The sequence below is a fragment of the Paenibacillus sp. genome (assembly GCF_035645195.1).
In the GTDB taxonomy this organism is placed as follows: domain Bacteria; phylum Bacillota; class Bacilli; order Paenibacillales; family YIM-B00363; genus Paenibacillus_AE.
The window spans coordinates 1-57,671 of record NZ_DASQNA010000045.1 but is presented as its reverse complement, the minus strand read 5'-3'; the positions used below and the strand labels follow the sequence as shown (position 1 = coordinate 57,671).

Annotated in this window: 44 protein-coding genes, 12 tRNA genes, 2 rRNA genes and 1 pseudogene (1 of these 59 running past the window's edge); 7 read left to right on the top strand and 52 right to left on the bottom strand. The window is 57.0% G+C overall.

The features are described 5' to 3' along the window. The 10 genes from VE009_RS24965 to VE009_RS24920 form a co-directional block, all read right to left on the bottom strand. Positions 1-822, bottom strand: the 5' portion of a protein-coding gene (locus VE009_RS24965; RefSeq protein WP_325012475.1) for a four-carbon acid sugar kinase family protein. It extends 495 nt beyond the left edge of the window; the window shows 822 of its 1,317 coding nt (coding positions 1-822); the start codon lies at positions 820-822; the stop codon falls past the left edge of the window. A gap of 142 nt (positions 823-964) precedes the next feature. Further along, on the bottom strand, positions 965-2,098 hold the full coding sequence (locus VE009_RS24960; RefSeq protein ID WP_325012473.1) for an iron-containing alcohol dehydrogenase: 1,134 nt from the start codon (positions 2,096-2,098) through the stop codon (positions 965-967). Positions 2,099-2,133: 35 nt separating this feature from the next. Next, positions 2,134-2,316 (bottom strand): hypothetical protein, encoded by a 183-nt coding sequence (locus VE009_RS24955; protein WP_325012471.1) that lies wholly within the window; start codon positions 2,314-2,316, stop codon positions 2,134-2,136. 192 nt (positions 2,317-2,508) lie between these two features. Further along, entirely contained in the window at positions 2,509-4,326 is a 1,818-nt protein-coding gene (locus tag VE009_RS24950; protein ID WP_325012469.1) for a sigma-54-dependent Fis family transcriptional regulator, read from the bottom strand. Between the two features lie 163 nt (positions 4,327-4,489). Further along, the gene (locus VE009_RS24945) at positions 4,490-5,809 is read right to left on the bottom strand and encodes an NAD(P)/FAD-dependent oxidoreductase (RefSeq protein ID WP_325012467.1); all 1,320 of its coding nucleotides are present in this window, start codon (positions 5,807-5,809) and stop codon (positions 4,490-4,492) included. Positions 5,810-5,836: 27 nt separating this feature from the next. Then, positions 5,837-7,141, bottom strand: coding sequence for an NAD(P)/FAD-dependent oxidoreductase (locus VE009_RS24940; protein ID WP_325012465.1), 1,305 nt, complete (start codon positions 7,139-7,141; stop codon positions 5,837-5,839). 140 nt (positions 7,142-7,281) lie between these two features. Further along, positions 7,282-8,379 carry a hypothetical protein gene (locus VE009_RS24935; protein WP_325012463.1) on the bottom strand — a complete coding sequence of 366 codons (1,098 nt, stop codon included), beginning with the start codon at positions 8,377-8,379 and terminating at the stop codon, positions 7,282-7,284. 70 nt (positions 8,380-8,449) lie between these two features. Continuing rightward, a complete protein-coding gene (locus VE009_RS24930) occupies positions 8,450-10,249 on the bottom strand; it encodes an extracellular solute-binding protein (RefSeq protein WP_325012460.1) in 1,800 nt (599 codons plus the stop codon). 36 nt (positions 10,250-10,285) lie between these two features. Further along, complete coding sequence (locus VE009_RS24925; protein WP_325012459.1) at positions 10,286-11,350, bottom strand: hypothetical protein; 1,065 nt, start codon at positions 11,348-11,350, stop codon at positions 10,286-10,288. A gap of 266 nt (positions 11,351-11,616) precedes the next feature. Beyond that, positions 11,617-13,752, bottom strand: a complete 2,136-nt coding sequence (locus VE009_RS24920; protein ID WP_325012457.1) for an alpha-amylase family protein — start codon at positions 13,750-13,752, stop codon at positions 11,617-11,619. Between the two features lie 244 nt (positions 13,753-13,996). On the opposite strand from VE009_RS24920, the gene VE009_RS24915 reads away from it, so the two are divergent. Continuing rightward, a complete protein-coding gene (locus tag VE009_RS24915; RefSeq protein ID WP_325012455.1) occupies positions 13,997-16,183 on the top strand; it encodes a helix-turn-helix domain-containing protein in 2,187 nt (728 codons plus the stop codon). A gap of 63 nt (positions 16,184-16,246) precedes the next feature. Here the strand turns inward: VE009_RS24915 and VE009_RS24910 are convergent, their stop codons facing one another. From VE009_RS24910 to larA, 7 genes are all read right to left on the bottom strand, one after another. Then, positions 16,247-17,317, bottom strand: a complete 1,071-nt coding sequence (locus tag VE009_RS24910) for a hypothetical protein (RefSeq protein ID WP_325012453.1) — start codon at positions 17,315-17,317, stop codon at positions 16,247-16,249. A gap of 21 nt (positions 17,318-17,338) precedes the next feature. Continuing rightward, entirely contained in the window at positions 17,339-18,232 is an 894-nt protein-coding gene (locus VE009_RS24905; RefSeq protein WP_325012452.1) for a carbohydrate ABC transporter permease, read from the bottom strand. Between the two features lie 14 nt (positions 18,233-18,246). After that, on the bottom strand, positions 18,247-19,224 hold the full coding sequence (locus VE009_RS24900; protein ID WP_325012450.1) for an ABC transporter permease: 978 nt from the start codon (positions 19,222-19,224) through the stop codon (positions 18,247-18,249). 16 nt (positions 19,225-19,240) lie between these two features. Further along, complete coding sequence (locus VE009_RS24895; RefSeq protein ID WP_325012448.1) at positions 19,241-19,648, bottom strand: Rieske (2Fe-2S) protein; 408 nt, start codon at positions 19,646-19,648, stop codon at positions 19,241-19,243. Then, complete coding sequence (locus tag VE009_RS24890) at positions 19,641-20,684, bottom strand: amidohydrolase family protein (RefSeq protein ID WP_325012446.1); 1,044 nt, start codon at positions 20,682-20,684, stop codon at positions 19,641-19,643. Before VE009_RS24890 ends, VE009_RS24895 begins: the two co-directional genes overlap by 8 nt. 20 nt (positions 20,685-20,704) lie before the next feature. Then, on the bottom strand, positions 20,705-21,766 hold the full coding sequence (locus VE009_RS24885; protein ID WP_325012444.1) for an amidohydrolase family protein: 1,062 nt from the start codon (positions 21,764-21,766) through the stop codon (positions 20,705-20,707). A 265-nt stretch (positions 21,767-22,031) separates the two neighbouring features. Beyond that, entirely contained in the window at positions 22,032-23,297 is a 1,266-nt protein-coding gene (gene larA, locus VE009_RS24880) for a nickel-dependent lactate racemase (RefSeq protein ID WP_325012442.1), read from the bottom strand. Positions 23,298-23,528: 231 nt separating this feature from the next. On the opposite strand from larA, the gene VE009_RS24875 reads away from it, so the two are divergent. Then, complete coding sequence (locus VE009_RS24875; protein ID WP_325012441.1) at positions 23,529-24,131, top strand: LysE/ArgO family amino acid transporter; 603 nt, start codon at positions 23,529-23,531, stop codon at positions 24,129-24,131. 56 nt (positions 24,132-24,187) lie between these two features. Here VE009_RS24875 and VE009_RS24870 read toward each other — a convergent pair whose 3' ends face one another. After that, positions 24,188-26,842 (bottom strand): hypothetical protein, encoded by a 2,655-nt coding sequence (locus VE009_RS24870; protein WP_325012439.1) that lies wholly within the window; start codon positions 26,840-26,842, stop codon positions 24,188-24,190. 114 nt (positions 26,843-26,956) lie between these two features. Here VE009_RS24870 and VE009_RS24865 point away from each other — a divergent pair, with 114 nt between their 5' ends. Beyond that, positions 26,957-27,241: a hypothetical protein gene (locus VE009_RS24865; protein WP_325012437.1), complete on the top strand. Its 285-nt coding sequence runs from the start codon at positions 26,957-26,959 to the stop codon at positions 27,239-27,241. A 46-nt stretch (positions 27,242-27,287) separates the two neighbouring features. Here the strand turns inward: VE009_RS24865 and VE009_RS24860 are convergent, their stop codons facing one another. Continuing rightward, positions 27,288-28,175 carry a thermonuclease family protein gene (locus tag VE009_RS24860; protein ID WP_325012436.1) on the bottom strand — a complete coding sequence of 296 codons (888 nt, stop codon included), beginning with the start codon at positions 28,173-28,175 and terminating at the stop codon, positions 27,288-27,290. A 151-nt stretch (positions 28,176-28,326) separates the two neighbouring features. Here VE009_RS24860 and safA point away from each other — a divergent pair, with 151 nt between their 5' ends. Next, the gene (gene safA / locus VE009_RS24855) at positions 28,327-28,914 is read left to right on the top strand and encodes a SafA/ExsA family spore coat assembly protein (protein WP_414694932.1); all 588 of its coding nucleotides are present in this window, start codon (positions 28,327-28,329) and stop codon (positions 28,912-28,914) included. A gap of 76 nt (positions 28,915-28,990) precedes the next feature. Here the strand turns inward: safA and VE009_RS24850 are convergent, their stop codons facing one another. The 8 genes from VE009_RS24850 to VE009_RS24815 form a co-directional block, all read right to left on the bottom strand. Then, complete coding sequence (locus VE009_RS24850; protein WP_325012432.1) at positions 28,991-29,818, bottom strand: phosphoenolpyruvate hydrolase family protein; 828 nt, start codon at positions 29,816-29,818, stop codon at positions 28,991-28,993. A 45-nt stretch (positions 29,819-29,863) separates the two neighbouring features. Beyond that, on the bottom strand, positions 29,864-31,105 hold the full coding sequence (locus VE009_RS24845) for a Tm-1-like ATP-binding domain-containing protein (RefSeq protein ID WP_325012431.1): 1,242 nt from the start codon (positions 31,103-31,105) through the stop codon (positions 29,864-29,866). A gap of 55 nt (positions 31,106-31,160) precedes the next feature. Beyond that, the gene (locus tag VE009_RS24840; protein ID WP_325012430.1) at positions 31,161-31,946 is read right to left on the bottom strand and encodes a sugar phosphate isomerase/epimerase family protein; all 786 of its coding nucleotides are present in this window, start codon (positions 31,944-31,946) and stop codon (positions 31,161-31,163) included. A 21-nt stretch (positions 31,947-31,967) separates the two neighbouring features. Beyond that, a complete protein-coding gene (locus VE009_RS24835) occupies positions 31,968-32,387 on the bottom strand; it encodes a cupin domain-containing protein (RefSeq protein WP_325012428.1) in 420 nt (139 codons plus the stop codon). A 44-nt stretch (positions 32,388-32,431) separates the two neighbouring features. Further along, positions 32,432-33,271: an NAD(P)-dependent oxidoreductase gene (locus VE009_RS24830; RefSeq protein ID WP_325012427.1), complete on the bottom strand. Its 840-nt coding sequence runs from the start codon at positions 33,269-33,271 to the stop codon at positions 32,432-32,434. 56 nt (positions 33,272-33,327) lie between these two features. Next, the gene (locus tag VE009_RS24825; protein WP_325012426.1) at positions 33,328-34,173 is read right to left on the bottom strand and encodes a carbohydrate ABC transporter permease; all 846 of its coding nucleotides are present in this window, start codon (positions 34,171-34,173) and stop codon (positions 33,328-33,330) included. Positions 34,174-34,189: 16 nt separating this feature from the next. Beyond that, complete coding sequence (locus tag VE009_RS24820; protein ID WP_325012424.1) at positions 34,190-35,122, bottom strand: sugar ABC transporter permease; 933 nt, start codon at positions 35,120-35,122, stop codon at positions 34,190-34,192. Between the two features lie 72 nt (positions 35,123-35,194). Next, complete coding sequence (locus VE009_RS24815) at positions 35,195-36,547, bottom strand: sugar ABC transporter substrate-binding protein (RefSeq protein ID WP_325012422.1); 1,353 nt, start codon at positions 36,545-36,547, stop codon at positions 35,195-35,197. Positions 36,548-36,733: 186 nt separating this feature from the next. Between VE009_RS24815 and VE009_RS24810 the strand changes: the two genes are divergently transcribed. Next, a complete protein-coding gene (locus VE009_RS24810; protein WP_325012420.1) occupies positions 36,734-37,417 on the top strand; it encodes a GntR family transcriptional regulator in 684 nt (227 codons plus the stop codon). Positions 37,418-37,461: 44 nt separating this feature from the next. Here VE009_RS24810 and VE009_RS24805 read toward each other — a convergent pair whose 3' ends face one another. From VE009_RS24805 to VE009_RS24780, 6 genes are all read right to left on the bottom strand, one after another. Next, positions 37,462-38,184: a hypothetical protein gene (locus tag VE009_RS24805; protein ID WP_325012419.1), complete on the bottom strand. Its 723-nt coding sequence runs from the start codon at positions 38,182-38,184 to the stop codon at positions 37,462-37,464. A gap of 31 nt (positions 38,185-38,215) precedes the next feature. Next, the gene (locus VE009_RS24800; RefSeq protein WP_325012417.1) at positions 38,216-40,912 is read right to left on the bottom strand and encodes an Ig-like domain-containing protein; all 2,697 of its coding nucleotides are present in this window, start codon (positions 40,910-40,912) and stop codon (positions 38,216-38,218) included. Between the two features lie 207 nt (positions 40,913-41,119). Beyond that, entirely contained in the window at positions 41,120-42,010 is an 891-nt protein-coding gene (locus VE009_RS24795) for an N-acetylmuramoyl-L-alanine amidase (protein ID WP_325012415.1), read from the bottom strand. A gap of 180 nt (positions 42,011-42,190) precedes the next feature. Further along, positions 42,191-43,798, bottom strand: coding sequence for a DUF2339 domain-containing protein (locus tag VE009_RS24790; protein ID WP_325012413.1), 1,608 nt, complete (start codon positions 43,796-43,798; stop codon positions 42,191-42,193). Positions 43,799-43,897: 99 nt separating this feature from the next. Next, complete coding sequence (locus VE009_RS24785; RefSeq protein WP_325012411.1) at positions 43,898-45,490, bottom strand: histidine kinase N-terminal 7TM domain-containing diguanylate cyclase; 1,593 nt, start codon at positions 45,488-45,490, stop codon at positions 43,898-43,900. A gap of 138 nt (positions 45,491-45,628) precedes the next feature. Beyond that, entirely contained in the window at positions 45,629-46,366 is a 738-nt protein-coding gene (locus VE009_RS24780) for a DUF975 family protein (protein WP_325012410.1), read from the bottom strand. Between the two features lie 165 nt (positions 46,367-46,531). Between VE009_RS24780 and VE009_RS27310 the strand changes: the two are divergent. Beyond that, positions 46,532-46,840: pseudogene (locus VE009_RS27310) on the top strand (cyclic nucleotide-binding domain-containing protein); the annotation flags it as partial. A gap of 133 nt (positions 46,841-46,973) precedes the next feature. Further along, entirely contained in the window at positions 46,974-49,151 is a 2,178-nt protein-coding gene (locus VE009_RS24775; RefSeq protein ID WP_325012408.1) for an SLC13 family permease, read from the top strand. 44 nt (positions 49,152-49,195) lie between these two features. On the opposite strand, the gene VE009_RS24770 is transcribed toward VE009_RS24775, so the two are convergent. From VE009_RS24770 to VE009_RS24680, 19 genes are all read right to left on the bottom strand, one after another. Continuing rightward, positions 49,196-50,080: a carbohydrate ABC transporter permease gene (locus VE009_RS24770; RefSeq protein ID WP_325012406.1), complete on the bottom strand. Its 885-nt coding sequence runs from the start codon at positions 50,078-50,080 to the stop codon at positions 49,196-49,198. Between the two features lie 21 nt (positions 50,081-50,101). Beyond that, positions 50,102-51,025 (bottom strand): ABC transporter permease, encoded by a 924-nt coding sequence (locus tag VE009_RS24765; RefSeq protein WP_414694931.1) that lies wholly within the window; start codon positions 51,023-51,025, stop codon positions 50,102-50,104. A 43-nt stretch (positions 51,026-51,068) separates the two neighbouring features. Then, positions 51,069-52,781 (bottom strand): extracellular solute-binding protein, encoded by a 1,713-nt coding sequence (locus tag VE009_RS24760; protein ID WP_325012404.1) that lies wholly within the window; start codon positions 52,779-52,781, stop codon positions 51,069-51,071. Positions 52,782-52,958: 177 nt separating this feature from the next. Next, positions 52,959-54,353, bottom strand: a complete 1,395-nt coding sequence (locus tag VE009_RS24755; protein WP_325012403.1) for a helix-turn-helix domain-containing protein — start codon at positions 54,351-54,353, stop codon at positions 52,959-52,961. Next, positions 54,353-56,101, bottom strand: a complete 1,749-nt coding sequence (locus VE009_RS24750; RefSeq protein WP_325012402.1) for a sensor histidine kinase — start codon at positions 56,099-56,101, stop codon at positions 54,353-54,355. Before VE009_RS24750 ends, VE009_RS24755 begins: the two co-directional genes overlap by 1 nt. Positions 56,102-56,269: 168 nt before the next feature. Next, a tRNA-Pro gene (locus VE009_RS24745) sits at positions 56,270-56,343 on the bottom strand. A 5-nt stretch (positions 56,344-56,348) separates the two neighbouring features. Further along, a tRNA-Gly gene (locus VE009_RS24740) sits at positions 56,349-56,423 on the bottom strand. A gap of 15 nt (positions 56,424-56,438) precedes the next feature. After that, positions 56,439-56,524 (bottom strand) — tRNA-Leu (locus tag VE009_RS24735). An 11-nt stretch (positions 56,525-56,535) separates the two neighbouring features. After that, positions 56,536-56,607 (bottom strand) — tRNA-Gln (locus VE009_RS24730). Positions 56,608-56,616: 9 nt separating this feature from the next. Continuing rightward, positions 56,617-56,692: transfer RNA gene (locus VE009_RS24725), tRNA-His, on the bottom strand. A 51-nt stretch (positions 56,693-56,743) separates the two neighbouring features. Then, a tRNA-Tyr gene (locus tag VE009_RS24720) sits at positions 56,744-56,829 on the bottom strand. A 19-nt stretch (positions 56,830-56,848) separates the two neighbouring features. Next, a tRNA-Asp gene (locus tag VE009_RS24715) sits at positions 56,849-56,925 on the bottom strand. Between the two features lie 12 nt (positions 56,926-56,937). After that, a tRNA-Met gene (locus VE009_RS24710) sits at positions 56,938-57,014 on the bottom strand. A 14-nt stretch (positions 57,015-57,028) separates the two neighbouring features. Then, a tRNA-Val gene (locus VE009_RS24705) sits at positions 57,029-57,104 on the bottom strand. 6 nt (positions 57,105-57,110) lie between these two features. Beyond that, positions 57,111-57,185 (bottom strand) — tRNA-Glu (locus VE009_RS24700). 10 nt (positions 57,186-57,195) lie between these two features. Continuing rightward, a tRNA-Ser gene (locus VE009_RS24695) sits at positions 57,196-57,286 on the bottom strand. A 3-nt stretch (positions 57,287-57,289) separates the two neighbouring features. Beyond that, a tRNA-Ser gene (locus tag VE009_RS24690) sits at positions 57,290-57,380 on the bottom strand. 18 nt (positions 57,381-57,398) lie between these two features. Beyond that, positions 57,399-57,515 (bottom strand): 5S ribosomal RNA (gene rrf, locus VE009_RS24685). Between the two features lie 56 nt (positions 57,516-57,571). Beyond that, positions 57,572-57,671: ribosomal RNA gene (locus VE009_RS24680) — 23S ribosomal RNA — on the bottom strand; the annotation flags it as partial.

Here is a 57,671-nt window from a genome sequence, read left to right as displayed (position 1 = left end):
GACATCGGGGCGGCGCATCAGCGCATCGAGTTGCCTCCGCGACGCCGTGCTGACGCTCCCGACGAGGATCAACACCGGACCGGGAATCGGCGGCGGGGCTTGCCGGACGACCGGCCCATCGCCGAAGCGCCGGAGGGTCAGCTCATTCGCGAGCCCCGCCGACCCCGCCCAGACGATCCGGTATGGAGTCCCGTCGAACGCCGCGGCGACCCGTTGCAAATCCGTCTCGGTTTCCGCATCGAACAGCAGGTACGGAACGCCCTCCCGCTTCAGCCGCTCCAGTCGTTCCCTTATGGCGTTCGTCCCTTCGTTCAGCGCGTCGGTCGGAATCGTCGCGACCGCTCTGGCGGTCTGCCCGCTGAGCAGTTCCCCGAGCGAAGAGCCCGAAATTGGATTTTTCGGGTCGCGAGCCGCGTCCGTTCGGTGAAGCGGCACTCCGTTTACGAACAAAGAGCCGTTCTTCACCACTCTGCCAAGCTTCGGGAACGAAGGGGCGATCGCAATGAAATCCGGCGCGAAGACGTCGTACACCGCGTCGAATTCCGCCCCGATGTTCCCGCGAAACGTAGAATCGATCTTCTTATATACGAGCGCTTCCGGGCGGTCGTGAAGACGAAGCCGTTCGCACGCGTCTTTCACGCGATCGTAGGCTTCCTCCCTTGAGAGCGAACGACTGTCGGTATCCAGGACGAAGACATCCCGCTTCGACGCGGAGGGCAGCCGGTAATCCAAAAGCACGGAAGCGGCCAGCCCCCGCTTCGCGAGATGTACGCCTGTATCGTTTGCTCCCGTCAAGTCGTCCGCAATGATGGCGATCTTCACCACTTCCACCTCCTTGAATTATGCAGCACTTTCGTCTCATTCTCTTGGTTCTCTAAATAAGTGTTTGAATATGCAACGAAGATGGCCAAAAAAAAGATCTGTCTCTTCCATTTTATTTACACCATGCGCCTTACAAACGGTGCTAAAGCAGCTTTCTATAAATGCTTTCGATATCCGACACCGTCATCGACTTCGGATTGTTCTCCATCAATCGGGTCACGCGCGAAGCCGCGACGGCCAAATCGGCAAGATGCTCCTCCCGAACGCCGTACGTCGATAGGTCTTGCGGAATCTCGAGCGCCCGCGTCCACTCCCGAATTTGGCGAAGCGCCGCTTCGGCCGTCGGCTCCAGCCCCATCGCCGCGGCGACCTGCGACAGCTTGACCTCGATTGCGTCCAGATTGAACTCCATCACGTGAGGCAACAGCATGGAGTTCGCCACGCCGTGCGCGACGTGGAACTTTCCGCCGATCGGATACGCCATCGCGTGCACGGCCGCCGTTCCCGCACACGTTAACGCCATGCCCCCGTACATCGATCCGAGGAGCATCGCTTCGCGTGCCTCTAGATCGTCCCCATTCCGATAGGCGCGTTCAATGCTTCCCGAGATCCGGCGGATCGATTCCAGCGCCAGCATGTCGCTGAAGGGATTCGCCTTCGTTGAAATGAATGATTCCAGCGCATGCGTGAACGCATCCATCCCGGTCGCTGCGGTAATTGCCGGAGGCAGCCCTAACGTGAGCACCGGATCGAGCACGACAAGCTTCGGCAGCAAGTAGGGGCTTACGACACCGATCTTGACTTCTTCCTCCGGGAACGTGACGATCGCATTCGGGGTCACCTCCGAGCCCGTACCGGATGTCGACGGGATGAGCACGGTCGGCAGCCCCGGCGCCGTCACCTTGTTAATGCCGAGCATATCCCGAATTCCCAGCGGATTCGTATTCAGCACCGACAGCAGCTTCGCCGCGTCGAGCACGCTCCCTCCGCCAAGACCGACGACGAAATCGCAAGGGCCCTCGAGCATGTCGCGAAAGACGGATTCGATGTTATCGACGGTCGGCTCCGGCTGGATCTCAAGCGATACGCGGAACGAGATGCCCAAGCTTTCGCACGCCGATTGCAGCCGTTTCAAAAATCCTTGCCTTCGCATCGATGGCTGCGCAACGACGAAGGCCGATTGCCCGGCGAACGGCTGCAGATGATCGACGATGCGCTCGAAAGTATGCGCACCTGCTACGATACGCTGTGCGGTTTGAAATACGTACGGATTCATACTGACTCCTCCTCCCTATCCTTTCACGGATCCGATCAGGAACCCCAATCATTCCCTTCGAGCATGTTTTCCGCGATCGGTTCCGCTCCTCTTCGCCGCGCGACGCCGATCCGCCGCTTCGCGCTCCAATCGGCGTTCCGCAAGGCGGCGATCGCCTCGCGCAGGACGGGAGCGTACCCGCTTTCGCTCTCTGTCTTTTCGATATGCCCCATGTTCATTTGGATCCCATCCCCTTTGGCTTTGGTTCATTTTGAATCATGGATGCCTTCCCTTTAGAAACTACTCCACACTACACTCATTTAGCAACAGTTTTTTTTCGTCATACATCCCGTTTTCGAGAAAATGTTTAAATATGAAACAACAAAGCGCCACCGTACCGGTGACGCGGGAATGTTCGTTGGACGGCAGCGCTATTCGCCGCCTTCAATTTCTTTAATTTTCCTCCAAAGCGTGGAACGATTAATGCCGAGCCGCTTAGCCGCTTTCGATTGGTTATGATTCTCCTCTTCCATGACGATCCGAATAATATCCTTCTCGATCTCTTCGAGCGGACGTTCCAAATCGAGCCGCCGTCCCGAGGCGCCGGCAAGCGCAATCCCGCTTCCGGAGGACTCGGACCGCGCAAGCAGATCCAAAGCCTCCTCCTCGATGAAAGCGCCGGTGGCGGCCTTTACGGACGCTTTGATCACACTCTTGAGCTCCAAAATATTGCCGTTCCAGGGGTGCCTTCGCAGCGCTTCCATCGCAGCCGGGCGAACGCCGACGATCTGTTTGCCGTATCTTTCGTTATATTTCACGATGAACGAGCGAACGTACTCCTCGAGCTCCCCGATCCGTTCGCGAAGCGGCGGCATCTCGATGACGTCGGCTGCCAACATCCCGTACAGCCCGTTGTCAAGCCGAACTTCTTCCCTAAGCTGCTGCGGGGACTTCACGAAAGAGAATACGATTCGCACTTTCGACTCTTTCACGATCTCGACGAGTTGACGCTGCAGCGGGACCGGATACGATTCGATCCCACGGATATACAGGACCGTATCGCCCCCCGCGCCGAACACGAACCGCTTTAACCGCTCGAACGCCGCATCCGTCCCTCGTTTCACATGAATTTCCACTAAATTTCCTTCTCTGCTGCCGATCTTGTCGTACAGCGCGCCGGCGAACAGACGCTTCCCGGTCCCTCTTTCGCCGTAAACGACGACGGGGTATCCCTTCTCCAGCCGGCGAATCGCCTCTTCCATCGGCTGATGGAACGCGGCCCCGGACAAAATCAACTGAGGGAAAGAGCCGATGAATTTTTGCGGATACAATACGCTAATATCTTCTTCCTTCTCCTCGGTCGATTTCACGAATAAATAATACTTGGGTCTTCCCGTCGTCGGACGAACCACGCCCCCCGCGATCGAGATCTGCTGTTGACCTGGATCGTATAACTTCATAGGCAGTTCGCTGAGAGACTCCTTTTGGAGGTCCTGCAGCATCGACTGCACATGGGGGAACCGGTCGAACAAGCTGCGTTCCTTCAACTCTTGGGGACCGATGCCCATGAGTTCGTAAAATGCAGCATTCACGTATTCCACGGCGCCTTGTTCATCGGCAAGAAGGATGCCCGTCCCCATCCGGTCCATCACGTCGGCAAGCGCTTCGCTCCGCGCTTGGTGGCTCTGTACGACCCGGTGCAAATTTCTTGCATCGTGGAACGCTTCTAGCACCGATTCCCTTCCCGACGTGATCAGCACGCCCTGAAGCCCTGCCTCGCTGGCGTACCTTACCGTGACCGTATCGCCGATAATCACCTTCGCGCCCTTCTGTTTCGCTACCTCCAAGGCGCCTGGCACTTCGCTTTCGTGACGGATCGTCGTGAACGGAAGCTCGATCTCCATGAGATTGGCGACCGCGACAACGCTTTCGATAATATTCGGAAAGCCAATCATCTCTATCTTCACTTGATAGCCTCGGATCAAAGTCAGCAGCCGCATAATATCGAATCCCGATACTTTGATTTCGGTGAGCGGAATCGACGTATGCTCCCGAACGAGACGGGCGGTCCCCCCTCGGCTAATAATCATCTCGTATCCTTCTTCTTCGTATTGCTTTAAAGAAGGCAGCACCTCCGTCAAATCGCCCTGCAAAATCGTGATGTCGAAGTCTCCCAATTCGGGGGCCATATTCGCGACAAGTTCCGCCAACCCTCTATAAGGCGCAATCACCAATGTTTTAATTCCCATCACTTCACCGCCGTTCATCTCTTTAATAGGAATTATACATTGTGATGTCGCAAAGTACGACAGTTTTCCTTAATTGCTTCGTACGTAACTAACGGCCATAAAAAATCGCGCTGTTGGTTGACAGCGCGATCCATTTTACATTTTATTCGGACGAAACCCACTCTCACTCCGCGACCCCCGTAAGTTGATCCGCAAGCGCCATCGCGGCTGCGTAACCGGAGCTCCACGCCCATTGCAGATTGTAGCCGCCGCAGTCCCCATCTACGTCCATAACCTCGCCAGCAAGATAAAGTCCCGGGACGAGCTTGGATTCTAGGGACCCTGCTTTCAGCTCCGTCGTATCGATGCCGCCGGCGGTCGTTTGCGCATTGTTGAAGCCATTAGTGTCCACCACCGTGAAATCCCACTGCTTCATGAGGCGGAACAAAATTTTCTTCGTTTTCCACGTCAAATCCTGACATAGCAGGTTCGGCTCTTGATCGATGCCCGCCTCTTTCAGCAGAACAGGAATCAGCTTCTTATTGAGGATGCCGATGAAGGAAGCCGCAACCGTCCGATGCCCGAACATCGCCCAGTGGTTTTCCAGAAAATCGACGACCTCTTCTTCCGTACGCTCCGGCATGATCTCCAGGGATAAGGTAACCTCTTCCCCTTTTTTCAGCTCGTACGCAGCCTTGCGGCTTAATTGGAGAATCGGAGGGCCGGAGGCGCCGTAGTCCGTAAACAAAATTTCCCCGTATTCGCTGCGAATGCATTCGCCGTTCACGATGATATGGCCCAGTCCCTCGAATTTGATGCCGGACAGCTCCTTCAAGTACGGATAGTCCAGCTTCAATTGCACGATGCCCGGCACCGGATCGATCAAGCTATGTCCCAGCCGCTGGGCAAGCGTGTAACCGGAGCCGTCCGTTCCGGTTTTCGGAGCGGTCAGACCGCCAGTACAGAGGAAGAGATAGTTGCTTGTATACACAACCTCTCCCTCTGTTTCCGACTGGCACACCATCGTGAATCGCGGATGATCCTTCGACACCTTCACATCTAACACTTTGGTCTTAAAATAGATCGGAACGTTCCGGTCCTCCAGCGCAATTCGGAAAATTTCCAGGACCGACGCCGCCTGCAGCGACATCGGATACATCCGGCCGTTCTCGATGGAGACCAGGGGAAGGCCTAGCGCGTTGAAAAATTCGATCGTCTGTCGGACGCCGAACTGCTTCAGCACAGGGAGCGGAAACTCCGGTTGATTGCTGTGATATTTGTGCGATAAGGCGACCGCTTCGTCCGACCCTTTCGTCGTGGATAGGTTCGTTATGTTGCAGCGCCCGTTGCCGGTCGTCAATACCTTCTTTCCGACCCGGTCATTGCTTTCAATAATCCCGACATCGATCCCTAGGTCTCGCGCGGTAACGGCGGCCATGAGACCGGAAGCGCCTGCGCCGATAATGAATAGCTCGTGGTATTTTGAAGCTGGTGATTCATTCATATGTGAAAATTCCTTTTTCCAATGGTTTTATCTGTCGATAGATTTCCCGAGCGCCATCGCAGCCACATACCCGGAGCTCCAAGCCCACTGCAGGTTGTAGCCGCCGAAGTCGCCGTCGACGTCCATCACCTCGCCGGCTAAGTACAGCCCAGGCACAAGCTTGGATTCCAACGTGTCCGCGACGAGTTCCTTCGTAGCTATGCCGCCGGTTGTCGATTGCGCGTTCTCGAAGCTATGGGTGTCTGTTACTTTGAATTCCCAATGCTTCAATATTTTATAAAAGATCCCTTTGGTTTTCCACGAGAGATCCTGGCAGAGCAGGTCCGGTTCTTGATCGATTCCCGCCTCCTTCAGCAAGACGGGGATCAGCTTCTTGTGTATGAAACCGGTGAAGGACTCCGCAACCTTCCGGTGCGCGAACGTCCCCCAGTTCATTTCTAGAAATTCGACGACTTCTTCCTCCGTGCGGCCCGGCATTAAGTCGACGGACACGGTCACGGCATCCCCTTTCGCGAGGTGTACGGAAGCGATCCGACTGAGCTGGAGGATGGGAGGGCCGGAGAGACCGTATTCGGCGAAATGAATTTCACCGGACTCGCTTCGGACGACCTTTCCTTTCACGAGAATATGGGCTCGCCCTTGAATCTTGATGCCAGACAGCGCCTTCAGATGCGGGTATTGCACCTTCAGCTGCACGATGGCCGGCACCGGCTCGACCAAGGTGTGCCCCATACGCTTCGCCAGCGTATAACCGGAGCCATCCGTCCCCGCATTCTGTCCGGTCAGGCCGCCCGTGCATAGAAACAAGTACTCGCTTGTGTAAACGACTCGTTCCTCTGTCTCGGTTCGGCACGTAATCGTGAATCGCGGATGATGCTGCGATACAGCCACATCCACGACCTTATTGCCCAGGTATACCGGAACGTTCCGATCCTCCAGCGCAAGCTCGAAAATATCCACTACGGATGCAGCCTGCAGCGACATCGGATACATGAAACCCTCTTTTAACGTAGTAAGCGGAAGCCCGAGCACCTGGAAAAAATCTATCGTTTGACGGATGCCGAATTGCTGCAGCACAGCTCGCGGAAAATCAGGCTGACTGCCGTGATACTTCCGCAATAAAGCCTCCGCTTCGTCCGTCCCCGTCGCCGTGGATTCGTTCGTAATGTTGCAGCGGCCGTCGCCCGTCATGGCGATTTTCTTTCCGATCCGGTCGTTGCCCTCCACAATAGCGGTATCGATCCCGAGATCCCGCGCCGTAACGGCGGCCATCAATCCTGATGCACCCGCGCCGATAATGATCAGCGTGTGGTGAATGGGAGTTTCATTCATGCTTGGTCAATGCACCCTTCGTCCAATGATTTATATATAGGGGTTGAAATTTATCATGAAAGCGCCGATGTGCGTTATTCGATCCATTATAACATAAAAGAAGCACACCCTCCCGCGAACGGAAAGGATGTGCATCATCATTACGATTCTAATCGCTTCGCCTCGCGGTCCTGCGCTCGGGACGCCGGCGTCTCCCATTGCTGGGCGTACGGACTTTTCTCCCAGCCCTCCAAGTCGAACAAGCCGAGTCCCATACCAAAGCCCGCTTCGCTGTTCACCATGTTGACCATGAACGCCATCCGTTTGCCATCCGGGCTAACGTTGGAATTGCTGGCACGCCATGGGTAGCGCTCGAAAAATCTCGTCATGCGGACGCGTCTGCCGGAGCCGTCGAGCTTTAGCTTCCAAAGATCGAGCGGCGGATAGGAATTCACCTCGTCGCAGGACGATTCGAGGCAAATATACTCATGGTCGGGGAAAATCCCTTCGCATTCGTTATGCGTGAGCGGCTCGTCGATGTAAACGGTCCGCTCCAGCGTATCGAGCTTGATGCCGCTGACGATACATTTCCAATCGTCCTTCGGGCCGTGTCGGCCCCAGGGGTCGTTGATGTATTCGGCCATGATGATTTCCGAATCGTTGTGACGGAAATCCTGAGGTTCCGGTCGAACGCCGCCGCTTGCGCGGTAGACGATCCTCTCGTTCGCCAGCTTCGGGTCGTCGGGATTCGACGCGTCTACGTCCGCGACGATGACGGCGAAGTCGTCGGCGGCGCCAACGCTCGGATCATGCAGGCCGTTCACGGAGAAGGTGATGCGGTTCGCGATCGTCGAGACGCCGCAGCCCTCGAAGATCGCCCGCCCGAGCGGCTTCGGCGGACGCTTCGCGTCCTTGTCCATGAACCAGAGCTCGGATTCGATCGCCCGGCTCGTGCGCCGGTCCTTAAATTCCTTCGGACCGATCAGAATATAATCCCCGCTAGGCAGGAACAGCACGCGAAGGAAGGAATGGTGGTCCCCCAGTTCCTTCGTCAGTTGCTTCACCTGACGCGTCTCCAGGTCGATTTCGCAGACGTCTCCGTAATTTTTCTCAATGAACGCAATCCGCTTGCCGTCTGGAGACCAGTAGGGTCGCTCTCCGTAACCGAGCAGCTTCTCATGAAACGCCATCGGCGTATCCAACACATGCTCACCCGCGTACAACTCGTTTGTCACCTGATGAATTTTCCCGCTAGTCATTCCGAATTCCCCGCTTCCGTTCGGTATTTAGGAAGCCCGCTCCGCCGAACGGGCTTGCCTGCTTATGGCATTACTTCACGTTCGCGTACCACTCGTTCGCTTCTTTGGTCAGCTGTTCGCCGCCGTCCTGATACCACTTCTGAACCGTCGCGTCGAACGTCCCGTCGACGTCGACGTCGCCGGCGATCGCCTTCACGACGTATTCCTTGATTCGCGTATCGAGTAATTCCGAATATTTTGCCTGCGAAGGAAGACCGACCTTCAGCATGTTTTCGTAATACGGGAATTTTGCCATAACGTTCGCGGTCAGCTCGTAACGCTGTACGTCCCGAGGTCCCCAGAGCGCCAAGAAATCCGGATTCGTCCAGTTCATCGGGTTCGACAGCCAGTTCACGCCCAGATGCTTGTATTGCGGGTGGAACAGCTCGTGCTTCGCCCATTCCGGATTCAGCTGGCGCTGGCCCGACTCGTCGGAGATCCACATCAAGCCTTCCGGACCCCAGCTTTGCGTAATGTGCGCGTCCTCGTCCACATGGAGGTATTCCATGATCTTCAGCAGCTTCTCGAGCTTCTGCGGATCGTTCTCAAGGTTCTTGCCGAAGCCGAATACCGAATCTTGGTAGCCCTCGCGATAGTAGCCTTGATGGCCCCCCGGTCCTTTCACCGGCGGCATGCTGATGTAGATCGGCTGCGGCACGGAATCGTTGAAGTCGGTGAAGATGCCATACTGATAAGCTTTCGCAGGATCGTCTTTATGCTCCTCGAAGAACGCCTGCCACTCCGGAGAATTCGCTGTCCATCGGAAGCTGATATGGCCGTCGTTATCCCATTGATGGTCGTCAAAGCTTAACTGGTCGGCGTACCCGAGCTTCGCCTTTGCGAATTTCGTCGCGATATCCTCCACGTCGCTGCTTCGGCCGTTGTCCGTAATGAATTCCGGATCGATGATTCCGGCTTCGTACCAACGATTCAGCGTCTTCAGTGCTTCCTTCACTTCCGGCGTCGTAAAGCCGAATTGCAGCTGCCCGTTCCGTTCCACCCAGATGAACGGATTCGCCCCGAAGGCGCCGAAGATCGAGTGGAACCAATAATGACCTGCGAAGTTGCTCGGATTCGACAGGGCGTACGTATCCTTTTTTCCATTCCCATCAGGGTCTTCGTTGCGGAATTTCAAGAAGGCCGCCTCCAACTCCTCGATCGTCTCGGGCACCTTCGTAATGCCGACTTTCTCCAGCCAATCCGCCCGAATGACCGCTCCGCGAGGCACCCCGCCGTTCGGCTTCAAGCGCGCGAGGCCCATGTTCTTGCCGTCGACCTTCGTGATATTGAACAGCTGCGGGTCGAACTTCTCGATATTCTGCGAATAAACGGGCATATGCTCTTTCACCATGTCCAACGGCACCTCGGCCAGGACACCCTGCTTCGTATATTCGGGAATGTCTCCGAGCGTAAGCGTGACGAGATCCGGAACCGTTCCTGTGGCGTACATTAAGTTAAGCTGTTCCTTCCGATCGGCGCCGTCTAACGTGACGAACTTCAACTTCACGTTAAACTTTTTCTCGAAGTAACGCTGCCCGAAGGAGCCTTCCTTCAGAGGTGTAACCCCGAAGTTGACGACGTATTCGAACGTCGGCGTATTGGCGAAGTATTCCGGCGTCTCGGTCGCCGCCAGCTCCGCTTCAATGATGACGTTGTCCGCCGCTGCCGAGAGCGGATCGAGATTCTCGGCGTTCGCGGGCGCCGGCGTCTTTCCTTCCGACTTCGTTGCCGATTCGCCGCCTCCCGCATCGCCCTTGGAATCGTTGGAGCACCCGACCGCGAACGTCACGAACATCGCGAAGGCCAGGATGAGCGCGAATACGCTTCGCATGCTTTGTAAACTCCTCTTCATTGATGACAACCTCCCTTAAGTTTTAGGTTGTGCGGAATTCCTTGCCATTGCCCGTTCTTGCGGCGTCTCCCATTGCTGCGCGTAAGCGCTCTTCTCCCATGCCTCCACATCGAACAGTCCGAGGCCCATGCCGTAACCGGGCTCGCTGTCGTATTGATTGATCATGAAGGCCATCCATTTCCCGTCCGGGGAAATATTGGAGTTGCTGGCTCGCCATGGAGGACTGTCGATCAACCGCGTCATGCGGACGCGTCGTCCAGTGCCGTCCAGCTTCAGCTTCCACAGGTCGATTGGCGGGAAGAAGTTCTCGTAATCGCAGGACGACTCCAAGCAAATATGCTCGCCATCGGGGAAAATCCCTTCGCACTCGTTATGCGTCGTCGGCTCGTCGATATACACCCGTACTTCGAGTGTATCGAGGTGGACCCCCTTCACGGTGCATCGCCAATGGTCCGGATGCGTTCGATGGCTGTTGTAATACTCCGCCATGATGACCTCCTTGTCGTTATGGCGGAAATCCTGCGGCTCGCACCGGTAACCCCCTTGGGTTCTGTAAATTACTCGATCTTCGCCCAATCTCGGACCGTTCTCATCGTAGACGATCTCGGTCACGTGCGCTTCCCATCGATCCGTCCCGCCGAGCTCCGGGGTCGTACGCGAGCTTAACGCGTACGTAATCCGATTCGCGATCGTCGAGACGCCGCAGCCTTCGTAAATCCTCCGACCGAGCGGCTTGGGCGGGCGCTTCGCGTCTTTGTCCATAATCCACAGCTCGGACTCGACATGCCTGCTGATGTCTCGGTTTTTAAACTCCTTGGGACCGATCAACAAATAATCCCCGTTCGGCAAAAACAAGACGCGCAAGAACGAATGATGGTCCCCAAGATGTTTCGTGAGATTGCGAACCTTGCGGGTTTCCATATCGATCTCGCAGATGTCCCCGTAGTTGCTCTCCACGAAAGCAATTCGTTTGCCATCCGGCGACCAATACGGCCGCTCTCCGTAATCTAGCAGCATCTGGTGAAACGGCGGGGGATCGAGCAACGGATTCGGACTTGCGCCTCCCGGCGTATCGGACATGCGGAATCCTCCTAACGGTTTCTTTTTTGGTGGACGTTCCTTATCGACTTGATTCGCCCTCGGGCTGCGTTGCGTCACTCTTCTCCACAGAACCGAGCGTTCGACACGCTCATGTAAGCGATGCCATTTCCTCATTCAGGGAGGGGGACGCGGGGACGCCGCCGGAAGCAACTTGAATGTAAACCAGAGCGTCCGGCAAAATCAATGAACAGTTTTCCCTCCGATGCACCGTCGGTACATCGGAGGCGGATGTTACAAACGGTGTATTACTCGAACACGATCAATTCATGGTCTCGCACGGCATCTACGCGCAGCGTCACCCAACCGCCTTTGCGTTCCAGCATCGTCTCTCCTCCGGCCACCCGCAGCTTCCCGCGCGTCGGCTCGAAGCCGTCCGCCTTCACCGAGACGGTCAACGGACCGACCGGGTAATATTCTTCGACGTACCCATGTTGATTGCTTCCGCTGAGGTTCACGATATGCAGCACCAGTCGGCCTTCCTGCCGATACAGCCTGCAATCCAAATACCCGGGCCCCTCTACTTGAAGCGGCAGACTCTCTTCCGAGGCCCATCTTACGGCGGCCGCCAGCAGATCTCCCAGATCCGGCAAGTGCGTACGACCATAGCAGCGATCGACGTCGCCGGCGAAGTAGAACAGCCGTCCGCCCGCCTGGTGCCGTCCGGCGAACAGCACGGGGACGTCCGTCTGCGGCACCCGCATCCAGCTGAACTCCGGCGGATAGATCGGATAGGACGGAATATACGTCGCGATCGGCTGCAGCGTCGAGCCGTTGGCCCGTACCCGATGCACCTTGCCCCCGAACGGCAAAATATCCGTGTTTTCGAAGCCCGCCAGAACGGGATGCCGGTCCTTGGGTAATCTAAAGTAGTTGTGAGCCCCGTAGTAAGACCATTCGGAGGATTGTTTCCCGACGGAGCCTTCCATCTCGTAGAGATGCGAGATGCCGAGCAAGTCCTCCAACGGGAAGCGATCGCGCGGCTCTCCGAGGCCGTCCAACGTCCCGGAAGCCCCCGTGACGATCAAGCTCCCGCCGGCTTCGACGAAGCTGGCGACCGCTTCGCACTGCGCATCGGTCATCGCCGCCACATCCGGCAATATCAGCGTCTTCAGCGCGCCCGCGTGCTTGCCGATCTGATCCGCATGCACGGGGATGTAAGGGATCCGCGCGCGCGTCAATGCTCTTGCGAAGCCGTGCCATGGCAGCGCGACTTGCTCTTCGATCTCGTCCCTTCCGAAGAACGAGGTGTTCATCTGGCTCCAGACAAGACCTACGGTTGCGGCGGGAGCGCGGTCGTACAAATACGCTTCATTCGCCTCGTGCCACTGCATGACCGGTACCGCGTTCTCGTATTGCCGGCGATCCTCCTGCACCGCGCCGATATGATGATACCAAGGGGAGATGCCGCCCGCGATCCCCTCCAGCATCCACAGCCGCGTCTCGAGCGGCGGATTGCTGCCTTGTCGGAACGTCCGAACGCCGCGAACGTAATTAGCCATACTCTCGGGCACGACGACGTCCCAATCGGAGACGCTCTGAAGCAGCTGGCCGTTCATGCCGTTCTGTTCGAAGCCGTTCAGGGAGTCGCGGGATTGGTGGTCGCACATTATAATCTTGGACCGCTCGCCGATGTCCTTCAAATCGTAGAAAAAACCGTGCGTGTGAATCGGATTCGCGTTCACCATGCCGAGCCACAGACAGTCCTTCCCGCCCGCTTCCATCGTGACGCGGTTGAACAAATCCCAATTTTCCAACCGGCAGCCGTAGCTCCAGCGTACCCATTCCCGATAAGCGGGATCGCCCCAATCCTTCGCCGCCGGCAGATCGAAGCCCGTCTCGAACTTGAATTTCTTCTTGCAATTTACACAATGGCACACCTGCTTCGTGTAGCCGGTCCAGCTGTTGTCGGTGAATCCCTCCGGTCCGTACTTGGTAACGATCTCCCTCAACACCTCAGGGATGAACGTTTTGTAATAATCGCTGTTGATGCACGAAAAATACCTACCGTCAGACGTTGGCGGCACGCCTTCCGCATCGACAACAAACCAATCCGGCTGAGCGTCGTAGAACGCTTTCGTCGCACGATTGATGTCCATACGGGCTAACACGACCAACCCTTCCTCGCGCGCAACGCGAACGAAGTCGCCGAATAAATCGCGCTCTCCAAGCCCCTCAGCCCGGTACTGCAGCGCGAAGTCGCTCGGGTAATACGCGACGATCCCGCCGGCGTTGACGATCAACCCCTGCACCTTTGTTTCTTTCCAATAAGACCTCCACCAAGCAAAATCGCATAACTGCGGATCCATCTCCGTCAAATTCGTCTGCCCCCAGCGCAGCGTGCGCCGATACCACGGGTTTTCTTCCCCAGCCTTCTGCCGCATGACAACGTACCTCCCTATCGCTTCGAATTGGTTCTGAATGTACGCCAGCGGCCCGAATCGTTCAATAAACACTTTTCCGCGCATCCTCCGATCGTAACAATCGGATGCACACATTGTAGAAAATCGAAAAATAAATAAAGGGATGATCGTAAGGACATCCAAAGCGTGATAAGATGATAGTAACCGCTTTCATTTGTTAGCTCTATTGAAATCTTTGTTTTGAACCAAAGGGGATGAACGGAGCTTGAAACGAAGGAAAACTTGGTTTTACCGATCCTTGTTTGCGTATCTTCCCATTTTCTTCGTCGCGACCTTGATCTTGTATCTCACGTTTTTTGCTATTCTAGGCGAAATCACCAAGAAGACGGCGCTGAAGGCGAACGAAGCCTTAGGCGTCCAAGTGGCGCAGTCGGTCGACAATATGCTGCTGACCATCGACAAAGTGGTCATCAAGGATATTATGTCCGACGATACGAATTATCGCTTCTTCCATATGGAAGACGGCTTGTTCGGCGTCTATGCTTCCAATCGTTCGTTGAACCGCACCATCGCAAGCTTCCCGGAGATCGAATCGATCTATCTCGTCCGTTACGCCGATGGGATGGTGGTGACGGATACGGGACTGTCGAGCGCGGACGAATTCGTCGACGCACCTTTCATCAAAGCGCAGAGAGACGCGGGCAAGATCGTGTACTGGTCCGGTAAGCGAACCTTTGATAACCCGAGGCGAAACACGACGCGGGACGTCGTCACCTTGGTGCGCAGGGTTCCTGTCACTGGCGAAAGCAAAGGATTGTTCGTCGTCAACGTTCGGGCGGACGCGATCTCGGCCATGGTCTCCCGCATGACGAACGCCGGCGTAAACTCCATCCGCATCAAGGACGGGAGCGGCGGGACGATCTACCAAACGGGCGATTCCTCGGATGCGAACCGCCATACTTCGTCCGTCCCCTTGTCGTACACGGGCTGGTCCATCGAGAGCGGGATCAACGTCGGGTACGCCAATCTCGTCTTCGCTTCCTTCCCCTACGTATGGGCCTCCGTCGGCATCATTTCCATCTTCTTCGGGGGCATCTTGATCGTGTATGTGACCCGCAAGAGATACAAACCTATCGAGTCAATTGTCAGCAGCATCCGCGGCGGCGTGCAAGAGCAATACTTCGAGCTGTTTCACGGTGCCCCTCAGGATGAGATGCGGTACATTCAGCTCGCCATCGACCAGCTCCTGGAGAATGCGTACCGATACGAAAATATGCATAAAGAGGATCAGCATATTCTGCGAAGACATCTGTTCGGGGAGCTGCTGGAAGGCATCCAATCGATGCAAACAGAGGAATGCAGGAACGAGCTTCATCGGCTCGGAATCCGTACGGAGTTCGAACGTGCGTCCGTTGCGGTGCTCGAAATCGACAAATACGCGGACTTCTGCGCGAATTATTCCGCGAAGGATCAGTATTTGCTGCGTTACGTCATCGTGAACGTCATTCACGAGATCGCATCAAACCAGGGCATATCGGTGTGGGCGGAATACGTGGAAGGCTCGCGCCTTGGCATCATTGTCTTCGAGGAGCCTGGAAGTTTGCTGGAGAAGACGCTCCAATGGTCGGAGAAGCATCTAAAGATTTCGTTCACGATCGGCTTCGGCGGTGTCACGAGCCGGGCGGAGGAGCTGCCAACACTTTACGAGAACGCCAAGGAAACGTTGGAATACAAAGCGATCCTTGGAAGCGGCCGGATCATCGATGAGACGCATCTGCCGAATCGTTCCCCATCGGATGTGTTCGAGCATGTGCCATTGGTGCATGCGTTAGCCCGCTCTTATCGTCTGGGCGAGCCGGGATGGGAGGAGAAGTACGAACGGCTGTTTTCCGAGATGAAGGCGCAACGCTTGCCCGTCGACGACGTCGTGAAAATTCTCCATTATGCGCTGTCGTCGCTTGATTACGAAATCCATGAGCTGCCCGAGCCGATTCAAGAGCGTTGGAAGGCGACGGCGTATAGGGACTGGCAGGACGCCTTGCAGCGCTTCGATATTTTGGAAGAGTTTCGGGAGAGGGCATTCACCAGCCTGCGCGCGACCTTCGACGACATCTTGTCGGTCAGGGAAAACCGGATTAACAACGAGTTAATTCATCGAATGAAGAAGTATATCGAGGAGAATTACTTCAATCCGGATTTGTCTCTGTATCATCTTAGCGACGAATTCAATTTAAGCACCCGCTATCTGAGTAAATTGTTTAAAGACGAGTTCGGGGAGAAGTTCGTAGACTACCTCGTCCGGATCCGAATGGAGCGGGCCAAATCCTTGCTGCTGGAGACGAACGAGACCGTGCAGGACGTCGCGGCGAAGGTCGGCTACCTGCACTCCTTCTCCTTTATCCGCATGTTTAAGAAGGTGGCCGGCGTCACGCCGGGCGATTATCGGAAGTAACGAAAGGGCATTCTTCGTCATGTCATAATCGACCTGACGGAGGAATGCCCTCTTGTCGTATCTCTATCCCTTCGCGCGTCTCCGAGCTTCGGCCCGCTCTTCCGGCGTCTCCCACTGAAGCGCGTATTCGCTCTTCTCCCAAGCCTCCAGGTCGAGCAGCCCCATGCCCATGCCGTACCCGGGCTCGCTATCGTAGACGTTAATCATGAAGGCTAGCCACTTGCCGTCCGGGCTTACGTTGGAGTTGCTCGCCCGCCACGGCGGATGCTCGAACAGCCGCGTCATCCGAACCCGTCGGCCCGTGCCGTCAAGCTTCAGCTTCCATAGATCGATCGGCGGAAAGAAATTTTCGAAGTCGCAGGACGATTCCAAACAAATATGGTCGCCGTCCGGGAAAATCCCTTCGCATTCGTTGTGGGTCGTCGGCTCGTCAATGTACGTCTTGACCTCCAAGGTCTCGAGGTCGACGCCCTTGACGACGCATTTCCACTCCTCGGGATGTGTTCGGCGCCAATAGAGGTATTCCGCCATGACCACCTCTTTATCGCCGCGGCGGAAGTCCTGCGGCTCGCACTGACGACCTCCTTCGGTCCGGTAGATTACCCGGTCCTCCCCGAGCCGCGGACCGTTCTCGTCATACACGATCTCCGTCACATGGGCCTCCCACCGGTCCGTCCCGCCGATCTCCGGCGTCGTGCGGCTGCTGAGCGAGTAGGCGATCCGATTCGCGGTCGTCGACACTGCGCAGCCCTCGTAGATGCGGCGGCCGAGCGGCTTGGGCGGCGTCTTCGCATCTTTATCCATGATCCAGAGCTCGGATTCGACGTGCCGGCTAATATCCCGATCTTTGAATTCCTTCGGCCCGATCAGGAGATAGTCGCCGTTGGGCAGGAAGAGCACGCGTAAGAATGAATGGTGATCCCCGAGATCCTTCGTCAAGTTTCGTACCTGGCGCGTCTCCAGATCGATCTCGCAGACGTCTCCGTAATTGCTTTCGATGAAAGCAATTCGCTTGCCGTCCGGCGACCAGTACGGCCGCTCCCCGTAATCAAGCAGCTTCTGGTGGAACGGCGGCGGATTGTCGAGCGGGTTCGGACCATCATACCGCTTATTTTTCGTGTGGTACCCCGTCATGATATCACTCTCCTCTATGGATTACCCTTTCACAGCGCCCATCACGACGCCCTTGACGAAAAACCGCTGCACGAACGGATAGACGCAAAGAATCGGGATCAGCGTGATAAGTATAGCGGCGGCCTTCATACTCTCCGGCGTCGGAATGTCACTCTGGTCGGTAAAGTCGATCGCGTCGCTCATGAGCAAGGCGCTCTGCTCGATGACGAGCTTGCGGATATGCACCTGGATGACCTGCAAATCGGCATTTTGTATATAAATGATTGAATCAAACCACGAGTTCCAGTGATTCACGCCGACCCACAGGCAGATCGTCGCGATCGCTGGTGCGGCGAGCGGCACCATAATGTTGAAGAAAATGCGCAAATCGCCCGCCCCGTCGATCTTCGCCGACTCCTCCAGACTGTCCGGAACCGTCATGAAGAAGTTTCGTAGAATCAGCATGTAGAACGTGTTGTACAGGAACGGCGGCGCCAAAATGTAGACGAGCGGATTATTGATCAGCCCGAGCGACTTGATGAGCAAATACGTCGGGATGAGGCCGCCGGTAAAGAACATCGTGAAGATAAAGAAGAACGTGATCGATTTCTTAAACATGATCTTCTTGGACAGCGAGTAGCCCGCCAGCGACATCAGGAGCACGCCGACGAACGTGCCGACGACGGTTCTCCCGATCGTGTAGGCATATCCCGTATAAATGTACGTCTGGTCGATGAAGCCAGTGTAGGCCTTCCAAGTAAAGCCTTGCGGCCACAGCCAGACGTTGCCTCCCGTCACTAGCCCCTCGCGCGAGCTAAGGGACAGGAACAATAAATAAAGAATCGGGTATACGACCGAAAGCGATAACGCGATCAAGATCGTGTAGTTCACATAGTCGAACAGCTTCATACGCTGTTGTTGTCCTACTGCCGCCATATCCTTAGCCCCCCTTACCAGAATCCGGTTTGCCCGAACCGGTTCGCCAACTTATTCGCGAGCAGCACCAGCACGAGACCGATGACGTTCTTAAACAAGCCGACCGCGGTCGAGAAGCTGAAATTCATCTGGACCAACCCAACGCGGTACACGTAGGTGTCGATGATGTCGCTGACCTCGTACACCCTTGGGTTATACAGATTGAAAATCTGATCGAAGCCCGCGTTCATGATATTCCCGATGTTAAAGATCATCATGATGATAATGACGTTCGCGATCGACGGCAGGGTAATGTGCCACATTTTCTGAAAACGTCCCGCCCCATCCATCGTCGCTGCCTCGTACAGCTGTTGATCGATCCCTGCAATGGCCGCCAAATAGATGATCGAGCCCCAGCCGCAGCTTTGCCAGACGTCCGACAGAATCAGGATCGGTACGAACCAATCCCGCTCGGCCAAGAAGTAAATCGGTTCGCCGCCGAACGCCAGGATGATCTGGTTCACAAGACCGGTCGAAGGCGACAACAGCTCTACCATGATGCTGCCGATAATGACCCAAGACAAGAAGTGAGGCAAATACGTGATGCTTTGGATCGTCTTCTTGAAACGCTCGTGAATGATTTCGTTGAGGAGCAGCGCCAGCACGATGCCCGAGGTGTACACGAAAACCAGCTTCAGCCCGCTGATGAGCAGCGTGTTGCGCAGCACTCTCGCAAAGTCCGGCGAGTTGAACATCGTTTCGAAGTGGGCGAAGCCGACCCAAGGGCTGTCCATGACGCCCTTCATGATGGAGAAATCTTTAAAGGCGATCGTGACACCGTAAATCGGGATGTAGTAAAAGATGATGTACCATACGATGGCCGGCAGCAAAAACAAGTACAAATATTTACGCTGCGCCATCTCCCGGAGGAACGTCTGCTTGCTGAAAGGAGAGTATTTTTCCGGCTTTCTCGGCGTAATCGGCGCTGTCGGCGTGTGCAACGGTTGGACCATTCGCTCACTTCCTTTCTTATAGGTCGATGACGAGCCAGCCCGCTTCGACCTCAACGGGGTACGTCTCTAACACGGCCACGTCTTCGCTTAAATATTCCAAGACCTGAACGTCGTAAGACTTTACAAGACATTTGTGCGGATCAAAAACCGACTTCCCGTTCGTGATGTCGAATTCCCATCCATGCCATGGGCAGCGGATGATTTCGCCGTCCTTGCCGTAAACGTATTGATGCGGCGCGGAGGGTAGCATGATGCCCATCACTTCGCCCTCGCACAGCTTCGCTTGTTGATGGGGGCATACATTCTTTATGGCGTAATAGCTGCCCTTGACGTTAAACACGCCGATCGACTTGCCCTCCACCGTAACGATTCGCTTATCGCCGACGGGCAGCTCCGAGGCGGGAAACAGCACGTGCTTACCCAAGTGCCATCACCCGCTTTCCGTACCATTCCTTGGCGTTGTCGTATAAGATGCGGCCTCGTCTGCTTTCCGGGATCTGGGATAACGCGGCTTTCATGTCAAGCGGCCCTCCGTCCGGAACGTTCGAGGCGAACATCAGCAGCCGACCGGCGTCGGCCATGTCCAGCACTTCCCAAGCGGCAGCATCGCTCGGCCCTTTGTCGAGCTCCGTCGCGAACCGGACATGCTCCATGACGTAATGGCTCGGCAGCTTCTTCACCCAAGGAACCTCGGACCGGAGAGCCTTCCAGTTTTGATCGAGCCGCCATAGCATCGGCGCCAACCAGAAGATACCGCCTTCGGCGATCACGACGCGAAGATTCGGGAATCGCTCGAAGACGCCTTCCGTCAGCAGGCTGGTTAAGTGCGATTGCATGGCGAAGCTGAAGGACGCGCAGTACTCCAAATAGTGAGCCGGATACCCGATCCACACCGGCTTGTTGACGCCCATGGCTTCCCCGGCGGGATGGATGACGAGCGGCAGGCCGGCGGCCGAGCACGCCTCGTAGATCGGATAATAGTGCCTCTGCCCGAACGGAGCGCGCGCGCCGGACTCCATCAACACCTGCACCATATGCGGATGCTCCGCCCATCGACCGATCTCCTTCGCCGCCGCGGCCGGATCTTGGTGGGATACGCAGATCGTCCCCTTGAACGCCCCATCCGGATTGCGTTCCTTCGACAGCCACTCATCCGCCAACCATTCGTTATAGGCGCTTGCGACCGCCGCGGCGTAATCCGGATCGTGGTTCGCGGACGCATGCGGCGTCGGAACTAATAACGCATTCGTAATGCCGTGCTTCTCCAGGTGGCCCGTTCTCATCGCTTCCGGGCTCCTGCCAAGCTCGGCCTGCGCCGCTGCAGCGGCCGCAGCCTCGGCGGGAACCTTATAGTAAAGCAAGCCGCGGAGCGAAAAGCGATGCTTCCAAGGCTGGCTCAGGCGCGACCGGATCGCCTCGCCGTCATTCGGATACACATGAACGTCGCAATCGATGATCATCCCCGATTCCCTCCTAACCGTCATAATCGGTACAGCTCCCTGGCGTTCTCGAAGAAGATACGGTGCCGCAACGGGGCCGGCAGCTTCGGGAACGCATAGTTGGGATCATCGAAATCCCAATGCGGGTAGTCGGACGAAAACATGAGCACATGCTCCGCGTCCATAAACTCCAGCATGCGCAGCAGGTGTTTATCTTTGTCGGGACGTTCGATCGGCTGCGACGAGACGCGTACGTGGTCGCGAATATATTCGCTCGGCTTGCGCTTTAGCCACGGCACCTCCGAACGAAAGCGCTCGTACAGCGAATCGAGCCGCCACAGCAGCGGAGCCAGCCAGGACACGCCGCCCTCGACCAGCACGACCTTCAGGCCCGGAAATTTATCGAATACGCCCTCGACCAACAAACTCACTAGATGCGACTGGTACGATAAGGGATGATTTGAGCTCCATTCGATGTAATGCGTCGGGTGGCCGCTGGAAGGAATGCTGCTGATGCCGATGCCGTCCGCTCCCGCGTGCATCGCGAAGGGCAGCCCGTGCCGTTCGCACGCTTCGAAGATCGGATGGAACTGCTGCCCGCCATAAGCCGCCGTCGCCCCGGAATCGGTCACGACCTGAACGAAATGCGGATGTCCCGCCCAGCGCTCGATTTCTCGAACCGCGCCGGGAACGTCTTGCGTGGAGACGCAGATCGACCCTTTAAACACCCCGTCGTGGTTGTACTCGCCGAGCCACGTTTCGTTCAACCAATCGTTGAATGCGTTTCCAAGAACGGTCGCGTAGGCTGGGTACGGGATCGGGTTGGTGAAGGGACGCTGGACGATAATGACATGATTGATCCCGTATTCGTCTACAAGCTGTTCCCTCAGGAAATCCGGGTCCGAAGCAGGCGGTCCCCCTCCCGGCGGGTGGGCGTCGGTTCGAATGACGTACAGCGGGTGATTGTATAAGTCCCGATTGCTCATCATGAACCGATCTTTCCAGGCTTCGGGGACATGCTTCCTGATTTCGTCCGGATGCTTCGGCGCGCAGTGCACGTCGCAATCGATAATAAATTGCTTTTCTTTCCGAGCGGTCTGCATCGGCTTCCCTCCTCGATGAATGACATATGGGATTGAACTCCATGCTAAGGGATGGCATGAGCCGCTTCAATCCGCAATATTCGCTTCCATGCACGGATGGTATTTGGATTCGAATTGTACAGATTGAGTATGCCTGCGCTTCGGTGGATTCGGGGTTCAATTTAGTTATGAAAAACGGGGCCGCCCCCCGCCATGCCTATCGTCCATGGCTTTGGGGCGTCCCCGTTTCTATTGCGCGATCCTATGCTTACCCTGCATCTTGCTCTTATGTTTCTTCCACGTAGGGAATCGTCAAAGGGCCTTGCGGCATGACGGCGACGCTCATGCCGTCGCCGTATTTCATACGAAGCCGCTGCAGCGTGTCGCTGATATTCGAAGTCGCCGAGAATTTCGCCCTGCGGATGTCCTCCTCGGGCAAAGAAGAATAGACGAATACGTCCGCCCACACCTGAATGACCGCTTGTTTTTGGACCTGCCATTGATCGAACATTCGGAACGACGGATCCTTGATCATGTCCAGAATTTCTTGCGGCGTAGCGCGCATCTCCAATATTTTCGCGTAATTCCCGTGCGACGGCAACCCGTCGGAGCACTCCGCCGCGCAGATGATCGTGCCGCCTTCTTTCACGATCTTCTGTGCCGCGCTCATCCCCTTCACCGCTTGGTACAGGTTCTGGTCCAGCGGATAACCCGAGTTGGACGTCACCACGACGTCAAACCGCCGGTCGCACTGAATCATCGCATGCGTCTTCACGTATTCGCACCCCTGTTTGTGCGCGGTCTCCCATTGCCCTGCGAACGCCTGGGTGATCTCCTTGTCTCGGTTTAAGGCGACATTCAGCAGGAAATGCGGCGGACACATCCGATTGACCTCTCGGGACATCTCCTGTACGGGATTACCTTCCATGTTCCCCCAGGTCGCGAGCGGGTCCCCGATCATTCTCGCGTTATGGAACGTCATGATCGTATCGATCCCCGCGATGCCCGGCATAATGCCCTTCGGCCCGCCGGAGAAGCCCGCGAAGAAATGCGGCTCGATGAAGCCGGTCACAATGCGAAAATCCGCTTCGACGTACGCCTTGTTCAGCAGCACTTCGCAGCCGAACCGACTCGTTCCCACATGCGACAGCTCTGCCTCTTCATGACAATGGTGGTTGATCACGCGATACCGATCAACGATCTCCTCCCCTAGCATCGTGACGAATTCTTCCCTGGTCTGGTCGCGATGCGTCCCCGTTCCGTTAATAATGACGAAGTTCTCGCGGGGGACGTGAGGCAACTCCTCGATCAGCCATGGCACCAGCTTATGATTCGGGGTCGGCCGCGTAATGTCGCTAATGACGATCGCCACCCGGTCGGTCGCCTTCACGCTCTCTCCAAGCGGCGGGGATCCAACTGGATTTCGAAGCGCTCTCAAAATCTCGAATTTCTCATCGGGCACGCTTGGCTGATGCTTGGGCTCCACGATGACCGCGTCGTTCGGCACTTCGATTGCAACGCTCCCTTTTCCATACAAAACCGAAGTTTCCATTGCACCCGCTCCTTCGACGCTAAGAGTATGTATTGTTTCAACAGTACATGAGAACCAAAAGTCGCAGCCACAAACTTTTTGTAATATTACTTTTTGCGGATAAGGAATAGAACGCCTCAGCTCATTCGCCGCGACGTCGATGATTCTACTCTAAGTCCTCTTGACAAGGAAAGCCCCCTATGTTTTCCTAAAAGATACTGCAGATGTAAGTTTGAGAGGATTGGTTGTGCATTGGGGGCAATCGTGCATGGCATCGTGTTGGCGTTCGGACTCATTTTGCCGTTAGGCGTACAAAATGTTTTCGTGTTTTCTCAAGGCGTTACGCAGCCGAAACTTCGCAGGGCGCTTCCTGCCGCTTTGACTGCGTCCTTATGCGATACGTTATTGATTGTTTCCGCGATTTGGGGACTGTCAGCTATCCTGTTTCAAATCGAATGGCTGCGTACAGGGGTCATGGCTGTCGGAATTTTATTTTTGATCTATATGGGATTCGCCATCTGGAGGGCCGAACCGACGGCGCTGGAAACGAAAAAGGCGATGACGACTCGCCAACAAATCGCTTTCGCATTGTCCGTTTCTTTGCTAAATCCGCATGCGATCCTTGATACGGTCGGAGTCATTGGAACGAGCGCGCTAAAATATACCGGGACCCAACAAATCTATTTCGCCGCGGCCACTATCACCGTGTCATGGTTATGGTTCATCGCGCTGGCGATCGCCGGCTCAATGATCAGGAGGTTGGAGCATAGCGGAACGGTTACGAATATATTGAATAAATGTTCCGCCCTTTTTATTTGGGGAACGGGCGTTTACCTTATCCTAGAGCTTTTCTAATCGAAAAAAATACAGACCCACGGCTTATGGCTGTGGGTCATTTTTGATGAGTTTCATTACTCGACTACTTTGATTTCTACTTCCATCTGTACAGGAATGATTCCGTCGTCCGCGACAAAGGTCACCCGATACGGCTCTTCCCTCACCTCATCAGCAGTAGGCTTCCAAGTAAACGTGCAGGCTTGTCCAGGAATAAACGAAGAACCGTCAAAGCTTGCCCCAAGCGGCAGGCCGCTCACATGCAAGGCCATTGGACTCGCTACGCCTTGCACCGTAAAATCCCTAACGGCGACGGATTCGTTGTAAATTTTGCCGTCCGTTTCACGCGTGGACGTTTCGAATGCAGGCTGTCTGGCCACGACATCGAACGTAAGCGTTTCGCCGGCTTTGGCCACCTGTGTCGGAACCGGTTTGAAGAAGGGCCGGTATACAGTCTGCGGCAAAGGATACTCCTCCGTCGCACGAGCATAGGTGTATCCGGTTTCGGGTACCGCTGCGGTTTCGTACGAATACAAGCGATCCTTCGGCGTTCCCGGTGCCGGCGCGTTGATCTCAATATGCTTCACAGGCAGGTCGCCTTCGATTTCAACGCTTTCAACAGCGGTCGAATGGTATTCATAATCCGGTACATATTCCAGCCCGGCAGGACGTTTGAAACGATTCGTAACGCAGACGACCGCTTCCACATGTTCTGCACGCGAAACGTCTATACCGGTCACTTCGCCATGCACGACATCGTCCAGAACAATCGGATACCTTGTGTCTTCAACGATATAATGCATTTCGATATTCCGAAGATACAGGTTTTCAACATGTCTTGCGTACAGGCCATAAGCCGGAAGAATTCCCCAATTGCTAGGCTCCGGGTACACTTCCGGGAGCTCAGGCACGTTAAACGGCGCATCCTTCCAGGTACCGGTTTCCGCATCCCATTCTACGCGCGGCAACAACCCTTCGTTTTTCAGGAAGAACGTGTTGACCAACCAAGGTAACGATTGAACGCTGCGCTGCTTCTTGCCGTTTTGCGAATACTCCCAGTTCGTGTTCAGCTGACGCTGTTCCACCGCGTGCTCCAAGCTCAGACCCCCGCGGTATTCGACTTTCACATTTTCGATAAGGACATTCCGAATGCGATTGCCGACCAGCCCCATGATTTCAATGGGATAACGGGGATCTACATTCGTCACTGTAATATTTCTGATGATAATATCATGAACTTTAGCGATGTGATCGCTTCCGTTTGCGTTTGCGTAAAGCGCCAGTTCGTTCTCGCTCAATTCCCGCTCATAATCGGGTACATAGGTCATCGAGGAGGAATCGAATTTCATCGCATAACATTTTCCGTTCCCCTCATGAACATTAGCAAGATTCACTCGACAAGGCTGCTCGGGATCCACGATGTGAAAATTCGAGTGCCCGTCGACCGACACCTTGCGAGTCCGGTTATATGACGGCAGATAACGCTTGGCCGGATAAAGCTGGTACGGTTCCTTGGCTGGAAGCACCCAATTCGTATTATCAAGGCGCACATTGGCCGGTGCACCCTCAGCAGGAACGAATTCTTCGGATGTAGAATTTCCGGTAACCGGGAAACGTCCGCGATCCCCGACTTTGATAAAAATCGGCGAGCTGCTGATATCCTCTAACGTCGAGTCCTCAAAAATGATGTTGCTTAAATCCGACCCGTCCACAGCCTCAAGAGCGAAGCCTCTGGAACGTTTAAAAGTGACGCGGCGCACGGTCACGCAATCGTAGCCGCAAGTCGATTCCGTGCCGAGCTTGACGCGCGCGGTCGGACCGCAGCGGTCCGTGGCGATCAGTTTGTCCGTCGTATAAGCTCCGGAATAGACGGATCCCATATCATAACCGCTTACAATGCAATCTTCGATCAACACATTCTTTAACGGCATGAACATCCCACCGCCATAGGAAGCCTTCATGACGATGGCGTCATCTGTTAATGAGTTAAACGTGGAATGTCGAACCGTTACATTCTGACAGCAGTCTATATCGAAGGCGTCCCGGTTCGTATCGACTAAAATATTGTTGACGTACAGATTGGTTACGCAAGTCGTGATGATCGCAAAATGGCCGCCGGCAACGATGGAGAAATCGCTAAGCGCTACATTCTCGCATCGCACGAGCGCAATGGCCTTGTTCCCGAACCATTCTCCCCGGTGGCCCGGTTCGTTACGCCGGACCGGCTCGAGAGGGTCGCCGCCCATTAAAACATGCTCTAATTCGCCCTCATCATTTAAAAAGCTGCCGTCCAATAGTCCGGGTCCGTAAATCATCACATCGCGAAGATCTGCTCCGTAAATCAAGCTGTTGGAGAAATATGTATGTCCGTGATCTTGCAATCCAACGTAAAGATTTACTTCGGGTTCTTCGTAGTTGCCGCCTTCCCCGATTTGGAGTTCGTAGGAGTGCTTTATATCCGTTTTTGCAGCATGAAGAACGCTGCCTTCGCTCAAATATAAATTCACGCCGCTCAAGAGGCGGATGGTATACACCCGGAAATCGCCTTTCGGGATAATAACGGTGCCGCCGCCTTCGGACGCTTTCTGGATGGCACGGTTAATGGCCTTCGTATTTTGTACCGGAGATTGATCCGGGCCGGCTCCGAAATCTCGAATATCGTACTTCCGGTCTTCCTTGAGCAGAAATTGTTCGTTAAAAGGGCAGCCTGTAGCCTCGGTTACTTGAAACAACGTAAAATCCTCCTCTCAGTTAAACTAGATCATTATACCACGGAACAACCGGGTACCACCTTTCTTTTCGGGGGATAGTAAACGAAACCGTATGACTGAGGGGGGATATCCCGAATGCATCGCGGAGATGAAGTGTACATCACCCGATCGGGCAAGTACTACCATTACTTCGATGATGACTGCCCGACGACATCCAGCATTTTAAAGGGGAAAGTGCAGGCAACCAAAATCAAAGAAGAAGAAGCCAAGGCGAAAGGATATACGCTCTGCCGGCACTGCGCCAAGGAATATGCGGAAGATCTCCGGGAGAGACAGGGCTGTACTACGGCTGCGATCCTCTTGCTGGCGGCAGTCGGCGGGCTCGCGGTGGCGGTTTCGATGATGATTCCGGTTTTTTGATGCAAAAAAGGAAGACGGCACTCGGTGTGCCGTCTTTCCTGCTTTATTATTCGCACGCGATGCCGTCGCCGTCGCGGTCCAGCTTTGTGCTGTACCCCGGATCCCCCCTGCGAATCGGAGCCTTCCCCGCGTTTCTCACTTCGGTGCAGTTTTTGTAGAAGACATTGGATTCGCTTGGCGCAGGCTTCTTGGCCGGTGCCGGCGCCGGAGCTGGTGCCGGTGTCGCCGGCTCCCGAGGGGCTGGCTCAGGCTGCGGCTCCGCCGGTGGTTTCGGGGCTGCGGCTTCCTCGTTAAACCCTTCTTCCGTCGCGTAATTTTCGATGCTCCATATTCCCAATTCCGCGCGGCGGGCTTCGTCTTGAATCGCTCTGAACGCATCGACGTACTTCACGTCGGGCGGATACACGGCCACTCTCGCTAAACCTTTCTCCAGCAGCAGCTCGTTAAACATGCGATCCCCGACATACACGTACCGCAGCAGCCTACCGTACCGGTCGCGGTCGGAAACATCTTTCTCAAGCCGGACTTCCTTCCCTTCCAGTTCCGCCTTCGCGAAGTTTGTCGCTTCCGCCCCGAACGGCTGGTTCGCGTTCTGCGTTTCGGGCGTATCTACGAGAAGCAGGCGCACCGTTTCCTCTTCCGGATGCCCTTGGATTTTAACTTTCATGGTGTCGCCGTCGACGACGGACACGATTTGAGCGGCAATCCGTTCCGGCTCTTCCGATTCGGCGGCGGGAGCTTCCGCGGCCGGTTCCTCCGTCGGCTGAGCACCCGGCTCCTGCGTCGTCGCGGCTCCGTTGAAGCACCCGCCGAACAACAGGATGATAATCCAGATGATCGCGGCAACCCTCTGGCCTCGGCTAAGACGCTTCCACCTCAGCGGCAGCATGATATAGGGGACTAAGATCCACCCCAACACGGAAAGAACCTTCATTTCCCTAATCCCTCCTAGCGCATAATTCATGCCTAGGATGTCCCGCTGCGGCGCCTAAAATGCCGCTGTAATCTTTTGCATAATAGTGAACATACTACCCTTAAAAAAGGGAGTTGTTCCTGTGAAACGTAAGCTCGTTTGCGTTGCTTCTATACTGGCGGCATTCGTTCTGTTCGCGCAGCCCGCACTTGCGAAGCCTGATATTTACACCGTCGCGCCGGGAGACAGCATGTGGAAAATCGCGGTGCGGTACGAAATCGGCTTGTCGGAAATTATTGAAGCGAATCCTCAGATTAAGGACCCGAGATGGATTTATCCCGGAGACAAGTTGACGATTCCGAATTTGGATGCCCTGAAGCACATCGAACACGAGGTCATTCAATTAACGAACCAAGAACGGGCCAAGCATGGATTGCCGGCGCTTCGCGCGAATTGGGAATTATCCAGAGTGGCTCGAATCAAATCCAACGATATGCGGGATAAGCGTTATTTCTCGCACACCTCCCCGACGTACGGTTCGCCGTTCACGATGATCAAAAATTTCGGCATCTCGTACAGCACGGCCGCAGAAAATATCGCCGCCGGGCAACAAACGGCGCAAGCCGTCGTAAGCTCTTGGATGAACAGCCCGGGCCACCGCGCAAATATTTTGAACAAAAACGTAACCGTAATTGGCGTCGGTCTTGCGAAAGGCGGCAGCTACGGCTACTACTGGACCCAGATGTTTATAAAACCATAACGAGCGAAATGTACGCTCAACGCAAACAACCTTATTCCAGTCCAATCCCGGAATAAGGTTGTTGCGTGATCGAGGATTACAGCGTGATCCTTGTAAACCTTCGAATTTGTTCCGTAATCGCCGCTTCGGTCGGAAGCCGTTCCATACTGGAAGCTCCGTAGAAACCGTCTACGTTACGGGTGTTGCGTAAAACAAACTCCACATCCTCCGGCTCTGAAATCGCTCCGCCGTGACACAGAACGATGACGTCAGGATTAATGGCCTTAGCTGCGTCGGCGATTTCCTGCACTTTGGCCGGCGTATCCTCCAGCGCGATCGCCGTTTGGGCGCCGATCGAGCCTTTGGTCGTCAAGCCCATGTGCGCCACGACGATGTCGGCTCCGGCCTTCGTCATCATTTCCGCTTCCTCGGGATTGAACACGTAAGGCGAGGTGAGCAGATCCAGCTCGTGCGCCTTCCGGATCATCTCCACTTCCAGCTTGTAACTCATGCCGGTCTCCTCTAAATTTTGCCGAAACAATCCGTCGCACAGCCCGACCGTCGGGAAGTTCTGAACCCCGGCGAATCCGATATCCCGCACTTGTTTCAGGAAGTAATCCATATTGCGGAACGGGTCCGTGCCGCAAACGCCCGCAAGCACCGGCGTATGGTCCACGATCGTCAGCACTTCTCCGGCCATCTCCATCACGATCGCGTTCGCGTCTCCATAAGGCATGATCCCCGCCAGGGAGCCGCGGCCCGCCATACGGAACCGGCCCGAGTTATAGATGACGATCAGATCCGCGCCCCCGGCTTCTTCGCATTTCGCGGATATTCCCGTTCCCGCCCCTGCGCCGACGATCGGCTTTCCCGCCGCGATCTTCGCTTTCAGCTTCGTTACGATGTCCTCTCGGGTCAACGTCATTCGTCCCTAAACCTCCATTAACTGAATATATCACCCTACCGATATTCAACCGGATTGCGAACTCTTCCACTCTTGAATCATGTCCAGCATGAGCTGCACCGCGCGCGATGAGAAGCTCGGGTCGTTAATGTTGACATCCATTTCTTCGACCGGGATCCGGCTTTGAAGATTAGCCTTCAACGCCTCGAACATCGCCTGGTTCGCTTCGGGCCACCAGAAATCGTTCCCCTCGCTGTCCAAAATCGACACGCCCTTCAGCGGAAGGAGGACGCGGACCGGACCGGCGGCGCGGTTGGCTTTCTCCGCGAAGATCTCGCCCATCCGCCGATTTTCCTCGACGTTGGTGCGCATCAGCGTTACGGCGGGATTCCATACGACAAGCTTTCGGTCTTGGTACTGGGCCGGAACCGTTTCCTTGCCTCCGAAGTTCGCCATATCGATGCAGCCGGGCACGATCAAGTGCGGAATGCCCGCAATCCCAGGTGCCTCCAGCCGGCTCGGCCCGGCGCTGAAGACGCCGCCGCACAGCTCGTCGGCCCATTCGGTCGTCGTGATGTCGAGCACGGCCGCGATTTTGCCGTCGAGCACGAGATCCTCCATCGTTCGCCCGCCCACGCCCGTACAATGGAAGATCAAGCATTCGTACCCGGCTTCCGTCAGCTGCTCTCGGCAGCGGTCGACGCATTCGGTCGTGTTGCCGAACATCGTGATGGCGACGATCGGTTTGTCTTCGGCTCCGTTGTCCGCTTCCCGCTCCACCATGCCGCAAATCGCGCCGGCCGCTTCGGCGTAAATTTGCCGGCTGATGCGGTTGATCCCCGCCACGTCCACGACGGAAGGGATCAACGCGATATCCTTCGTCCCGACGATGGCTCGCGTATCCCCGCTCGCCGCCGTCGATACGATCAGCTTCGGGAACCCGATCGGCAACCCCCGCATCGCCTCGCTGATCACGGACGTTCCGCCGGTCCCTCCCATCCCGAGGATGCCGTGGAACGCGCCTTCGTCGTACAGCTTGCGCACCAGCTTCGCCGCACCGCGGCTCATAACGGTCATCGCATGCCCGCGATCGCCGCGCCGGCGAAGCTCGTCGATCGTCGAGCCCGCCGCTTCGGCGACCTGATCCGCATCCCAGTCCGGTTGGATGTGCCGCGGCGGATCGATGACGCCGATATTGATCGTGATCACCTGGTGTCCCCGCCGCTCGACCAACGTTTTAACGTAAGCGTATTCTTCGCCTTTGGTGTCGAACGCGCCGATGAATAAGACGACTTTATTTTCGCTCATAGGCTGCGAAGCCCCTTTCCATCATTCTCGATCGGGTGACGCGATTGAACGCGGTTTATACGGTGGCGTACCCGTTGAACATTTGAAACGGGACGGTCAAATCCTCGATCAGGTTCGATTTGTCCTCGATGGCCAATTCTACGGAGATATATCCGCTGTACCCGTAATCGATCATCGTTTCGATCACGTGCCGGTTATCCGTAACCCCTTGACCGAAGCGAACGAATTTCTCCACGCCGATCTTGGAAGCTTCTTTCACATGAATGTGGTTGATTTTGTTGTGGAAGACTTCCATCACTTCGTTCAAGTCGACGTCCGCCGCATCGAAATGGCCGGTGTCTACGCATAACCCGACGTTCGGGGAATCGATCGCCTCGAAGATTTTCCGATAATCCTCGATATTTTCCAAATTGTTGTTTGCATGGTTTTCCAGGCAAATCAATACCCCGTTCGTTTCCGCGAAAGGAGCGACTTGCTCCAAGACGGTTATGATCGTATCCAAGCCGCCGGATTGCCCCCTTCTGCCGCCCGTCGCCACGATACGATTGCAGCCCAGCTCCAAAGCGGCTTCGATCAACCGGATTTTGTGGGAGACATCCTTGCTGATGTCGAAGGGATGGCTCGCGCCGAACGACGAGCCGTACAGCGCGATCGGCTGAACGCCGGCCTCCCGGCAGCGTCTGCGTAAATTCGTTATGTTCGACGGCGTTAGGTCTGAAGGATGCCAGCAGTTGAACTCCACATATTTGTAGCCGATCCGAGGAAGGGCGCGCAGCGTAGCTTTGAATTGGTTATCCATAAATCCGTCGCACGACACCGTCGAGCAAGCAAGACCGATCATCGGGAGCTCTCCTCTCCTTCCCTACGGCGCGTTCGCCGCCGGAATGATGGTGCAATCGGGAAGCGTTCGGAGGAACGCTTCCGGGCCGGCCGTCTGATACACGACAAGCAGACGCATCTCGGATGCCCCGGTATTCAACGTGCCGTGGAACAAGTCCGCGGGGATGAAGATCAAGTCGCCGGCTTTCACTTCTCTACGATCGGTCGTGCCGTCGGCCAGCTCGATAAACTGCTCCCCCGTCCCTTCCATCACGTAAATAATTTCGTCGCAGCCCGGATGGTTATGCCGATCGTGCCCCTTGCCCGTCTCCAAGGCGACGACGCCGGTCGTCATCACCTGGGAACCGGTGACGTTCGGCTCGGACAACCATTGAATTTTCCCCCACGGGAAAACCTGCGTCTCGACGTCGGCGGGCGTCACGTAATTCAATCGTTTGCTCATTGCGCTTTATCCCCTTTCGAAATTTGGACATTTGATTTGCCGCATTACTTCATGGCGTTGTTCAGCCTTCTCCAATAGGTCGCGATCCCGGGCTGTTTCCAATTGGGATCGCCGTACGGCTTCGTCGCTTTGAACGCTTCGTGCACCAAACTGCTGATCGGGATATTCGCGCCGCACTCGTGAGCGAGTTCGAGCAAATACAGCAAATCCTTATAGTGGAGCGCCAGATGCCCGCCTCCCTGGTAGTCGTCCGTATACAGCGCCTCCGGCACTTGGAAATCCAGAAAATCCTGAAGCAGGCGGATGTCGACGTTCACCAATTTCGCCATTTCGACCGCCTCGGCATAAACCGCAAGCTGGTTCGCGAGAATCGCTTGATTAATGAGCTTCAGCACTTGGCCTTGCCCGATGTCCCCGACGTGCCTGTTTTTATAACTGATGCAATCGATGACCGCTTTACAGCGTGCGTACACCTCGGCATCGCCGCCGACCATGATCGTTAATCCGGCTTTCCGCCAAGTAATCGGCGCGTCCAGGAAGCCGACGCCTTTCGCCGCGCAAAGCTTCTCGTACTTGATGTCCGTGCTCGGTCTCGTCGTTCCGGTATCGATGATCGTTTGGCCGGCTTTCAATCGGCTCAAAATCCCCTCCTCGCCGTCCATCACTTTCTCCACGGCCGGACTGCCGGGCAGCGACAAAATGATGACGTCCGAGCGATCGGTCAATTCCGCCGGGGTCGACGCCGCCTGAGCCCCTTGCGCGACCGCGGCGCTCACCTTCTCTTGATCCAAGTCCAACACCGTTAACGGATACCCGGCGCCCAACAGCTGCTTGGTGTAATAAGACCCGATGTTGCCTAGACCGATCAAACCGATTCTTTCCATAGCACACACTCCCGTCTCGTGGTATTAAATATTGAAGAAACATGGATCCGCAATCGTCAGCCTTTCAGACCCGAAGTCGAGATCCCTTCCACCAACAGCCGCTGCGAAGCGACGAATACGAGAAAAATAGGCAGCAGCGACACCGTGGCCATGGCGAACAGCTGACCGTAAGAAGAGTTGGCCGTCGCGTCGGCGAATCCGCGCAAGGCGAGCGATATCGTAAACAATTTCGGATTGCTGATGTAAATCAACTGGCTCAGAAAGTCGTTCCAAGTCCAAATAAACGTGAATATGGTCGTCGTCACCAAAGCCGGGACAGCCAGCGGAAGAACGATGCGCCAATAGATTTGGTATACGCTGCAACCGTCCACGGTCGCCGCTTGATCCAGCTCGTGCGGGATGCCGCGGATAAATTGGACCATGAGAAAGATGAAGAACGCGTCCGTCGCCAAAAACTTAGGGACGATCAACGGCAGGAACGTATCCACCCAGCCCAGTTTGAAGAACAACGTATATTGAGGAATTAAGACGACATGGTACGGCAGCATGATCGTGACGAGCATCACCGCGAAGTACAGCTTGCGCAGCGCAAACTTCAATCTGGCGAACGCATAGGCGGCCATGGAACAGGTGATCAAATTGCCCAAGATGACGAACAGTACGACAAGGAAGGAATTTGCATAAAACGTACTGAAGGACAGTCCGCCGTACCCCCTCCAACCGTTCACATAGTTCTCGAGCGTGAAGACGGCCGGCCATAAGCTTTTATCCTTGAAAATAATCTCCTCCGGCTTGAACGAACTGCTGATCATCCACAGCAATGGATACATCATCAGAATGCCGACGAAGGCGATCAACAGGATCGTAACGTAGCGGGAAACGGTTTGCTGATTTAATGGCATGTCAACACGCCTCCCCTCAGTCGGAATAATGGACCCATTTTTTCGAGGAGAGAAACACGATGGCGGTAAACAGCGAGATCACGACCAGTAAAATCCACGCCATCGCCGACGCGTACCCCATTTGGAAGTGACTGAATGCCTTGGTGTAGAGATACAGCGTGTAGAAGAGAAGAGAGTCTAACGCCCCGCCATTCTGCCCCCCGATGATATAGGCGGGAGTGAACGCTTGGAAGGCCGAGATCATCTGCATGACCAGATTGAACAAAATTATAGGAGTCAAAAGCGGCAGGGTAATTTTGAAAAAGGTCGCCGTTTTCCCGGCGCCGTCGATGGACGCGGATTCGTACAGCTCGCTCGGGATTTGCTTGAGCCCCGCGAGAAAGATGATCATCGGCGAACCGAACTGCCAAATCAACAGCGCGATTAAGGTGTACACGGCATAGTTGGGATTAGAGACCCAGCTCGTGCCTTGAATGCCGAAGATCGACAAGAATGCGTTCAAAATGCCGTCCATGCCGAACACCTGGCGCCACAAGATGGCGATCGCCACGCTGCCGCCGAGCAGCGACGGAATATAATAGACGGCCCGGATGAACGGCAATCCCCGGATGCCTTTGTTCAGCAGCGTCGCAATGAACAGAGCGAACACCAGCTTTAAGGGCACTCCCAGGAACACGTACAGGAACGTAACCTTCAGCGACTTGAGATACCGGCTGTCGTCCGTAAACACTTGAGCGTAGTTTTGCAATCCGATCCACTCGGGCGCCCGGAACAGATCGTAGTTCGTAAACGAAAGGTATAATGAAGTGAACATCGGAACCGCGCTGAACGCCAAAATGCCGATGAGCCAAGGCGTTAAGAAAACGTAACCCGGCAGGTTTCTTCGGATGCTGTCTTTCACCCTCGAGCCGATAGACGTCCGAACGGAACCAGGCAAAGCCGGCTGCATGCGAAATCACCTCTTGGAATAGGCAGGGAAGCCGCTCGAAGCCCGGTCGCCCTGCCCCGAATTGACGTCCGGTTACCGAGTCAACAGCTTCTGCGCTTCGCCGATGAACGCAGCCGCCGCTTGCTCGACGGTACCCTGCTTGAACTGCACCTGTTCGTTCGTTTTCGTGAAGGCGCTCGAGATGGCCGAGTATCCTTTCGGTCTTTCCGTCGTCGCCGGCGCCGTTTCGAGAACGGCGTTCGCGTGGGCGATCACCTTTTTGTCTTCCTCGGTCAGCTGCTCCTTGAGCGCGTCGTTCACTTTGTTCGATCCGATAATGCCGTGCTCGAAATTGTACAACTTGTTGGCTTCGATATGGTTCGCCCAGAAGTTAATCAGCTTCGCGGCTTCCTCGGGATGCTTGGAATTTTTGGAGATGGCGAGGAACACGCCTGTAAACACTTCCCCGTATTTGCTGGCGCCGCCCGGCATCGTCGGAAGTCTCAAAATGTCGACCCGATCCTCCATGTACCGTTGGAAAATTTTCAATTGGTTTCCGTTCGTCGCATGGATCGCTACTTTCTGATGCACCAACAGCGAATCCTCCCAAGGCTTGCTGCCGTGCTCAGCCATGACTTCGGCCGGCGGAACCGCTCCGGCCTCGCGCATATCGTCCCACCAGCTAAGCCATTCCTCTACGTCCTTTTGGTCGAAACCAAGCTTCGTCCCGTCATCTGACGTGATTTTCTTCCCTTTTTGCAGCAGATAGATCACAAAGTGGTCGAAGTTTCCGCCTGAATCGAACAGCATCCAAGCTCCGTCCCCCAGCTTGCTCTGCCCTTCTTTCACGAAGCTCGCAAACTCGCTGTAACTCAAGTCGGTTTCCGGCATGGCGATCCCGGCGCGGTTCAGAAGGTCGACGTTGGCGAACATGGCCGGCGAAGACATCCCGATGCTGACCATATACAGATTGCCTCGATACTTCCCGCTTTCCACCACCTTCGGATCCCAGTCGGATAAATCGATTTTTCCGGATTTCACGTATTCCTCGAGGTTCAGCGGCACATCCCGTCCCGCATACTCCGCGATATGCAGCGGCGTGAATTGGATGACGTCGGGCGCGTTGCCGCCCGCGGCTTGGGTGTTCAGTTTATCCCAATACCCGTTCCAGTCGCTGTATTCGCGGACCACCTTGATGTTCGGATGCTCCGCTTCGAACATATCGAGCAGTTTATTAAACAATTCATGACGGGCGACGCTGCCGAACCATGCCGTTCTTATCTCTACGACTTCGTTGCCGGCGCCTTCGGCAGGCTTCGCCGGTTGATCTGTGGCGGACGGTTGACCTGTGTCGGGACTCGGGCTGTTGACTCCGCTGTTTCCGCTGCTGCAAGCCGTCAAAAGCGCAAGCAAGAAGACCAACGCAACAGTCAATCGCTTGGACAAGGTACCTCTCCCCAATCTTTATTCAGTTAAGCGCTTTCACGCTCACACGACTGATTATATACGCGAGCCCGAAAAAACATGTCAAACATTTGATTGTCTGACATTCTTACGTTTTCTGTTCTGAAACCGCAGGCAGCGCATTAGAATGATGTATTAGGTAAATTTTGGAGGAAAGGAGCATCCCACATGTCGCCATATCCCTTTAAAAAACCGAAAGCTTCCCTCTTGCGCGAACAAATTTCCGACGAAATTCGCCAAGCGATTTTGACTGGTCTCATCAAGCCGGGAGATAAATTGCGCGAGCTCGACATCGCGGAACAAATGGGCGTCAGCCGAAGCTCGGTTCGCGAGGCGCTTCTCTTGTTGAAGCAAGAGGGCCTGGTCGTCACGCGCCCGTATAAAGACACCGTCGTCGTGCAATATTCGGCGAAGGAAATCGTGGAGGTGCTCTTGCCGGTTCGGCTGACGATCGAGCTGTACGCCGTACGCCACGGGCTGCCGAATATGACGGAGCAGGACGCAGCCGCTTTTGCCGGCTATACCGACAAGATGAAGGATGCTTTGAAGCACGGAAAACAAGAGGCGAAGAAAATCATCCTGGAAAACGATATCGCGTTCCATAACCATTTGGTCAAGCTGTGCGATTCCGACAATATCCATACGATCTGGGCGGGCATCGTGAATCCGATTCGATTGCACTTTGTCGAACGAGGGAAATACGACGATTATTTGACCGAAATTCAGCACGCCGAACATCGGCAACTGCTGGATTTGTTTTTAGGAGGGGATATTGAAAAGATTCAAGAGGTGCTGAGGGAGCATATTACCGGGGAATATGCGGCGAAGCGGTACAACATCGACTTGATATAACAAAGAAAGCGCCGGACTCCATCCGGCGCTTTTCCCATACCTATTCAACGAGCTTCATGAATCCGATCGATTTGCCGCACCACCGCAAGCAGCTCCTCCAGCCGTTTGACCGCGTCCTCCGCCTGGCTGCGCGACTGCTGCACCTTCGTCATGAGGTCGAATTGAATGAATTCGACCCGCTTTTTGTTGCTGCCGATGAGCACTTGGTCCGCCGGCGTCTTCACGGGCATCGCTTTGAGTTTATCCAATATCAGCTTCGCTTGGGCGCTCGAGTCCCGCTCCATGGCCCGCCCCTGCGTCGCGCATTCCAAAGCGGATTCGAGCAGCATCTCGGTTGCCTGCTCGTAAGCGTTCAGCAATCCGTCGTAAGCGAGCGCGGATTGGGGATTCTCCGCGATTTGCAGCAAAGCGATAGGGTTGCGCAGCCCCTCGAGCGGATCGGAGGGCAGCTCTCTGACCGCGGCGAGCAGATCGCCCGCGTTTTTCACGTACAGATCGATGTTGGCGCGCATCAGTTCGATCTCCCGATCGATCGGCGCCATCTTTTCCACCGACGTGAGCACGCTGGCCAAATAGTCGAAATGCGTCTGGTGGTATTTATAAAAGAATTTCATTCCCGGCGTATTCGACACTTTTTTGAGCAGCTTCAGCGCCGCTTGGAACGCCCACTTCAGCTTGTTCTCGTCGTAAGCGGCTTTCATTCGTTTCGCCAGGGCGTTGTCGTTCAAAATTTTCTCGTCGTTTCGCTTGAGCCGCAGGGCGTCCACCCTCGCCGCCTCCCTTCATCCTTCCGCCGGATTAGCGAACTTCCGCGAGCGTCTGTTCCGCAGCCGGCGCGGCGTGATCCGAGTCTTCCTTCGCGGCGGCCGGAGGCGGATTGAGCATCGCGTACAGCTGCGCGGCTTCCGCATCTTTCTCGCCTAAAATTTTCAGCGCCAGCCGCTTCATCCGCACTTCCGCTTCCAGCAGGTCGTTGCGCAGATCTTTCTCGCGAATCGCCTGCAGCTGCAAGCTGCGGGAGTAGTGATCGAGCGCCTCGCCTTGGCCGAGCAGCGCCTCCACGACGATGCCGTCCGTCCGCAGGATGTGCCGGGTCGCCGCCAAGATGATGCCCGGCACTTCGATCGTCGTGCCCGTGGCGTCGTCCCGGTACGTCGACGTGTAATCCTTCTTCACGCGCAAATAATGGGACAGCGGGATCACGTTGCCGTCGCGATCTTTGAAAGGCTCCTCTTCCACGAAGCTATGATGGCGATCCTGGTAGTCGAAAATATTCATCAGCTGGTAAAGGATCGCGTTGCGCACTTCCGCCCGTTTCTCCGGCACGATCACTTCTTCGAGCAGCGCGTCGAGCTGCGGCAGCGTCACCTCGCGGTACTGCTTCTTTTCCTCGCCGTTGATCGTATCGATCGTGAAATACCCGATGCGGACGTCCACCAAATGCAGCAGCGTAATGAACTCCTGGTTCATTTGGCGGAAGACGAAGTTCAGCGTCCGGCTGACGTTGATGTTTTCGATTTCGCGGACGATCGTCGTTTCGTCGGTCGTCGTATTTTTTTCTTCGTACGTCGTGTTGATCTGCACGTCGCGCCGCGCCGAAGCTTTGGCGACATGCTTTTGCGTATTGTTGACGACGTTCTTCGCGAACTGCTCGCGCGCCGCGTTCGTGCCGCCGCTGACGCCGGCGCTGATTTTCGCGCTGCCCCAGCCCCAGCTGACGCCGGCTTCGCCTTCGATTTTATACTCGTTGCTTTCCTTGTAGCTCTTCTGATCGGCTTGCTCCTTCGCGATCGAGTTCTCGAACTCTTCGGCGATATCGTCCGTCACGGAATCGAGAATCGTCGCGGCGCTTTTCGCCGTCGTTTCGTTCTCCCGGTAGGAGCGGATGCTGATTTTGCTCTTTTCGCCGGGCAGCAGCGAGAACGTTTTGATCGTCCGTCCGGCGCCATAGTTCGCAAGGTAAGAGGACATCCGGTACGATTCTACTAAAATGAGTCGCTTCAAGCGGGAGTTCACTTCCGGCAGCACGGTGACGTTAACGGCGATCGTCGTTTCCGTCATGTTGTTGGAGCGGTCGTACGCCCTCGCGGTGATCGTATGCTTGCCGGTTTCGTGAACGGTCAGGACGCCCTTCCACTGCGACCAATCCCCCGGCGCTTTCTCCGCTGCGCGGATGCCGATCGGGTTCATGTCGAGCGACAGCTCGACGTAATCGATGCCGCCCGCGTCCGACGCCGTGCCGAGCACCTCGATGATAGCGCCCTGGGAATGCGTGCCCGCCGCCTCGGCGTTGTTCAGCGGCGACGTGATGCTGACCGTCGGCGGCGCCGCGTCGACGAACACCGTCAAGCTGGCCGTGCCGACGTTGTTGGCCGCATCGTACGCTTTGACGAGAATCGTATGGCTGCCCGCTCCGAGCGAAACCGTTCTTTTCCAGTTCGCGAAGCCGTTCAAGCTTTCGGCGAGCTGGGCGGCGCCCTGGTCGACGATCACTTCGACTCTCGCGACGCCGCGGTCGTCGGAAGCGGTGCCCTCCACGTTCAGCTGAGCGGCCGGGCCGCCTCTCGTGTTCAGCAGCGCGCCTGCCGAAGGCGACGTAATGCGGACGGTCGGCACCGTCGTGTCGGGCTGCGGAGCCAAGCTGACCGTCACCGCGATGCGAGCCGATGCGGAGACCGGCTCCGTTGCGTGCGTCGCTCTGGCGGTGATGTGAATCGGTCCCGGCGTTCGCAGTACGGTTTGGAACGACCAGCTGCCGTCCGCCGACAGCGCGGCGTCTTGGTACGCTCCGCCGGTTCCGATTTGCACCTGCACTTTACCGACTTTGCCGTATCCGGATTTCACCGACGCGTTCCCGCGAATTTCGACCGTCGCGCCCGTGTAAGGGCCGGAAACGACAGCGTTCGAAGCAGGGGTATGAATGCTGACCGACAGCACAGGCGGTGCGGGCTCCGGTTCGGGCTCCCACGGAATGGGATCGCGGTCTCTCGGCAGCATGTGGCTGACGACGCCCCCGTCCTCCTCTTGACGGATCGCGCGCATGGCGGACATCTGGATAGAGTCGTCCGCAACAGCGGGACCGGCGCTCAGCGGCTTTTCGACGACCGGATCGGCTTCGACGAAATTGTAGGACAATGCGCCGGTCATCGTTTTCACGATGTTCAGCTTGAGGCCTTCGCGAGCTTTTTGCTCCACCTCTTCGGGGGTCAATTTTTGAAAACGCGTCGTCATCCGCTCCCCGGACTGCTGCTTCTCGAGCAGCAGCTCCGCCGGCGACGGCTCCTTCGGTGCTGCCTGCATCCGCTGCGCTCCGTCGGACGCCGAGCGCGCGTTCGACTCCGACGGCTTCGTCGGCAGGAAGTACCCGTCGTGCAGCTGCAAGTCGATAAAATTCCGACCGCTGTAGGACGTCGGCTCCGGTACGTTGTAGCTGAGCACCGGCGCCACTCCGCCCGGCTGCAGCTTGATCATCGGCTCCTGATCCTGATTTGCCATCATCATTCATCCCCATTCATTGATTTAGATATCGGACAGCCCATGGAGGACTGCCAAAGGAAAATACTGTAATCTATCATGAGGCAAGCCAACTGTCTCGTACATAGGTATTTTTTACCTTTAGGTGTAAATTTTGTTTAAAGACTCTGAGACCTTCCTCCCAGGTTGCTACGCCCAGTTTCGATGCGGCCTCGTAGCTCGCCACTCTTACGTTTGTTTCACAAATTTCACTGCTCGCTTAAGCTCGTCCCACACTGCCCGATATTGGATGGCTGCGGCGACTTCCGTCGCGAGCGCGTAGCGGCGATCTCCGACGATTACGGTCGTATCCAGCACGCGGTTGTTCAATATCGCCTTCCCGCAGCTTTCGTCCCAGCCTGCGCCGCAGCCGGCCGCGGCTCCAATCGCTTCGTACAGCACATAAGACCGGTTATCGCGAATAAACCCCCGAGTTTCTAACAGGATGCCGTTCACCTCGACCCCGCATTCGGCGACGGACGGCTGCCGCTCCTTCTTCTCCGACGAAGACACATACGCGACGCCGAGAAACTCGCAAATGCCCTCCGCCAACTCCTCCGCGCACTCCTCGCGGTACGCGTCGCTCATCAGCAGCCGCGCCTCGTCGGGGTTGTCCATGAAGCCGCATTCGACGAGCGCCGCGGGCATGCGCGTCTCCCGCAGCACATGAAGATCTCCCCGCTCCTTCGCGCCTCGGTTGACGAGCGGCGTCCCCTTGAGCAAATGTTTGAGCAGCAGCTCGGCCAGCCGTTTGCCTTGGGCCGAACCCGGAAAGTACAGCGTCTCGATCCCTTTCGGGTTCCCCCAGGTGTCCTTCAACGCGTTCGCATGGACGCTGACGAAGATCGAAGCCTTCTTCGCGTTGGCGAGGTCCGTCCTCGTGCGGAGCGGCACGTCCTCGTCCGTCGGCGCCGTCAGCAGCACGTCGATGCCGCAGCGCATCAGATGCGCCGCGCATTTCGCGACCACTGCGCGATTGAAATCGTTCTCATGCATGAACGTGCCGTCCGGAAACTTCGGCGTCCGCTTCCCCGGCGTCGACATGCCGTGCCCGTCGTCGAGGGCTGCTACATGGCGCATGGAATCACTTCCTAACGTAATAGTTTACATTTACTATAGGGAAAAAGATTCGTTCGCACCATAATCTGGAATACCTGTGCTGACAGGGACTTTAAGACCATTTACTGGGATGCGCGTACAGAGAAAAGGACGGCATCCGAAGATGCCGCCCTGGGACGGGGTACGAGTCATTTTATTGTTCTATTCCTTCCGATACAACAGCCTAGACAGCAGCATTCCGATCAGCCCGATCCCGATAAACAAAATCGCTCTGACGGCGATCGGCACATTCGGCAGATCGAAGAAAATGACCTTCAATAGCGTCGCGAACAGCATGGCGAGCCCGATGCCGCGCACTTGCTTCGACTTCCTGAAGGCGCCGTAAGCGACGCCTGCGGCAGCATACAGCGCCCACGCGAAGGAGAGCGACAGCCGCTGCGCGTTGTCGGATAGCGCGGCGGTCAGGCAGCCGGTCACGTCGGTGATCAGCAGCAGCAGCGCCACGCCGACGGCGACGTTCGTCTGCTTGCCGATCGCGGGGACGATCCGTTTCATCGCGAACAAGCTGCCGAGCAGCGACAGCCACAGCAGCGATTGGATCGATACGATCGCCGTCATGCCGTCAAGCAGCGCGAACGCGGTCAGCAAGACGCCGATTCCGTAAACGAGAAACCCGTTCGCCCGTTGGAACTTGGAGCCGGCCGCTTGGCCGACGAACAGCGCGGCGATCCCCTCCCACGTCGCTAAGATCGGCCGCGCCTCCCCGTCCAGCGCGCTCAACAGGAACGTCAGCAGCGCGTACGTCGCGACGGCGGCGGATGGCGGGACGGCTTCCTTCCCGCTCCTTCTCCATAACGCGAAAGCGCAGGCGCTGTGCAGCACTGCCAGCGAGAGCAGCGCGTAATGCAGCGTCCCCTCTTCGTAAGACGCCCACATCCAGCCGAAAGTCAAGGCGAAGCTCATGAGCAGCGTGCCTGCCTGCTCTTCGATTCTCGCGCTGCGTAGGACATAGGCGCCGAGCAGGAACAGGTGCTGCAGAACGGCGACGGCCGCGAATACGGCGGCGTCGCCCCCGGTCGCGACGAGCGCGAGCAGCGCCGCGTGGAGCAGTCCGGCGGCCGCGTAGTACAGAACCCGGAACGACATTCGCAAGCTGTACCACAGGAAGGCGCCGTACACCATCGCCTCGAAGGCTGCGTAGAACATGCTCGTATTCCCTTCGATGTCGACGAGCAGCGGCACGAGCAAGCCCCCGATGGCGGCGAGCACCGCAAGGCCTTCCGAGCGGTACCGGTGCGACAGGCCGATGGCGAGGACGACCCACAGCGCGTTCAGCGCGAACGCGGCGTACCCGCCGAAATAGCCGTACAACGCATGGGCGGCGAACGTCGTCAGCATCAGCGCGCAGACGGACCCGCCGAGCAGGACGGAACCGAGCAGCGCCCGATTGCCTTTCATCTGCCTGTGCCCGAACCCGAGCAGGCCGGCGGCGAGCAAATACCCTAGACCGACGCGGACGGGCTCCGTAACAATCCCGAAATCGACCGCCGCTTTAAACCCCCAAATAACGCCGAACAGCAGGACGAACACGAACACGCGCGGCAGCCATACGCGGCCGATCGTGTGCTCCCAATCGACGGGCTCCCGCGGCTTCGGCGCGGGCCGCTCGACCGCGGGCCTCGGCGGCGCAGCCGCCGGAGTCCGGGCCGGCATCCCGACGGGCGCCCCTGCTTTCTCCGCCTGCAGCCGCCTTACCTCGGCTTCCAGCCGCTCGATGCGCCGTTCCAGCTCCGATAGTTTGTCGTCCATCGGCTTCACCTCGACTCCCATTGATTTTGCTTGCTTTCTCGCGTTCAACCCGGCACATAGGAACGTCCGCCGGAGCTCCGGCGGACGCCAACATTCCGATTACACCGCGGACGATCCGCCCGGATGCCCTTGAGCGTCGGCCGCCGCATGCATCTGCACCTGGTTTCTCCCCGCCGCTTTGGCCGAATACAGCGCCTGATCCGCCTGCCGCATCAGCGTCTGCAGCGCCTGCGAATCGCCGCCCTTCCCGATGGAGGCGCTCGCGATGCCGAAGCTGGAGCGAATGCGGAACGTCCCTCCGTTCGCGGTCACGTCCCGCTCCGCCACGTTCCGCCGCAGCCGATCCGCCAGCTCGCGCGCTTCCGCCGCCGCCGTGTCCGGCAGGAACACGACGAATTCGTCCCCGCCGTACCGGCCGGCGATATCCGAAGCGCGGATCGTCGCCCGGACCGCGTCCGCCACGTGCTTGAGCGCCGTATCCCCCGCTTCGTGCCCGTACGTATCGTTAATTTGCTTGAACCGATCGATATCGAACATGATGACGGACAGCTTGCCGCCGGTTTGCGCCAGCCGCTTCGCCGCGGCGCTCGACTGTTCCAACACGGCCCCGCGGTTGCTCAGCTTCGTCAATGCGTCTTCGCTGGCGACTTGCTGCAGCCGCCGCTCCATCCGAACGCGTTCCGTGATGTTCACGAAGGTGATAATCGTGACGGACCGCTGCTGCCTTCGGGTTTGCACCGTCGTGAAACGGATCCGGTAATGGCTCGTCGTCTCTCCCCGTTTTTGTTCGTAATCCCCGCCTTCCCTGCGAAGAACGATGTCGGCGAGACGGCTGCCTTCGAGAATTACGCTGGAGATCGGCCGGCCGGCATTCCCTCGCGCCAAAGCCGGAATAATGTCCGAAGCGGCTTGGTTGAAGTCGATGACGACCTCGTTCGCGTCCAGCACGACGACCCCTTCCTCCATGCGCTCGAACACGAAGTCTCTCGCGATCGGCGCCACGTTGAACATGCGGTACCGGAACAGCGCGATGCAGTGGAACACGTACGACACGCTGATGAACACCGGGCCCAGATCGACGCCGTACGGGCTTTCGCCGAGCAAGTACACGAAGCTGGCCAGCACGGGAACGATCAAGCCGGCGCCCATCGCGAGCACCTGCATGCGAATCGGTCCTCTAACCTTGCGCGCATGCGAGGCGAGCAGCAGCACGCAGGCCAAAATGGAGCCGTACAAGGACGCGGAGTGGACGTAAAAATAAGGGCCGTATTCCAGTTGTACGATCGGGAACGGAACGTCGGCGCGAAGCTCGACGGAGGTGTAATACAAATGATGAACGTCGTTCGTCGCCTGCATGAAAATAATCGTGAGCGGGATGAAAAAGAGGATCGCGCGAGTAAACCGACTTGTACGTTTGCCGACGTACTCGAAGCACATCAGCAGCATAAACACGGGTAGGAACGAAAGAGGGACATATTCCACGCGCAGCCAAAACTTGATCTGATCTAACGTGGCGCTCGTCAACTCCAACAAATAGGCGAAGTTGAACAGCGCCGCCATGAGGGTGCCGAGGATGTAGTACGCTCCGCCGGGCGCTCGCCGAAACCGGAACGCGGCATAGCCGCATAACGCGAGACTTAACACCCCGCCTGCGGACAGCGCCATTGCGTAAATCGCCAATTCTGCAGCCATCTTCATCTGCTCCAATGACCGGCCGGCGGCTCGCGCCGGCGCTGGTGTCGTTATCGTGGCTCCATTATAACATCATTCGGACCATTGGTCGCCCTCTCCGCGCACATGGTTCCCTCCGAACGGAAGACCTGTTCCTCCTCAAACTTCCTCGGGAACGCCCAACTCTTCCCTGCTGCAGAGCCCAAGTTCGAGCGCCTTGCGGCGAAGGGTCAAATACAGCTCCGCCTTCGTGGCGTTCACGTACGGAAGGACGAACAGGATGCCGACGAAACAAGCGAGCATTCCGAGCAAATACCAGCCGATGAACGACAGGTCGAGTACGAACATTTTCCACTTCTCGCCTTTCGTCATCTGCTTGCTGAGCTCCACGGCGCGTCTCGTTCCGATCCAAGGGTTGTCGGCAAGAATGTACGGCACCATGCCGTAGGCGTACGCCTTGACGATGCCGGGGATGATCAGCAGCAAAAACCAAAGGAAGTTGAGGAAGCTCATCCAAAACATGCCTTTGACGATCGAAAGATATTTCCCTTTGTTAAACGAATAGCCTAAGTAGTTCATATTGACGTCGTTTTGCGCCGATTGCTTGAAATATTGCCGAGCGCCGACCTCCAGCGGAAGCCGAAGGAAAATTTCGAACGCCAAACCGAGCAGAAAGGCAAGGACCGCAACGGCGATGATGCCGACGATCACGGCGATCGGAACGTCTTCCATTCCACCGAACAGGCCCTCCTCGCCCCCTCCGCCGAAATCCGAATTGAACGAGCAGCCCGAAAATCCGCTGACGACCGCAATGACGAGGCTGACGAGGAATGCCTTCCAGTAAGACGTCCGCAGGACATCCTTCGCTCTCATTTTCAGTTCTTTCCGAGTCCACATTTGCATTTACTCCTTTATCCTTTAATGTACGTAGTACGAACCCTGTTTAAATTTACCATACTTACCGGATGGTTAACGATATTTATTTTTTTTACACTCCGCCGCCTTGGGATATGATACTATATTTTTCTTAGACTATTAATCGGACAACATTTGGGAGAACTCATGAGTATCGAACGCATCGAGATGTTTCAAGATTTAACCAAAATGGAGCTCGCGAAATTACTGGTAAAATTAGAGAAAGCGGCGCTGCCCTCCGGTGCGTTCTTGTTCCGCCAAGGGGACGCCGGCGACCGCATGTACATCGTCGAGAGCGGTACGCTCGAGCTGCTCGCCGAATCGCCCGACGGCGGGCGGCAGGTACTTGCGGTGTTGGGCGCGGGCGATACGCTGGGGGAGATGGCGCTGTTCACGCAGGAGCCGAGATCGGCCAGCGCGGCGGCCTTGAGCGACGTATCCTTATTCGCGATCGGACCGGGAGACGTTCGACCGGCTGATCGAGGATCACGCGTCGCTGTCCGGCTACTTCATCCGCCTGCTGTCGCAGCGGCTGGTCGCCACGAACGGCCGGCTGAGGAAGGCCAACGAGCTGCGTTCGAAGCGGGTCATGGAAGACGTGAACCAGCTGCCGGAGCCCGTGGCGGAGTTCCTTCTCTGGTGCTCCGCGTTCCCGGTCGTCGGCGCCGCTCTCGTCGCGCACAAGTTCGGCTTCGAGGCGGAACGGCAGCGGACACGCTACGCGCAGGTCCGGTCGTGGCTGCAACCGGATCGCCGGCTGGAAGGCTGCTACGCCCTCGATAAAGAAACGAGAGCGCTGCTCCGCAACGAGGCGGCGTCCCGCTACGGTTACCCCGCGCTGCGGCAGTGGACCATTGATGCGATCGCTTTCTACCTCGAAGCCGGTCACGACTTGGCCGCTTGGGCGCTGTACGTCGAACAAGACGATTGGCCGGCGGCGCTGCGCGTGCTGGACGGCGCGCGGGCGCGCATCGGCGCGAACGCGAAGGACGCGGCGTTCGCTTCGTTGAAGAACTGCCCCCTGCCCCTGCTCGCCTCGCACTATGAGCTTATGCTGGATTACCTCGAGTATTGCGCCGCGAGCGAGCCGGAACACGGAATCGCCCTCGTGGAATGCGCGATCGACACGCAAGCGGCCGCGTATTCGGTCTCGCAGCGGATCGCCGTCTACGAACGGGGAGCGGAGCTGAGCAACCGCGCCGGCAAAGACCGTCACGCGGTGGAATATTTGCAGCTCGCGGAACGGCTGCTCGCGTCGTCCGAGCAAGGCGGGCGACGCGCCGCCGAGGAAGGATACGACCGGGCGCGGCAAAAGCTGGATCGAGAAAAGCACCAGCGGCTGGCCGAAGGCGCGAGCCGGTTGTTCAAGAAGGACCGCATGACCGGATGGTTCGCGCTGCTCGCGGCGGCCATCGTCATCGCCCTATCGTACGTCGTACCGCCCGCCGCGGGGCTGTCACCCAAGGCGATGGTGTTCGCCGGCGTCGGCGTCGCGGCGGTCATCCTGTGGGTCGTCAACGTCGTGCCGGACTATATCGTCGCTCTCGGCATGCTAATGTATTGGGTGCTCGGCGGCTTGCTCGAGCCGGAGGTCGCCTTCTCGGGCTTCGCCTCGACGACATGGTTTTACATGATCTTCATCATGGCGCTCAGCGCGGCGATCGTGAAATCGGGCATTCTGTACCGGTTCGCGCTGCATGCGCTGCAGCGGTTTCCGCCGCATTATCGCGGACAGCTGTGGGGCGCCGTCGCCGGCGGCATCCTGTTGAACCCGCTCATCCCGTCCTCGTCGGCCAAGGTGACGCTCGGCGTCCCGATCGCGCGAACGCTGTCGGAATCGATGGGGTTCGCGGAGCGAAGCCGCGGCGCCGCCGGTCTCGGACTGACTGCCATGATTTTCTACGGCTTTACGGCGCCATTCGTCTTGACCGGATCGTACACGAACATGATGGCGTACGGCCTCGTCTCCGGGTCCGCGGGCGACATCGCTTGGCTGCAGTGGCTGCTCTACGCGCTGCCCGCCTTCCTGGTGTTCTGCTTGATCTTGGCCGGTAGTCTCTTTGTCCGGTTCGGCGGCACGCAGGCGGGCCGACCGATCTCGGCGGACGTGCTGGCGGAGCAGCTGCGGCTCATCGGCCCGTTATCGAAGGACGAAGCCGTCTCGCTGGCGACCGTGCTCGGCTGCGTCGGCTTGATGATCCTGCAGCCGTGGCACGGCGTCGACAGCGCGTGGGTCATGCTGGCGGGCTTCGCCGTGCTCGTCGTGACGGGCGCGCTCGATCGTCAGACGATATCGACCGGCATCGATTGGACGTTCCTGCTGTTTTTGGGTGTTGCGTTCGGCTTTGCGGGCGGCGTGAACGAGCTCGGCATTACGGAGGCGCTGTCCTCGTTCCTCGGCGCGCATCTGTCCGCGTTTTTAGGGTCGCCTTACGTGTTTTTGCTCGCCGTCGTCGCCGTATCGTTCGCGGTGACGATCGTCGTCCGCGACGATCCGGCCGTCATTTTGCTCGTCACGGCGCTGCTGCCTTTGGCGCAAGAGGCCGGCGTGCACCCGTGGATCCTCGTATTCGTCATTTTGCTCGGCACGGATCCGTTCTTCTTTACGTATCAATCGCCGACGTATTTAACGGCGTATTACAGCACCGAAGGCAAAGCGTTCACCCATGCGCAAGGACAGAAGCTGGCGCTTCTTTACGCCGCGGCGGTCGTCGCCGCGGTGACGGCCAGCGTGCCGTACTGGCGGTGGATCGGACTCATTCAATAACGATAAAGAAGGCCATTCTTCGTTCGAGAAGAATGGCCTTCGCTTTATTCTTTGACCGAGCCGAGCGTAATGCCGTGGATAAAGAAGCGCTGGAGGAACGGATAAATGACAAGCACAGGAATCATCGCAATGAAAATTTTGGCCGCGTTCAGCGTTTGATTCGACAGCTCGGACAGCTTCTTGTATTCGTCCTCGGTCATCGACGTCGTATCGATGACGACGACCAGCTGCTGAATGTACGTCTGCAGCGGGTACCGTTCCGCCGACGACATCAGCACGAGCCCGTGGAAAAACTCGTTCCAGTGGTACACGATGCTGAACAGCGTAATCGTCGCGAGCACGGGAACGGACAGAGGCACGTACATGCGGAACAGCATGTACCACGGCCCGGCGCCGTCCACGAGCGCCGCCTCGTCGAGCTCTTTCGGCAAATTGCGGAAAAAGTTGACGACGAGGATGACGTGGAACACTTGGACGCCGCCGGCCAGGACGAGCGCCCAAATCGAGTTCATCAGGCCGTATGCTTTCACCGTCATGTACCACGGAATCAAGCCGCCATTGAACAGCATGCAGAACACGAGCAGCCACATAAAGACGTTCCGCATGCGGAACTCTTTCGTCGTTCTCGACAGCGGGTACGCCATCAGCACCGTGACGATCAAGTTGATCGACGCGCCGAGCAGCACGCGCTGCAGCGAAATACCGAACGAATTGATGAACTTCGCGTCGGTCATAATCGTTTGGTAGGACGTTAACGTGAAGCCGACCGGCCACAGCCGGACGATGCCCGCCGCCGCCGCGGCCTTGTCGCTCAGCGATAGCGCCAGCGTATACCAGATGGGCAGCACGCACACGACGGCCGTGCCGACGAGCGCAACCAATAACACCGCATCGAACGCTCTGGCGCCCCATGTCGTCTCTCGGACCATGCGGCAATTCCCCTCCCATCGTTAGAAAATGCGGTAATTGGCGAATCGGGACGCCAAATAGTATGACAGCACGATCAGCACGAAGCTGACGACCGATTTCAAGAGCCCCATCGCCGTCGCCAAACTGAACTGCAAATTGACCAGCCCGGCGCGATACACCCACGTGTCGATGATATCGCCGGTCGAATAGACGAGCGGGTTGTACAGGTTGAACACTTGGTCGAAGCCCGCGTTCAGCACGTTCCCGAGGCTGAGCACCGCAAGCAGCACGATCGTCGTGGAAATGCCCGGCAGCGTCACGTGCCACAGCCGTCTCAAGCGGCTCGCCCCGTCCATCGCCGCCGCTTCGTACAGCGACGGATTGATCGCCGTCAGCGCCGCCAAATAAATGATCGTATTGAACCCGAATTCCTTCCAAACGTCGCTGCCGACGATCAAATACGGAAACAGACGCGCCTCGGCGAAAAACAATATCGGTTCGAAGCCGAACAGCTTCAGCAGCTGGTTGACGGGACCGCCGAACGCGAACACGTCGAGCAAAATGCCGGAAAGAATGACCCAGGACAAAAAGTGCGGCAAATAGACGATCGTCTGCACCCAACGTTTAACGATGTTAATTCTTAACTCATTTAATAATAAGGCGAACATGAGCGGTACGACCAAATTGCCGACGATTTTCAGCACAGCGATGTATACCGTGTTAAACAGCACCGTCCGGCTGTCGGACAACACGAACATGTACTCGAAGTTTTCTAGACCGATCCACTCCGAGCCGAAGACGCCCCTGCCCGGGTTGAAATCCTGGAACGCCATCGCGATGCCGAACATCGGCACGATACTGAACATGACGAGCCAAACCATGCCCGGCAGCAGCATGAGGTAATAATGAAGTTCGAAGCTTCGGGTTTTCACAGCCCTGCCTCCCTCCCGTTCCGCTTGCGGCATAGGGCGCCGGGGAGCCGATGCTCCCGACGCCCGCTGCCAAGCGTTATTCCTGAATCGCTTCCGCGACCTCTTCCGTAATGATGTCTCCGCCTTGCTTTTTCCAATCTTGAACGAATTGGTCGAACGAGTCGAGCGGCGCCGCTCCCATAATGATTTTCAGGAACGTCTCGGTTTCGAGCTTCTCCAAATTCGCCCAGCGGCTCTCCATCGTCTTCGTCTGCGAATACGTCAAGCTGTACACCTCGTTGCGCGGCTCGAGCAGCGGCTTGCCGCCGACGAAGATCGAATACAGCCGGCTCCAAGCGCCCATATCGCTCGTATCCCAATATTGGATATCGTTGTTGTCGTACGGCGGCAGCTTCGTCTTCGTCACCTTGTGCGCGTCGTCGACGAGCAGCTTATAGCCCGGCACGTTCAGCTCTTCCGGTTTCTTTTTCCCCTCCAGAACCTCATGCAGCGTTGTGAGCGTAAATTCGATTTCGTCGACCGGCGCGTACACGATGCGGACCGGGTAATGGTTCAGGCTGACGCTGACGTCGAACATCGCCTCGTCGCGCACGAGCAGGTTCATCAGCTTGACGGCCGCTTCCGGATGCTCGAAGCCTTTGCGCACGACCAAAAATTGGGTGGACGGCGTCGCCATGTGCGGGCTGTATTCGCCGTTAACGTCCAGCGGCAGCGCGTACGATTGCCAGTTGGCGGTCGGGTCGTTCTTGATCGCGTCCGGCAGCGGCCAGTAGCCCATCCAGAACGGACCGAAGAAAATGCCCGATTTGCCGGCCACGATCGGCTCGGTCGCGTCCTTGCGGATGCTCATCTCGCGATCGATCAAGCCTTCGGCGTACATGTCGCGAAGCACGCCGAGCGCCTGCTTCACTTCCGGTTGAATCGAACCGTAGACCGGCTTCCCGTCCTCGCCCTCGAGCCAGAAGCCCGGATACGCGAGGAACGCGGAGAAAATCGGGTCGAGGCCGAACGTGTTGTTGCTGGAGGCGATAAAGTTCGCGTGCAGCTTGCCGCCCGCCTGCGGCCCGGAAATGCCGATCGTATCCTTCTGCCCGTTGCCGTCCGGGTCTTGCTCGATGAACGCTTTCGCCACGGCCCGAAGCTCGTCAACCGTTCGCGGCACCTCCAGGTTCAGCTTGTCGAGCCAGTCTTTCCGGATCCACATCGTATGAACGGCGTCCCCGCGGGCGGTCACGTTCGGCAGCGCCATGATTTTCCCGTCGAACGTCACCGACTTCAGCGCTCGCCCTTCGGTTTTCTCGATAATGCCCTTGATCGCGGGGGAAGCGTACTGTTCGTACACCTGCGTCAAGTCTTGGACTTGGCCCGCCTTCACCATTTGGCGCAGCTGCGCGTCGTTGACGACGACCAAATCCGGAAGGTCGTTGCTCGCGATCGCGAGATTCACCTTCTGGTCGTAATCTTTGCCGGTAGCCGTCTGCCAAATGATTTTCGTTTCGATATTGAGATGCTCCTTGATATGCCGCGTATACTGATTGTTCTCCGGAGTATCGCCCGGAGGCAAGCTCGTGTCCGTCGGATCGATTTGCTGACCGACGTGGATCGTGACCGGCTCGGCGTATTTGCCGAACGGATCGGCCGGCCCTGCGGGCTGCGCGTTCGCGTTCTCCCCGCCCTTCGCGTCCGCGCCGCCGCTGTCGCCCGCCGGCGCATTCGCGCCGTTGCAGGCCGTCACGACGGCGAAACTGAGGGATAGCAGCAAGGTCAGCGCTGTTTTGGTGTTCTTCAAAAGTCTCCCCTTCTTTCTTCGTAAGATTGGCTCAATTGAAGAATAACACGCGAGTAAGCGCTTGCAGGATAGGGAGGCGTCGGAAGGTTAGGGGGACGAATGCCGCGGCTTTCCCCCTATCTACCGAAAGCGGGCGGCGGCCGTCGAACAGCCGTCCACCCTCCGCGCGACAAATGTCTACCCTCGCTGCGCGCGAAATTCGCTAGGCAAGAGCCCCGTGTATTCGCGAAACAGACGGCTGAAATACTTTTCGTCCAAATAACCGCTTCTCTCCGCCACCCATTGCACCGGCTTGTTCGTATGCAGCAAATATTCCTTCGCCTTCTCCATTCGGACCGACCGCAAATATTCGTTAAACGACTTCCCAGTCATCGCTTTGAAGCACTCGCTGAAATAACTTCGGCTCACATTGACGCGCCTTGCGACGTCGGCGGCATGCAAAGGTTGATCCCACTCGGTATGAACGATATGCACCGCCTTCAGGACTGCGCTTTGCACCTCGCTCGATAGGGAACCGTTCTGCGTCGTATCCGCCGTGAGCGCCCGCAAGCCGCACAGCCACTGCTCCGCTTCATACCAGACGTCGACGACCGTCGGCGCCGGAAGCCGTCGCTCCGTCACATGCGCGAAGATGCGCTGCCATTCGCTCTCGATCATATACAGCAGCGACACGATTCTCGGGCTCAGCAGGCGCGCCGCCTTCGTGTCGTCCGCCAGCCGCTTGAACGCAGCCTCGTCCTGGATCCACTCGAGCGACAGCCAGCGCTCGTGCAGTGCCGCGACCTCCTCTTCCGCGGCCGAAGCCGACGGCGCCGTTGACAGCGTCGGCCAATCGAGCTCGATCGCGGCTTGCTCCGGACGATACTCGTAGAACAGCCGCTGATCTTTGAACAAGCGCACCGCGCGGCGCAGCTCCGCGACGCTTCGCCCTGCCGTGCCCGCGACGCGCAGCAGCGCCCGATTGCCCGTCCGCGTGATCCACGCCTCGAGCTCGGGCGCCGGCTTCCCGCCGGACCAAACCGCCGCATCGTCCGTCCAAAGCCAGATCCCCGCCTCCAGCTCGTCCGGCTCTTGCAGCGATTCCGGCAGCTCCGCGAGCGCCGCATCGGCCGCAGCCGCGTCCCCGAAGGCGACGAGCACGCAGGCCGCGTCTCCGAGGAGCCGGCCGTCCGCCCTCCCGTCGTGCCACCCGGCTTGTTCTTGGATTCTGGCGTGCACGCGCCCGAGCACATTCCGGAAGCTGTCCGTTTCCAGCTCCACCTTGGCGATGTAATCGATCGCTCCGAGGCGCAGCGCTTCCTGCACGTACTCGAAATCCTGGTGCAGCGTCAGCACGACCGTATGGAGCCCGGGGTAACGCTTCTTGGCGATCCGCATCAGCTCGATGCCGGACATGACCGGCATCGCCAGGTCGGTCAGCATGAGATCGACTTCGTGCCGCTCCAGAAACTCGAGCGCCTTCTCGCCGTTGTTCGCTTCCCCGACGACCTCCATCCCGAATTCGGACCAAGGCATGACCGAAATCAATCCTTGCCGGACGAGCTTGTCGTCGTCGACGATGAGCACTTTCATCAAGCAGCCCCTCCTTCCTGCGGTTGCGTCAAGGGCAGCCGCAGCAGGACGGTCGTCCCTTCCCCTTCGCGGCTCGCGATTTCCATCGTCGCTTCCCCTTGATAATACGACTCCAACATGCGCTTCACGTAATTCATCCCGATGCCCATGCCGACCTTCGACTTTCTCCGGTTCTCGTTATGCAGCAAGGCGCGAATTTGCTCCTCGCTCATCCCTTCGCCGTTGTCGACGACGCGAATTTCGATTCGATCCCCCGCCGCCTCGACCGACACGCGAATGACGCCTTCGTCGTTCAACCCGTGGTACAGCGCGTTCTCCACCAACGGCTGGAGCACGAAGCGCGGCATAATCGTCCCCAGCACCTTTTCGTCGGCGCGAATGTCCACTTTGAACTCGAAGTCGTAACGGATTTGCTGCAGCGTGACATATTCCCGCAGCGCGTCGAGCTCTTCGCGCACCGTCGATTGCTCCCCTGTTTTGCCGAGGTTGTGATACAGCAATTTGTTCAGCGACACGATCAGGCGGTCGATTTCGGTCTGCCCTTTCATGACGGCCAGCCAATGCGCCGTATCGAGCGTATTCATCAGGAAATGCGGGTTGATTTGGTACAGCAGTTTTTCGATCTCGAGGTCCGCGCGGCGTTTCTCCTTCAGCTCCACCTCTTGGAACAGCCGTTTGATCTCCCTTTTCATGACGCGCATTTGCTTCAACAAGTAATCGAACTCCGGAATGCGCGATTCGATCGCGACCGTTTCGAAATCGTTTTTCGCCATCCGCTTGATTTCCCGATTGAACACGTTCAGCGGCCGGTATACCATTTTCCACAGCAGCCAAGCGAGCAGCAGCGTGATCGACAGCAGCACGAGGCAGAGGAACGCGATCTGATACAGCCACAGGTTCCGTTCTTTCATGTATTCGGCCGTCGGAATGACGGAGACGATGCTCCAGCCCTGATGGCTGTCGGCTTTAAACCAGTAATACCCCTTGTGCTGGCCGGATTGTTCCCCGAGAGCGGCGGGGAACGGCTTTCCGACCGGGAACACGCTCGACAGCTCGTTGAACACGACGCGGCCCGCGCTGTCCAGCACCAAGTAATGCGAATTCGCGCTGAAGCGATTTTGATGCAAAATCATCTCTGCCAGCTTATAACCGGACTCGATATAGACGTACACGTCGTCCCGCGTCGGCAAATCGACCTTGCGCAGCACGGATACGACGATTTGGTCTTGGAAATATTTGCGGCTCACATGCGGCCCAAGGTACGAAATGCGGTGCTGCTGCGCCAATACCGGCAGCGCCGTCGGGTCGAACGGCTCCTTCGCGCCGAAATTTTCGAATAAATAAGAGCCGTCTTCCTGAAAATAATACAACAGCAAGCCGATGTTTGGATTCGTGAACGAAATCGTCCGCAGCTCGTTCACGATCTCATCGATCAATCGGGCTTTCTGGAACGGCTCGGTCTCGTTCAAATGCCGATCGAGCTTGATCCCGACGCTGCCCTGGAACGCGAGCTGCTGCGAGACATGGTTCAAGTTCGAGAAAGCGTTCTCAAGAGACGACTGCGTTTGGCTCAAGTTGTCCCGGATGCCGGATTGAATTTTATTAGTCAAAATCGACGTGATGGTCATATACGAGATCGTAGTGATGACGAGGAACGGCAGCAGGAACGTGATGAGAAAAATGAGAATGATGCGGCGGCGCAGCGTCAAATACGTTAACAGCCGCGTTCCGGAGAACGATCGCTTCATGCGAAGGCCCCTCCCAGCTTCGTAATGATCGGTATTCCCTAGTATAAAGGATGTCCGGCGCTCGCAGGGAAGAAAAATTGGAATATCGCCGACACAAAGCTCCACGAACAGCCGCAAAACAACAAAAAAAGACTGTCAAGGAAATATCCTCAACAGTCTTCTTAGGAATCGGGACGACACGATTCGAACATGCGACCCCCTGGTCCCAAACCAGGTGCTCTACCAAGCTGAGCTACGTCCCGTTAGATGGAGCGGACGATGGGATTCGAACCCACGACCCTCGCCTTGGCAAGGCGATGCTCTACCACTGAGCCACGTCCGCGCAACAATATGATGATGGTGCGGTCGAGAGGAGTCGAACCTCCACGGGTGTTACCCCACTAGAACCTGAATCTAGCGCGTCTGCCATTCCGCCACGACCGCAAATATAAAAGCTGGGGATCCAGGATTCGAACCTGGGCATGACGGAGTCAAAGTCCGTTGCCTTACCGCTTGGCTAATCCCCAAAGGGTATATGGGGCGATCGAGGGGAATTGAACCCCCGAATGTCGGAGCCACAATCCGATGCGTTAGCCACTTCGCCACGACCGCCATAGTTATAACCGGGACAAGAGGAGGTTACCTCTTATGCCCGTATGTAAATGGTGGAGGATGATGGATTCGAACCACCGAACCCGTAAGGGAAGAGATTTACAGTCTCCCGCGTTTGGCCACTTCGCTAATCCTCCATGAAACAAAAGCCATAAATGGCGGAGCCGACGGGATTCGAACCCGCGGTCTCCTGCGTGACAGGCAGGCATGTTAGGCCTCTACACCACGGCTCCGCGTTAAAAAGTTGGTTGCGGGGGCAGGATTTGAACCTACGACCTTCGGGTTATGAGCCCGACGAGCTACCGGACTGCTCCACCCCGCGACGGTATGATATCATGGTGGGCGCTGACGGGATCGAACCGCCGACCCTCTGCTTGTAAGGCAGATGCTCTCCCAGCTGAGCTAAGCGCCCATGTATTGGTGACCCGTAGGGGATTCGAACCCCTGTTACCTCCGTGAAAGGGAGGTGTCTTAACCCCTTGACCAACGGGCCGATATGTAGATGGCGGAGAAGGTGGGATTCGAACCCACGCACGGCTTGCGCCGCCTAGCTGATTTCGAGTCAGCCCCCTTGGGCCACTTGGGTACCTCTCCGTATGGCAGAGAAAGAGGGATTCGAACCCTCGAGACGCTTTAGACGTCTACACGATTTCCAATCGTGCTCCTTCGACCGCTCGGACACTTCTCTTTAGATTAAATGTGTAAGGCTTGGCGGCGTCCTACTCTCCCGGGACCCTGCGGTCCAAGTACCATCGGCGCTGGAAGGCTTAACGTTCGTGTTCGGGATGGGTACGCGTGGTTCCCTTCCGCCATTACCACCAAACCTGTAGTTCAGAGATTGCTCCCTGAAAACTGGATGCGAATCGAACGAACATCGTTTTGGATAAGTCCTCGACCGATTAGTATTCGTCAGCTCCACGCATTGCTGCGCTTCCACCTCGAACCTATCAACCATGTCGTCTACATGGGGTCTTCAAGC

Coding starts and splice junctions, on each gene's coding strand:
- VE009_RS24960 (WP_325012473.1), bottom strand. CDS start 2,098: ATGAATCCGTACGTATTTCAAACCGCACAGCGTATCGTAGCAGGTGCG.
- VE009_RS24955 (WP_325012471.1), bottom strand. CDS start 2,316: ATGAACATGGGGCATATCGAAAAGACAGAGAGCGAAAGCGGGTACGCT.
- VE009_RS24950 (WP_325012469.1), bottom strand. CDS start 4,326: ATGGGAATTAAAACATTGGTGATTGCGCCTTATAGAGGGTTGGCGGAA.
- VE009_RS24945 (WP_325012467.1), bottom strand. CDS start 5,809: ATGAATGAATCACCAGCTTCAAAATACCACGAGCTATTCATTATCGGC.
- VE009_RS24940 (WP_325012465.1), bottom strand. CDS start 7,141: ATGAATGAAACTCCCATTCACCACACGCTGATCATTATCGGCGCGGGT.
- VE009_RS24935 (WP_325012463.1), bottom strand. CDS start 8,379: ATGACTAGCGGGAAAATTCATCAGGTGACAAACGAGTTGTACGCGGGT.
- VE009_RS24930 (WP_325012460.1), bottom strand. CDS start 10,249: ATGCGAAGCGTATTCGCGCTCATCCTGGCCTTCGCGATGTTCGTGACG.
- VE009_RS24925 (WP_325012459.1), bottom strand. CDS start 11,350: ATGTCCGATACGCCGGGAGGCGCAAGTCCGAATCCGTTGCTCGATCCC.
- VE009_RS24920 (WP_325012457.1), bottom strand. CDS start 13,752: ATGCGGCAGAAGGCTGGGGAAGAAAACCCGTGGTATCGGCGCACGCTG.
- VE009_RS24910 (WP_325012453.1), bottom strand. CDS start 17,317: ATGACGGGGTACCACACGAAAAATAAGCGGTATGATGGTCCGAACCCG.
- VE009_RS24905 (WP_325012452.1), bottom strand. CDS start 18,232: ATGGCGGCAGTAGGACAACAACAGCGTATGAAGCTGTTCGACTATGTG.
- VE009_RS24900 (WP_325012450.1), bottom strand. CDS start 19,224: ATGGTCCAACCGTTGCACACGCCGACAGCGCCGATTACGCCGAGAAAG.
- VE009_RS24890 (WP_325012446.1), bottom strand. CDS start 20,684: ATGATCATCGATTGCGACGTTCATGTGTATCCGAATGACGGCGAGGCG.
- VE009_RS24885 (WP_325012444.1), bottom strand. CDS start 21,766: ATGCAGACCGCTCGGAAAGAAAAGCAATTTATTATCGATTGCGACGTG.
- larA (WP_325012442.1), bottom strand. CDS start 23,297: ATGGAAACTTCGGTTTTGTATGGAAAAGGGAGCGTTGCAATCGAAGTG.
- VE009_RS24865 (WP_325012437.1), top strand. CDS start 26,957: ATGCATCGCGGAGATGAAGTGTACATCACCCGATCGGGCAAGTACTAC.
- VE009_RS24860 (WP_325012436.1), bottom strand. CDS start 28,175: ATGAAGGTTCTTTCCGTGTTGGGGTGGATCTTAGTCCCCTATATCATG.
- VE009_RS24850 (WP_325012432.1), bottom strand. CDS start 29,818: ATGACGTTGACCCGAGAGGACATCGTAACGAAGCTGAAAGCGAAGATC.
- VE009_RS24845 (WP_325012431.1), bottom strand. CDS start 31,105: ATGAGCGAAAATAAAGTCGTCTTATTCATCGGCGCGTTCGACACCAAA.
- VE009_RS24840 (WP_325012430.1), bottom strand. CDS start 31,946: ATGATCGGTCTTGCTTGCTCGACGGTGTCGTGCGACGGATTTATGGAT.
- VE009_RS24835 (WP_325012428.1), bottom strand. CDS start 32,387: ATGAGCAAACGATTGAATTACGTGACGCCCGCCGACGTCGAGACGCAG.
- VE009_RS24830 (WP_325012427.1), bottom strand. CDS start 33,271: ATGGAAAGAATCGGTTTGATCGGTCTAGGCAACATCGGGTCTTATTAC.
- VE009_RS24825 (WP_325012426.1), bottom strand. CDS start 34,173: ATGCCATTAAATCAGCAAACCGTTTCCCGCTACGTTACGATCCTGTTG.
- VE009_RS24820 (WP_325012424.1), bottom strand. CDS start 35,122: ATGCAGCCGGCTTTGCCTGGTTCCGTTCGGACGTCTATCGGCTCGAGG.
- VE009_RS24810 (WP_325012420.1), top strand. CDS start 36,734: ATGTCGCCATATCCCTTTAAAAAACCGAAAGCTTCCCTCTTGCGCGAA.
- VE009_RS24800 (WP_325012417.1), bottom strand. CDS start 40,912: ATGGCAAATCAGGATCAGGAGCCGATGATCAAGCTGCAGCCGGGCGGA.
- VE009_RS24795 (WP_325012415.1), bottom strand. CDS start 42,010: ATGCGCCATGTAGCAGCCCTCGACGACGGGCACGGCATGTCGACGCCG.
- VE009_RS24790 (WP_325012413.1), bottom strand. CDS start 43,798: ATGGACGACAAACTATCGGAGCTGGAACGGCGCATCGAGCGGCTGGAA.
- VE009_RS24785 (WP_325012411.1), bottom strand. CDS start 45,490: ATGGCTGCAGAATTGGCGATTTACGCAATGGCGCTGTCCGCAGGCGGG.
- VE009_RS24780 (WP_325012410.1), bottom strand. CDS start 46,366: ATGTGGACTCGGAAAGAACTGAAAATGAGAGCGAAGGATGTCCTGCGG.
- VE009_RS24775 (WP_325012408.1), top strand. CDS start 46,974: ATGGAAGACGTGAACCAGCTGCCGGAGCCCGTGGCGGAGTTCCTTCTC.
- VE009_RS24770 (WP_325012406.1), bottom strand. CDS start 50,080: ATGGTCCGAGAGACGACATGGGGCGCCAGAGCGTTCGATGCGGTGTTA.
- VE009_RS24765 (WP_414694931.1), bottom strand. CDS start 51,025: ATGCCGCAAGCGGAACGGGAGGGAGGCAGGGCTGTGAAAACCCGAAGC.
- VE009_RS24755 (WP_325012403.1), bottom strand. CDS start 54,353: ATGAAAGTGCTCATCGTCGACGACGACAAGCTCGTCCGGCAAGGATTG.
- VE009_RS24750 (WP_325012402.1), bottom strand. CDS start 56,101: ATGAAGCGATCGTTCTCCGGAACGCGGCTGTTAACGTATTTGACGCTG.